The sequence below is a fragment of the Bacillus sp. JJ1764 genome (assembly GCF_036962145.1).
Taxonomy (GTDB): Bacteria; Bacillota; Bacilli; order Bacillales; family Cytobacillaceae; genus Neobacillus.
Genome location: NZ_JBALNY010000049.1, coordinates 394 through 58,064 on the forward strand (window position 1 = coordinate 394; position 57,671 = coordinate 58,064).

Sequence of the window (57,671 nt, forward strand, 5' to 3'; positions counted from 1 at the left end):
CACCAATTGATGTACCAATACCCATTGCAATCGCACAGGATGCTTGAACCCAAAACGGTACGTCTGCATTATGCGGAAGATACTTATTGGCAATCAAAGCCATTGTAATAATCCCCATCGATTTCTGTGCATCATTTGTACCATGTGAATAAGATTGCAAGGCGGCGGTTGCAATTTGAATATATCGGAAATTTCGATTTGTTTTTGTTAAATTGAAGTTTTTAAATACAACCTTAAAAATACTATAAACAATATAACNNAACCTACAACAAAAGCTAAAATTGGTGAAAGAATAAGTGCTTCAATAATTTTAATAAAACCACCATAGTTTAGCGCATGAAAACCTTCTGCGGCAATGGCAGCACCGGCAATTGACCCGATAATGGCATGTGATGAGCTACTTGGAATTCCAAAATACCAAGTAAGTAAATTCCAAAATATTGCTGATAATAAAGCAGCCAAAATCACGACTGAGCCATTATGAAGGGTGAATGGATCGACTATATCCTTTGATACTGTTTTGGCAACTCCGGTAAACGTCATTGCCCCAACAAAGTTCATGATCGCTGCCATCAAAATAGCTTGACGCGGTTTCAATGCTTTCGTTGATACTGAAGTGGCAATGGCATTGGCCGTATCATGAAATCCGTTAATAAAGTCAAATGCAAGGGCACCGATGACAATTAATATGGTAAGTATAAAAATGAGACTCATTAGTTTGCTCCTTAGGCATTTTTCATGATAATGGTTTCAAGAGTATTTGCAACTGTTTGACAGAAGTCTGCAATATCCTCTAGGTTCTCATAAATTTCTTTGTATTGAATAATCCGAATCGGGTCTTTTTCTACATTAAATAAATTTTTAATGGATTGACGTAATATATTATCACATTTTGATTCATAGTCTTTTATTTTGATGGCGTGTTCCCGGATTTGCTGCAGTTTTTTATTGGACATTAATTCTACTGCTAAGTCAATTTCGACAACACTTGCTTGGATAGCTTCCACAAATTGCAGCATGAAATGGTCTGCTTGCGTGATCGAATACATCTCAAATAATGCGGAAGTTGCTTCAAGACCATCTAAAACATCGTCCATGCTCATAGCAAGATGCAAAATATCTTCACGTTCAATCGGGGTAATAAATGCATCATTTAAGTCTTTAATGACTTCGTGAACAAAGGAATCTCCTGTAGTTTCATATTCCTTCATTTTTTCTGAGAAAATTTTTAAGTCACTGACATTGTTCAATTTATATTCAGTGAAGAAGGTAGCACCTTCCTTTAAATTAGAAGAAATATTGCTAAGTAACATAGAAAATTTGTCATTTTTTTTGAAAGCCATTTAAAATTCCTCCATTTTTTGGTACAGGTCTAATGCACTAACGAAGATTATTTTAACTGAAAAATACCTAAAAAAGAAAAAATCAACGTTAAATTTACAAAAACTTAACATTAGAATTTTCAAAAAATATTTCTATCGTAGTTGTTTTTTTACTGTTTCCTTTCCATTTTTTATTTATGTAAAAAAATTGAATTACCCAGTAATTATTCTTTTATGAGTATAAAGTTCGTTTTGGGGTATTTTAAAGGTACGGGCAGGTAAATGACTCTGCCTTGGCAGCTCAGACGCTTAAAAAAGAATTAAGTGAAGAAATGAATNNGTTCTATAGTGAGCTTTATATGGTCTTTAATTGTTGGAGGTATAATTGGCTGGTTAGCCGGCATGATCGTAGGCAGAGATGTGCCTGGTGGCATCATTGGTAATATCATCGCTGGTTTCGTTGGTGCATGGCTAGGGACACTGGTATTGGGAGATTGGGGTCCAAATGTGGCGGATTTCGCTATAGTACCAGCAATAATAGGCGCAGCTGTTTTAGTGCTTCTCTTAAGCTTTATCATGAGAGCTTTCCGAAAAGCCAGCTAAAATAAATGTGGATGGAAAAAGCCTCCCTAATCGGGAGGCTTTTCATATAGAATAAAGGTCAAGTTGATCAAAAATCTCTGGTTGATCCTTAAAAGGAGCATAACAGACAACCTTTTCCTTTGTGAATGGATGGTTAAATTCTAATTTTACTGCATGAAGTGCTTGTCTTTTGATGATTGGCTTACCTCCATATAGAATATCACCTATTAACGGATGTCCAATATGTGATAAGTGCACCCTAATTTGATGAGTTCTTCCTGTCTCAAGCCAGCATTTCACATATGAAAAATGTTTGTTGCGATCTTCCTTGATGACTTGAAAATGGGTAATAGCTGCTTGTCCAGCCGGTGATACCCTTCTTCTTGTGGCATGGTGCCTGTCACGCCCAATCGGTTGATCAATACGGCCTGTCTTTTGTGAAAATAAACCATGAACCTTGGCAAGATAGGTACGTTTTATTTCTCTCTTCTCTAACATTTTACTTAAAATCGCCCCAGCAAGTGCATGCTTGGCAAAAACAATGGCACCGGTCGTATCTCGGTCAAGGCGGTGTATTTGATGAATGCCGCTAAACTCCCCATTGGACTGTAAATAGTAGTATGCGGCATTTAAGAGTGAATCTGTTTCCAGATTTGGGTCATTAGGGTGAGTATTTTGAAATGGTGGCTTATTTAAGACTAAAACATGATCATCTTCGAAGAGAATGTCAATTTCAGCAAAAGCCGGAATAAGATTCATTTCCTCTGCTCCAAACATCTGAATTTGCAGTTTTTCCCCTTGACGAAGTGGAGCATTCCAATCGATTTCACTGCCATTCCTGCTTACCTTCTTCTCCATCCTAAAACGGTGTATTAATTTTTTTGGCGCTTCCCAAATGTTTCGAAATACCACGTCCATGGAAGCCCCGTCCCATTCCTTTGGAACTTCTATTTGTAACCAATTTCCTTTTCGAGCTGATTTAACCATATATGCTCCTTTACCTATCCACTAATTACCACAGTAAATACGCGATATTTATGTTATTCTGTACATATATAATACGATAGAAACAGGCAATGTCAAAAGGTGGGTTATTAGTGAAAATAGTGTTTGCCTCGACTCCAAGTCAGGAAGAAGAAATTTGTGAGCTCGTCAGGTATATATACTCTAATGTTTTTCCCAGATATTTTACCGATGAAGAAATTCATCAATTTGAGAAATTAAAGGTGTTGCATACCTCTACTAAGCACTTCGAGGAAATTGGAACATTAAAGGATGCTTTTCAAGTCATGACTTGTATTCAAACCATGATTTCTATTTTAGAATATCCTTGTTTTGATGAACAATATGCTGATATTTTCAATAGGAATGCAACAAACCTGAATGAGTTTGGCATGTTTTTTCCATTTGATTATGAGCAATTTATGACTACGAAAGACTTAAGGAATTCAATGTTGAGTATTTATTCCAAGGCTGATAATGAACTCATTATTTAATAAAAAACTCGCCAATGAACTGGCGAGTTTTCTTTTATTAACGATAAGTTTCCTTCATTAAATAGTAGGATTGCTTCAAGCGTTCGTAATATGACGGTTCATTCCATTCTTCCCAGCGATACAAATAGGCATCATTTTGAACAATTTGGCTGTTCCTTTGAGTTGGAAGGGTGGATTCTACTCCAGCTTGGGAAGTTGTAACAACTGCTACCCTAATACCATCCGTTGATACGCCTTCGGTCAATCCTGTTTTCCAGATATCCCCCATTACTTCTTTTAAACTTGGATCTCTAAAATTAAGCAACTGCCACGGAATCCGACCCTCCATGACTGTATGATCGTTGCTGATGCTTACATCTGTTAATGAATTGAAATCCTTATGATCAGGATTGGCATTTCCAAATTTCAATATCCCAGTTTCATACTCTTCAAATGGAATTTTCGTGTTCGTAGATGGAATGGTTAATTCCTTATTTAAGGCAAGTCGAATAGGATGAAACACTCCATTATTCTTTTGATTCACATTTGGTTCTTTCTTTATCATATTTAGGAGCTGGGCATATTGGTAATAGAAGGTATCGTAATAACTGTCCACCATGATCCGAGATTCCCTTGGACCGTTGAGCTTCACCAAGAAGTCCACTCCAAAATTTGTGTTCACCTTTGCGTTTTCAGACATTGAAATCGACGTTTGACCTTGATTGGCGATAGTATCCAGCAATAAAAAGGTCCCCTGTTTTTGGAAATCAATAGGGCGATTAAATTTTAAAAGGAAATAGAAGTACCCGCTATCAGACGTCATCCTGACTTCCTTTAAAGGATCCTTAGTTGATTTTGTTGTGTAACCTTTTTTTACTCCTGCAAGATCCCAATCAGTAATATTCCCGTCCACTATGATTTTTGTTTCTTTATTGGCCGGTTCAAAGCTAAGCAAACCAAAATGCTGTTCATTTGTCTGTTGATTGTTCCAATATGGACGGCGATCGGGATTATCAAAATCCATCGTATTCCATGTACGTTTAAACCACTCATCCTGCCACGTGAACACCAGACCCCCAGCATAACCCTCTGAAACAATAGAGCGGAATAATTTCTGATCGATATGTCCTTGCTCCGTTTCTGAATGAAAGCCCTGATTCATTCCATACACATTTTTATGGGTCAATCCTCTAGATGAAGGGACACCAAACTCGGCAACGATAACAGGCATATGATGCGAGCTCTTAAGTTCATGCAGATACCCTGCATAATTGTTTTTCTCTCCAAAATGATCCACATAGTCAAGATACTTCTTTTCATAATTCAAAAAATCAGGATAATATGGATATATGTGATAGGAGGCAAAATAACCAGCCTTTAATTCTCCTGTTGGAGTGATATGGTTAGGATTCACTGAGACTAAGTCTTCCGTTTCAAGCGGTTCAGCCGGGTGTTTTAATAGATCTGTTGTTACCCAGTTTGTGAAACTTAGGGTATGCTGCCATTGATAGTTGTCTACTTCATATTTTGCAGCATAATCCAATAGACCTGCTAACCAAATTTCAAAAGGTTGTGCATTATTTGTTTGGAAGTATACCCCATTATATTGTTTTACATTACGATGCTTTTCATTTGTATTGCTAACCATGCTAGGGTCCCACTCAGTACCTATAAGCATCCCAATCACATATTTTGAAATATCATATTTATAAGTTCCTGAAGAATGCCCAGGGCGTTTTGGAAGATTTGCGTTTCCATGGATGATATCAATCATATTTTTAATTTCTAATTTTGCATCATCCGTATTTACCTGTTCAAAGGCGTCCTGGCTATGGATAAGATTCTCCTCGTTTACCCATGTTCCATGGAACAGATACAAAGGCTTTTTGGCAATTTGATTATATTCATACAAGGCCTCATAAAACTCAGGTGGATGGAGTGTATACACTCTTATCGCATTCGCATTCATTGCGCCGATTTCTTTAAACCAGCGAAAATACTCATCTTTTGAAATAGCGGTTTCACCTGGAAAATATCCTGGTTTCCCGATCCCCATATTTACCCCTTTAATTAAAAAGTTCTCCCACTTACCATTCTTTTTAATTTGAATAAAAGAATCTCCAGTTTTACTATTGGTAGTAATTCCTGCTTGTTTCGTTAATTCAATTTTTTCCTGCGGGAATTGCTGACGGAGACCATTTTTCAAGATATCCTTCATCATTGGCACATAGGCTGTCCAGTAAAACGAATCTTTTTCTCCAAAATATCTCTTCCAAAGATCAATCCCCTTTGTCTGGTAGATATTAGGGATCTCAGGTTCATCTGCATAATCACCAGAAAAGTAATAAGACGAGTATTTGGCATTTTGATGATAAATAACAGCAGGAAATTTGTCAGGAATTCCATAGGCCTCAAGCCGCTTTTTTGCAGTTTCTGATATCGGAAGTTTATAAGACGCTAAAACCTCATTTGTATCTCTTGGTTCAACAATGTCGAACCAATATTGATATGTCCCTGTAAATTCATTTTCAAAATGAGCTTTTCCTTTTTTCGTCAAATTAAAGAGAAGGCCACTTTTACGAACATCCTTTTTCTCCACAGCGACGATATAATTATTCTTACTAACAAAAACAAAACCCTCACCTTTAAAAGACCACTTTTTTTGCTGCTTCTTATAATTTTGTTTAACCCATTCAGGCACTTCATTACTATTTAGGTCTGAGAAATAACGACCGGTCCATCCCGTCCATTCCACATTTAAAAGGTTTGAAATTTTATCTTTCACCACTTCCTCTGTTGGACTGGCAAATGTATTAAATTCGGCAATTAACGTTTTCTTATTCTTAGACTGAATAAGTGTCGTTTCTAAACGTTCAGCTTCCTCAGCTGTTAGCCCACCATAAATTTTTTCTGATCGTTTCCCAGTAGGATTTATTCCATTAAAATCTTTTTTATACACTCCATATTGATCTGTTAAATAAAATACATCATAGTTTTTTAAATTCTTAGGTAGGGGAACTATTTTGTACTTATTTCCTGATTCAGGATAAAACCCTTTATAGTCGGATACGCTGGAATAGCGATTGCCATGTAGCAAATATTTAGAGTTGTTTAAAACCCAAACTAACCCTTTATGCTCCCGAAATGTTTCATTTGGAACTGTTTTATCTAAGATCAACACATTTAACGGTTTTGAAGACTGAATAGCCCACAGCCAAAATGGACTTGTAATGAGAATAAGGAAAGAAATCGCATAAATTATCAAGAAAACCCTTTTTTTCATTTAGATACACCTTTTCTCTTCATATCTCCCCAGCTTGTTTCACCTCGTAGAATTTGCCAAACTCCCTCACAGCGCCACAATACAGTCATTGGCCTAAACCAAATGGTTTCTGTTAAAGAATACAGAAATAACTTGATAAGATCTGACACCTTCGGATATTTAGTTAAGCTCCATTCTTCAAGCAGAACTGCTGCCATTGAAAAAATGGAGCCATAAAGACATGAAAGTAAAAATAATAAAATAGCAAATTCAATATAGATTCCACCAAAGAGGAGGCATAGTATCATAAAAATATAACCAGTCAATTCTATGATCGGTCCTAAAAATTCTACAATCCAAAAGTAGGGAAACGCCAGCATTCCAATAGAACCATATTTTGGATTAAAGGTGATTTTTCGATGTGCCCACAGACTTTCAAACAATCCTCGATGCCAGCGGCGTCTTTGTCTACGTAAAAATTTTACATCCTCAGGTACTTCAGTCCAACATACAGGATCAGGTACATAAACAATTTTTTTATTTAATTTTTTCTCTTTTAACAATCGATGCATTCTGACTACAAGTTCCATATCTTCCCCTACAGTATCCACTTTATAACCACCTGCTTCCATCACCCAATGCTTTGAGAAAACACCAAAAGCACCTGAAATAATCAGAAGAAGATTATGCCTGCTTAGGCCAATCCGTCCCATTAAAAAGGCACGTAAATATTCAATTATTTGCATAATAACAATGGGATTATGCGACAATCCAATTTTATAAATATGTCCATTTTGAATTTGACAGCCATTAGCTATCCTTACACTGCCACCGGATGCTATCACTTCTTCATTTGAATCGATAATGGGTTTCATCACTTTTAAAAAGGCATCCTGTTCCAATACAGAATCCCCATCAAGCGAACAAAAATAGGGATAGTGAGAAAAATTCAATCCTACATTAAGAGCATCTGCTTTCCCACCATTTTCTTTATCGATTAAAAAAAGATTGGTCAGAATAGTGGATTGATATATTTTTTTGATTGGCTTTGCCTCAATTTGTTTTCTGACCACCCTTTTGATTTCCTTCATATCATAATGCTCAATCATTTTTTCCAATGTTCCATCAGTCGAACCATCATTAATGACAACCACTTCGAACGTTGGATAATTAATGCTCAATAAGGAACGAACACTTTGAATAATCCCAACCTCTTCATTGTATGCTGGAACAAGAATGGAAACTGGTTTCGTATAAATATCTTCTAAGTAGTCTTCATAGATTTGGTCTCGATCAAGATGGTATTTTTTACGCAACTGAAACACAGAAATTAACAATATCACAGAATAAAAGACAATAACAATTATCATATAAATAGCGATAAACCATGCAAATGCCTTAACAATCTCTCCCCATTGAATCCAATGCATTGCTATTCTCCTTTATTCAGCCATTCAAAGGCCATATCTTTTGCGAATGGATCCTGTGATGTAAGTAGTACTTGTTCCAATAGTTCTTTACCATGTATAAATCTACTAATGGCCTGTCCAGCCTGAGATCGGACCCACCAAGATGGATCTTGCAATAGTTCCAATAATCTCGGAATACCTTTCTCCTCCTGTATCTGTCCGATTAATTTAGCGGATACCATTCTTTCTTGCCATTTAGGTGAGTATAGAAGTTCTAAGAACGGATCAACATATTGGACATACCCTATATTTGCAATTGCCTTGAGTGCTCTCAATTTTATCTCACCATCATATTTAGAAAAAATATCCTCCAAAAAAACTATATACCTTTTCTCTTTTTTTATTGAAATAACCTCCAAAATAGCCCGTTTTAATTGATCACTGCTTCTATTAAAATGAAGAACAAACTGGTCAAATTGTTGAGAGTTTGCCCGAATTAGAATATTTCGATATTCGTATTCAGATAAGGTCGGAAACTTTGTTGTTAACAATTCAAGTAGTCCTGGATCATTAAATGAAGCTAAAATCCTTAATGCTTGTATAGTTTCATCATGTGTTTGCCTTTTCTTATTAATAAAGATAGAGATATCTTTTAAAAAGGAAACCATATATAAATCCTCTATTTGATGCAGCATATTCATTCGAATACTCCATCGCCTACTTTTAAGCTGCTTTCTGAAATAATCAGATAAATAATATTCAGCAATGTTTGCTAACTGTTCTTTTTCTTCTTTTCCCTCCGTAACTTTTGAATATTTACTAAGCAATTCTTGAATGGCTATTATTTGAAAATGAGTATTTGGAGTTAATACCCGAAAGTTTCCTCCATTTGTCAAAACGTTAAAAAGAACAGGATTATATTTTTCCTTCAATTCATTAATCTTAGCTCTTTTCCTATTAACAATCATTTTTCTTATAATTAAGTATAATAGTAAAATAATTAAAGTACTTAGACTTAAAATGGTAAGAATGGACAGATAGAGCAATTCATTTTTTAGCATTTATTCTTCAATCCTTTGCACTAATTGCTCGATGGTAGCTTTAATCCCTTTTATACTAAACGGCTTTGTTCTATATTCACTGGCACCAAGTCTTTTTGCTTTTTCTATATTTGCTTCACTTTTTCTCTCCGACAACATCAGAATTGTTATATCTTGATCCCCTTTGATATTTTTTATGTTTTTTAAAACTTCAATTCCGTCCATCATCGGCATTGTACCATCTACTATCACAAAGTGCTTCCCTTCTTTATTTAATTGCTTGGAATCAAAAAACTGATATCCATTTTCAAATTCAGTAATTTGAATTTCCCAATGCTTAAATATAATTGTTTGGATAATCCTAATTATAGTCGCCCGAATAAAACTATCATCATCAATAATAGAAATATTTAATATCATATAGTTTTACTCCATTCTTTTTTTAAATATTTGTTAATCATTAATTATAATAAATGTTAAATCATAAAGCACTTATTTACAATTATTCTAATAAAATTTTCATTCTAAAAATAAAAGGACTATTCGATATCGAATAGTCCACAAAATGTTAATGATTTATTAATTTTAAAAACCAGTCTAGAAGAACACCGCCAAAATATACTCCAAATACACCGACAACTGCTGAAAAAACCGGTGGTGCCGGTAATGGCAGCTTTAGAAATTTGAATAACATCCCTACAATTAATCCTGCTATTAATGCCAAAAAGACTTCTTTCATAGTCGATTCCTCACTGTAAGTTAATTAGTAATTGCTTTGTGATATCTCGCCTTTGCAAATGGCAATACCAGAGCTTGCCCCAATGCGTGTTGCTCCTGCTTCAATCATGGCTAAAGCATCTTCTCTGCTTCGTACACCGCCGGAGGCTTTTACACCAATCTCAGGTCCAACTGTTTCTCTCATCAAACGGATATCTTCAACAGTGGCACCGCCAGTTGAAAATCCAGTTGAGGTTTTAACAAAATCTGCTCCCGCTTTAACGGATAGGCGGCAAGCACGGATCTTTTCCTCATCTGTTAACAGACAAGTTTCAATAATGACTTTAACTAGTGCTTTTCCCTTTGATTCTTCGACTACAGCACGGATATCTTGTTCAACGAGGTCATCTTGCTTATCTTTAAGGGCACCAATATTAATGACCATATCAATTTCACCAGCGCCATTTTCAATGGCATTCTTCGTTTCGAACGCTTTTGTCTCAGTGGTTGATGCTCCAAGAGGAAAACCTATTACCGTACATACCTTTACTTCTGGTTTATCTGCAAGTGCTTCGGCTGCTGTTTTCACCCATGTAGGATTCACACAAACTGATGCAAAGGTATACTCCTTGGCCTCTTCTGCCAATTTTACAATTTGTTCTTTAGTAGCATCCGCTTTTAACAATGTATGATCAATCATTTTTGCGATATCTTGATTCATAATATTTTCCCCCTATATTTAATGAACTTTACGATAGTTTATCCAAAGTAACTATAACAAAGTCATTGAACATTTGTAAATAACATTATGAACAAAAGTAAAAAAATGTGATCAAAAAAAGACTAAATAACGATAAAGAGCCATTTAGTCTTGCTTATCTAGTAAAAATTGTGCTGTAAATTGATCCGTCACGAGGACATTAGCGTAACCACCTTTAAGTGCACCATAAATACCAGCAATTTTGTGCGGTCCGCCTGCCACAAGGATCGACTGTTCTTTATTTTTTAATTCGGCTAAGTTAATCCCAAGTGTTCGTTCATCCAAACTCGTGTTACAAATATTCCCATTATGATCAAAAAACCTAGAACAAATGTCACCCACTGCATTTCCTTCTAATGATTCAATATCACTTTCTGAAAAATAGCCTAATTGAAATAGTAAAGAATCTGTATTGACTGTTCCAATCGTAAATAAAGCAATATTTGCTTGTTTTCCTAATTCCAAAACTTTGCGAATATGTCGATCAGCCTCCATCGCTTGCTTCACAACTACATGATCAACTATGGCAGGCAATGGAAGATGATGTGGAGTCGTATTAAAGGCCTTTCCAAACAGGTACAAAATCTCAGAGATATACGTATTTGTTTCCGAGTGGCTAACCCCGCCTTTTAATTGAACAACTTTTACGTTTTTAAGTAATTTCTGCTTTAATTCAACAGCTACGTGATAAATAGTCGTTCCCCACGTTACCCCGATAATGTCCTCATCTTTAACAATTTCATGAAGGTACAACGCCGCTTTTTCACCAAGATAATTTTTTATGAAATGGTTCTCATATTGCGGAATTGAGGCAACAATTGCCTTTTTTAAATGAAATTTTTGTTCCAGCTTTGTCTCCAGATCACTACTATCCTCGGTTGGGTCCATAATATTAATTTGGACTATACCGTCACTTTTTGCCTGCTGCAAAAGCCGGGATACAGTTGGCCTAGAAACTCCAAGAATCTTAGCAATTTCATTTTGATTATAATCAAGCAAATAATACAATTTAGCGGCTTCTATAACCTTACCTAGTTTTTCACGATCCAATGTCCTCACCCAAAACAATTTTATAATAAGAATTTACATTTGTAAAATATCCATTGAACAATTTTGCATATTACATGATTGGATTTTTTACGGGGAAATATAACCATAAATGTTTTCATTTTAGCCATGAAACACCAATAAAAAAGGATTTCATTCTTTGTATACTAAAACTATAAAGGTGCTAAAGGAGGAGAGCATTTGCAGAAATTTGGGATATTACTTTTCCAGTACCGGAAATGGGTAGTTGGTATTTGGTTGTTCTTCATCGTTATATTGGGATATTTTGCGTTACATTTGCCCTCAGTGTTAAGTGGCAATGGTTTCGAATATAGAGGTCAGTATAATCTAACAAGGCAAGTGCTTGAAAGAAATTTTAATCAACCCAAATCAACCATCATCCTTTTATTTGAAAAAGAAAAGTCAGCCAGTTCAAGTGACTTTCATACATTTATCAATCAAACCTTTAACCGCATTGATGGATTTGATCAGGCAAAACAAATCATTACACCATCACCACAAAATGGAATGATGAAGGGCAACTTTGCATACGGTTTGATAACCTTTGATAAAAAGTCGGAAAGCCTCTCAGAAGAAATTACTGAGCTAAAAAAGATGCTTCACAATCGAGATGGGTTTACTGTTACGCTGACAGGGGAACCCCTTATCGTAAAGGATCTTAATTCAGCCAGTCAGGAAGATTTGGCTAAAGCAGAGATGATTGGTCTTCCGATCGCTTTAATTGTTCTGATACTGGCATTTGGCGGGCTTGTTGCCGCTGCCCTGCCCCTTGTGATCGGGGTCGTCTCCATTCTTACCACAATGGGAATTGTCTACTTTTTTAGCTACAAACTTGATTTAACCATATTCATTTTAAATATCGTTCCAATGATTGGGCTTGCCTTAAGCATTGATTTTGCTTTGTTATTTATTAATCGCTATAAAGAGGAGATAAAAACGAATTCCATCCTGATTGCCATTAAAATTACGGTTGCGACCGCCGGGCGTTCGATAATCTTTTCGGCTCTTTGCGTGTTTATTGGTTTATCCGGCCTATGGTTTATTCAAATTGATATATTTCAAAATGTTGCTTTAGGTGGGATGACTGTTGTATTCCTATCTGCTCTTTGTGCATTAACCTTTTTGCCGGCGTTGCTTGCACTATTAGGTAAAAACATTAATAAATTTAGTTTCGTTCAGCTCTCAGATCAGAAAAACAATTTATGGCACAGGTTTGCCGAACTGGTCATGAGGCGCCCTGTCATCATGTCTGCTTCGGCATTGATCATCCTTTTGATAGGTCTTAGCCCTGTGAAACAAATGACATTAGCCATTCCAGGTACAGATTCTTTGCCCCCCAACTACCCTTCCCGCATCGCTTTGGAAACCTTCAAAGATCAATTTGAAGCAAAGGATAGAAGGGATGAAAAAAAGGTAACGATTGTTTTACAATCAGTTGGCGAAATGGCAAAGAAAACCAACCTTGAACAGGCAATTCATGTCATCCAACAATTAGAAAGGGACAAGCTGGTTTCCTACGTGGATTCCCCGTTTTCTGTAACTGGTATGGAAGGAGCGGACCAATTCGTTCAGCTGACCACATATGGTGATCAAGACAAGGTTGCCCCGTTGTTAGAACATTATATAAGAGAAAACAAAATGCGGCTTGATGTATTCCTAAAAGCTGACGGCCATTCATCAAAAGCACGACAATGGGTCAGTGACTGGTCCAAGAAGGATTTAGGAATGAAAGCAAGCTTTGGCGGATCCATCAAGTTTGAACAAGAAATTTTTTCTGAGATCATAAAAAAGACACCATATGGCTTACTATTAATTGTTGTATCCACTCTCATTATTTTGATGGCTGCCTTCCGTTCTGTTCTCATCCCACTTAAAGCCATTTTAATGAATATTCTTAGCTTGGGTTGTACCTTTGGCATTGTCGTGTGGATTTTTCAATTGGGGCACTTTGGGATTAGACCTGTCAATATTGGACTGATTCTTCCAGTCTTTGTATTTACACTTGTTTTCGGACTTTCCATGGATTATGAAGTTTTTCTCATTTCACGGATTCAGGAACACTACTTAGAAACAGGTAATAATAGCTTGGCCACCATTGAAGGATTGACAAAGACCAGTAAAATTATTACATCTGCCGCGGCCATTATGATTGTCGTAACTGGTGCATTTGCTTTTACTGGTGTCATGCCAATAAAGCAACTTGGAGTCGGTATTGCTGTGGCAATATTTATTGATGCCACAATTGTCAGAATGGTACTTGTTCCCGCCCTGATGAAATTGTTGGGCGACTGGAATTGGTGGTTCTTTGGCTTGAAAAATACACAGGAAATCAAACATCGAAAAAAGCCAGCATAATATATGAGCTGGCTTTTTTACTGTTTAAATTTTTTTTATTCGAACAGTACTTTACTAATGGCACGGGTTCCTTCTGAGGCTCTTTTTTCAGGAATGTAGAACCTCTCTACGTACCACTTTTTGCTTCTGCACTATTTTCTCATGCATGTAGAACCCTCAACCTGTTTCCGATTGGAACTTCCCAAAATATCAATTATCTACATTAAACATTCTTCGCATAAAACTGGCTGGGAATCTTGCTTAAAACTACATAAAGGCTAAGTGGTTCACCGCCACTGTTTAGAAAGGACATCTCTTCTTCACTATTAACATGAATTAAGTCTGCTTCAGCGACTTCTGTCTCTGTTCCGTTAATAATCAATGTTCCATTTCCAGTCAAAACATATAAGTACACTTCTGTTCCGGGATGCTTATGAGTTGGGAGTTTTTGGCCAGGTAAAAAGTTCAACACAAATGCGGTGGTTTCCCCTTTTTTGTAAATAATTCGTTTGGTAAATTTCTCTTCACTATACTCCATATATGCTTTTACAGAATTCTTTTCCATTACACTACCTCCTATAAAAAATCTTACTTTCATATTAATCGAAAATTTTTTTCAACTAAGTGCACCTTATCACATGTAGTATGCCCCAACTAAAAGAAAAGCCCGCCATTGATGGCGGACCTTACATTAGAATTGTTTTTGCTCCAATAAAGGATGAACCTTTATGTAAAGCTTGTTTGTTTACTTCAATTAGATGATGTTTATCTTCAGAAAGGACTTTTTTTAAGGATTCAATAATCGAATGGGTCGTGACAATTTTGGTTTGTTCTATGAATGCCCCTAATAAGATCATATTGGCCACACGAGAGTTTCCAAGATCGTTGGCTAAATCTGTAGCCGGAATTTCGATTACATTAATATCGGTTCGTTCCGTTACTCTCATCACTAATGATGAATTTATGATAAGGAGACCACCGGCATGAACGCGTGGCTCAAATTTATCAAATGATGGATTATTAAGCACAATAGCAGTAGTCGGGTTTGTTACTAATGGAGATGATACCGGTTCATCACTGACCACAACAGCACAGTTGGCCGTTCCTCCCCGTTGTTCTGGTCCATATGATGGAAGCCAAGAGACACCTTTTCCTTCCAGCATGCCGGCATAGGCAATTAGCTGCCCCATTGACATAACACCCTGTCCACCAAATCCGGCAATGATGATTTCTTCTAGCATCATTCCTTCCCCCCATCTTTATTTTTATAAACACCAAGAGGATAAACCGGAACCATGTTATCTTTTACCCATTCCAATGACTCAGTAGGATTAAGCCCCCAGTTAGTTGGACAGGTGGATAATATCTCAACCATCGAGAAGCCTCCCCCTTTTTTCTGAGTTTCAAATGCCTTTCGGATTGCTCTCTTTGCCTTTTGTATATGAGGAACATCGTGGGTTGAAACCCGTTCAATATAGGCTGCCCCATCTAGCGTTGAAATCATTTCGCAAACTTTAATAGGAGAACCCTGGATTTGAACATCCCTCCCGAATGGAGTCGTGGCAGTTTTTTGACCGATTAAGGTCGTGGGTGCCATTTGGCCGCCGGTCATTCCATAGATTGCATTGTTAACAAAAATAACGGTAATATTTTCTCCTCTAGCTGCAGCATGGATTACCTCACTGATCCCAATAGAGGCAAGATCCCCGTCACCTTGATAAGTAAATACAAATCGGTCCGGTAAGACTCGTTTTACCCCTGTTGCTACTGCCGGTGCACGCCCATGCGCTGCTTGTGTCATATCACAGTTAAAATACTCATACGATAACACTGAGCAGCCTACCGAAGCCACACCGACTGTATCCTCGAGAATGCCCATTTCCTCTAACACTTCACCAACAAGACGATGGATCACTCCATGAGTGCATCCAGGGCAATAATGTGTTGGCTTATCGGTAAGTCCGCTTGTTTTTTCAAATACCGTTTTCATTGTCATACGGTAACACCCCCGGCAACCACCATGATTTTCTGATAAATCTCCTCTTGAGTTGGGACCACTCCGCCAGTTCGTCCAAAGAAATCGACTGGGGCATGACCGTTGACAGCCAAGCGGACATCCTCAATCATTTGTCCTGCACTCATTTCAACTGAAATATAGCTGATAACCTGATCTCTCGTTTCGATGAACGGCTTTTCAGGGAATGGCCATAATGAAATCGGTCTGATTAGGCCTGCTTTTATGCCTTCTTTCCTAGCCCTGTTTATAGCATTCATGGAAATCCTTGCTACTGTTCCAAAAGCAACTATAATATAGTCGGCATCTTCAACTAGGTATGTTTCATAACGGACTTCATTTTTCTTCATCACAGCAAACTTCTGCTGTAAATTCCAATTTCGCTTCTCAAGACCCTCGGCATCTAACTCTAAGGAAGTAATAATTTTCGGTCCCCCATCACCTCGAGTCCCGCTTGTTGCCCACTCTTTACTGTATACTGGCTTTTCAGAACGAACAGTAAATTCGACAGGCTCCATCATCTGTCCCAGCATACCATCCCCCATTAAAATTACAGGGGTTCGATATTGATCAGCTATATCAAAGGCATCTTGGGTAAGTTCCACAATTTCTTGTAAACTGGCAGGTGCTAGGACTGGTATGTGATAATCCCCATGTCCACCGCCTTTGGTTACTTGGAAATAGTCTGATTGTGCCGGCTGGATATTTCCTAAGCCGGGGCCGCCTCGAACAATATTACAGATAACCGCTGGAAGCTCTGAACCTACTAAATAAGAAATCCCTTCCTGCTTTAAGCTGAAACCAGGGCTTGAAGAAGATGTCATCACTCTTGCGCCTGCAGAAGATGCTCCATAAACCATATTTATTGCTGCAATTTCACTTTCTGCCTGCAAAAAGAGCCCGCCAACCTCTGGAAGTCTTCTTGCCATGTATGCGACTAATTCACTTTGCGGTGTAATCGGGTATCCAAAAAAATACTTGCAGCCGGCATGAACTGCCGCTTCTGCGATTACTTCATTGCCTTTCATTAACACTTTCCCCATTAGAAAAACTCCTTCCCATCACACGGTTTGCAATACTTTTACCGGTCTATATACAGCGATCACGGAATCAGGACAAACCTGGGCACACTTTGCACAGCTTATACAGTTCTCTTGATGAAGTACTGTTGCTGGCCTGTATCCTTTTCCATTTAGAGAATCCGCCAGAAAAATAACATTTGTAGGGCATACTTGCACACAAAGACCGCAAGATTTACAGATCTCTTCATTAAAAACAACTCTTTTTTCCATGGTAACTTCCCTCCATCCCTATATTTCCCACGGCAATTTTAGAAAACGTGTGATCCAAACCACCTTGTTTTTTTCGGCAAACCCAGCAGCTTCCTCTTTAAATTGATTTGAAATAGTTGTATATAAAAAAGGAATTTGTAAGTGATCGGCCAAGCTGTTGCTTAACTCTAAGCCTTTTGATATATCTTCCAAAGATGTTTCGCTGCCGACATTGGAATTGTTTATAATTCCAGTAATCTTTAAACGGGAGGCTTTCTCAATTTGCTCGACCGTGTATTTTGCCCCCTCCAATGTACTCACATAAGGACGGTTTCCATTAAGAACAAACCATAATTCTGGATTTAAATCCTTCCATTCATGAAAGTACTGTCCTAATGCCATTGCTCCGTCTTTATCTCCACCTGCATCGACAATTAATTGATAGCGTGGGTCGTGCATGACTCGGTACATCTCTCCCGAAACAATCGGCAGGTCTGCTGTTGCTAAACGGCCCCTTGGTGCGATCATTTCTATACCCTGATTTTGTAATAAATCAGAAACATCCCTCGAACGATAATAAGGATTGATGATATCTAAATCATTTAACGCCACCATTTCATGTTTTTGTCTTTCAAATAATGCTAAATTAATAGCAATTTCTGTTTTTCCACTTCCAAAATGGCCTGTTAATATAGTAATCTTGCTATTTCTTTTCAACCGCTTCAGCTCCTCCTTCCACGGTAATAATGTAAACGCTTTCAAATTTTTTCTTTAATAAAAAATCTATAAATATTATAATAGACAATTCTCCATTTCGCTTTGATGAATCTCACATGTCACTTTATTGTCACTTTTGTAAATCTTGAAGAAAAAAGAAGTTCCAAGGAACTTCTTCAAGGAACTTCTTTACGCCATAAAGGATAGAATTACTTTTTGCGGTAATTCTGTTTCACCATTGCTTTTACTTTTTAGTTGCCCGCAAGCAGGCATCTCAAATGAAAAATCCTCAACACCATTTGGAATGACGCCTTTTTTCTTTAATTGTGAAAAAACTCTTTGCATAGCATCCTCAGTAGAAATTATTTCCTGTGAATGTTCTAATTGAAAACACTCTACACATGTTTCAAAAATATTTTCATCAATCTGTTCTTCAGCAAATACTAATTTCGCACCTGCAATTGCTTCAACTTCTTGATTTTCTAGTTCAATAATGGTTGTAATGTTCATTGTTTTCCCCCCATGTTTTACTTACTTTTATTATAAAACCATTTTACCCNNACCCTTTAGATATGATGAAAACGTTTTTTTCATTTTTTATTCAAATGTTTTTGACAAATTTCTGTCAGTTTTTTCATATTTCCAAATAAACAACAAATACTATGGAGACCTTTTACATTTAGGGGGTCATTTGATGTTAAACAAACCGTTTTGGACTTTCCTTTTCACTGTTTTGTTAGTATTGCCTTCCTCCCTTACAACCTATGCGGAGGAACGACCAAGCATTGATTTACGTCTCCTAGAAACAACAGATATTCATGCTGATCTGGTTAATTATGATTATTACCAAACCAAGGTTGATCATCGCATTGGTTTGGTGAAAACAGCCACACTTATCAAACAGGCAAGAATGGGAGCCAAAAATTCCTTATTATTTGATTGCGGAGATCACCTAAAAGGAAATCCACTTGGGGAATATTTAGCTAGAATTAAAGGGATTCATTCCGGTAAAATCCACCCGGTTTACCGCGCTTTCAATTATTTGGGTTATGATACCATAACAATTGGAAATCATGAGTTTAACTATGGATTAAAATTTTTAAATGCAGCTTTAAAAGGCGCAAATATGCCGGTGGTAAACGCTAATGTTTATTCCGTCAAAACGAATAATCCCTATTTTAGACCCTATGTCATATTAAAAAGAAAATTAACGGATCTAAATGGAAAGCAGCATGAATTAAAAATTGGTGTTATTGGATTCTTACCTATCCAAATCATGAAATGGGATAGAGCCAATCTTGAGGGCAAAGTCTATGCCAAACCAATTTTAGAGGCAGCCCAGCATTTTATCCCGCAAATGAAGGCAGAGGGGGCAGATTTAATTGTCGCACTTGCCCATACTGGGATCAGCGGTGATCCTTACCGTCCGGACACTGAAAATGCCGTCTATTATTTAACTAAAATTCCTGGTATTGATGCAATTCTTTCCGGTCATTCTCACAGTGTATTCCCTGGTCCAGTATATGAAAAGCTGCCTCATACTAATCTTAAAACCGGGAATATAAACGGAAAACCGGTCGTCATGGCAGGAGCATTCGGCAACCACTTGGGTATTGTTGATCTGAAGCTCAGTTATTTTGAAGGGAAATGGAAGGTAGTAAAAGGAATATCCAAAGCCATTCCTATTGCAGATACAAGCGGAAAACCACTTGTTAAAAGTGATAAAGGACTATTTAAGACGATCAAAGCGGATCATCAAGAAACCGTTGATTTTATTAAACGAATTGGACTTTGACATAAAATGTTAATGTTTTTTTCATAAATTATCTATTGTTTTTGCGAAACAATGAATTAAAATAATAGCTGTTGTCCGACCTTTTATATGACTCTGGTTGAATATTTCAAGCTGTGAAATAGTTGGCTATGAAAAAAGTTCGGACAACATGACCTCCTTATTATGGTCATGTTTAACTTTACTTCTCTTGACTATTTTAATAAAATATTTGTATAAAGAAATTTGCGGTGTTTTAGGTGGAGTCTGTCAAAACGGGCTCCTTTTTGGTTTAAAAGGACACTGTCAGTACATATATTGAGAAGAGGTTGATCCATGTCCACACAAGCACTCATAGCATTAGGCGTATTTCTTGTTACATACGCTTTTATCGTAACAGAAAAGCTTCATCGGACCATCATCGCCATGATAGGCGGCATCTTAATGATTCTGTTGGGGATTGTCGACCAAAAAGTGGCTCTGCATCATATTGATTTCAATACGCTCGGCCTTTTAACAGGCATGATGATCATTGTTACTATTACGTCTGAGACAGGATTATTTAAATACATAGCCATTTGGTCAGCCAAAAAAGTGAAGGGCGATCCATTAAAAATCTTACTTGTCCTAGGAATCATCACAGCTTTAGGTTCTGCCTTTTTAGATAATGTCACGACTGTTCTATTAATGGTACCGGTAACTTTCAGTATTACAAGACAATTACGAGTCAACCCTATCCCTTTTTTAATTACTGAGGTAATTGCCTCTAATATTGGGGGAACATCTACCCTAATTGGAGACCCTCCAAATATTATGATTGGCAGTGCGGTAAAAGAGTTAACCTTTATGGAGTTTATTTATAATCTTACTGCTATTTCCTTCTTTGTTCTTTTTGTCAATATTGCCATTTTAGCCTTTATCTATCGGAAACAATTGAAAGCTTCTCCAGAACTAAAAGCTAATTTGATGGATTTAAATGAAAAAGAAGAAATTACCGATAAAACCTTGTTGAAGAAGTCATTGTTTGCCCTTGCCATTACGATTCTCGGTTTCTTCCTTCACCAAATGCTTCATATTGAATCGGCTACTGTAGCTCTGACTGGTGCCTTTTTACTACTGCTGTTAACGGGAGAAGAGTATCTGGATAAATCATTTTCTAAAGTAGAATGGACAACCATCTTCTTCTTTATTGGACTATTTGTCCTTGTTTCTGGACTAATTGAAACAGGCATTATTTCGATGTTGGCCGATTATACTGTTCATGTAACAGGAGGTAATGTAACCACAGCTTCCCTGTTAATTTTATGGGTCAGCGCGATTGCATCTGCCTTTATTGATAATATTCCGTTTGTTGCCACCATGATTCCGATGATCAAGGATATGGGAGATTTGGGTATTCAAAACCTAGAGCCCCTTTGGTGGAGTTTATCGCTTGGAGCGTGCTTGGGAGGTAATGGCACATTAATTGGCGCCAGTGCCAATGTTATTGTTGCCGGGCTTGCTGCAAAGGAAGGATACCACATTACATTCGGAAAATTTTTACTCATTGCCTTTCCGTTAATGATCTTGTCCATTATTATTTGTACAGCCTATATCTACTTAAGATACTTAATTTAGGGGTGGAGAAATGAAAATTTCTTATAAATACAATGATCAAATTCTTCAAATGAATGAAGCTTTAAATGGTGATGATGTAGAATTTTTCATTACATTATTGGATGTACAATTTAAACAAAGACTTCAGAAAGTCCAAGCCTATTTCGAAGAAAATAAGGTTTTAACGGATCTTTTTGTTTATCCTCATCAGAACAACCGATACCAAATCATTGTAAAAAAAGACTTCTATAATGAATTTTTAATTCAACTATTCAAGCAACAACTGTTGGACGAGATCAAATGGATAACGGCTGCCAATTAAATGGCAGCCGTTATTTTATCCATATTTTCTAAAACACGCTTATTCAATTCCGGATTGTAGAGGGTTGCACAGTTTCTTCCCTTTTCTTTTGATTTATACATAGCTAAATCTGCACATTTGATTAAGTTATTTAAATCTTCCCCATGAAAAGGATAAACGCTCACTCCGATACTTGGGGTTATATGGTATTTTTGATCATAAATCATGAAAGAATCGTTCATTACCCTCAGGATAAGATTGCCCACCTCTTCTGCATCATTCATACTATGCAAATGAGGGGCCAATAGGACGAATTCATCACCGCCAAATCTTGCTAAGATATTATCATGATCCAATATGCTCATGAGTCTCTCCGTTACAGATTTCAGCAATAAGTCGCCTGCCTCGTGGCCCAAACTATCATTAACCACCTTAAAGTGATCTAAGTCTAAAAGAATAACTCCCAGTAACTCATTTAATTGGTCATGTTCAGCCTTATATGTTTCAAGATATGATTTAATAAACCAACGATTAGGTAGCCCCGTTAAGGCATCATGATAAGCCATTTGAACAATTTTCTTCTCAGCATTTTTCAAATCAGTAATATCCAAACCAAATCCTAAAAGATATTCTTTATCGAATTCCGGCACATGAATAATGGTTTTACCGGTAAACATGTAGGATTCATTTCCCTGAAAGCCTGCCTTCACTTCCCCCGTTTTCAAGGTGCGAGTCCGCCAAACCTCCAAGTCTATATCTCGATTCATTTTAGCAATAGGCTCAGGAAAAAAGTCGTAAACCGTCTTTCCCACCAGCTCCTCCAATGTCATTCCATTTAAATCACAGGCCTGTTTATTGGCAAATATGGTTCTGCCATCAGGCTCCTCTAAAAAAACATTTATTGGCAGGGCATCAAGGACCTTTAAATATAGAGAAGAATTTAGCTGAAGCATTTTTAATAAATCTTTTTCTTTCTTTTCCATCTCAGCAATTTTTAACTTTAGACTCTCAATACTCTCCTCATTATGAGTTTGTTGGTTCATACTTCAACCCACCCTCTATTACCAATATTCTACATCTTAATATTATTTTACCTATTTTTATTATTGAGAACTAATACCCAATTCCAACAATTTATTGAATATTACCTATATCTAATATCTAAGTTTTCACCTAATGTTCAAGAAATTCACCATTTAGTTCCATATTAAGCTTTAAAATTTTTTTATAATGTAAGAGTAATCGCCCATAACTAAAGAATGGTTGTGATAGAATGAAGAAATTACTTTATATTACGGCAAATCCAAAAGGTTTAATGAAATCAAAAGGATTGCAAATAGGTGAAGCGTTTCTTGAATCATTCAGACAAGAACGCCCGGATGTAATAATTAATAGAATCGATTTATTCAATTATGAGATTGCGCATATGGATGCTGACTTAGTCAGCGCCCGCGGCAAACTTGCCGGCTATGGATACACTATGGATCAGTTAACAGAGCCAGAAAGAGAAAAAATTCAACAGATGCATGCCGTTGCAAATGAATTTATGGAAAACCAATATTATGTTTTTGTATCACCGGTTTGGAACCTTAATTTACCCGCTATATTAAAAGCTTATTTGGATAACCTGTTTGTTGCAGGTAAAACCTTTGATTATACACCAGATGGTCCTAAAGGGCTTTTGACAGGGAAAAGGGCCATTCACATTCAAACAAGAGGTGGACTTTATACAAACACACCATTAGGAGAACTGGAATCCGGTGACCGCTATTTAAAAATCGCTCTGAGTTTTCTTGGGATTGAAGTAATGGATTCAGTTATTTTTGAAGGCTTTGATTATTATCCAACTAAGATTGAAGAAATGTTGGCTTCTGCTAAAGAGAAGGCCCGAATAGCTGCAAAATTATATTCACAATCAATGATGTCCGTTTAATCTGTCCTTTTTTAAAGCTTCCATTTTGGAAGCTTTTTTTGGTACAATGATTTCTGAGAAAATAATGTAATAATTGAAAACTTTTTATCTATTTTCGTCGAAATGACATCATCCATTGTATAATGAGATTAATTGATTTATTTTCTAGGAGTTTATTTAATGATTAAGGAATATGTTACAAACATTGCTATATTGATAGCTGCCTTTTCTTTAATGGGTCAGTTTTTTAAAGATCGATCGCTGTCAGTTACCTCTTCTATACCTACTAAATTACTAGCTGGTTTTTTTCTAGGAATTCTCGGTAATATTTTAATGATATTTAGTATAAAGATTAGTTCCACCATTATTGTAGATTTGAGACATTTGGCTATTGTGATTGCAGCGGCATTTGGAGGTTTTTTCCCGGCTATGGTTGCCTCCATTATTATTGCTCTAGGGAGATTTGTTCTTTTTGGTTTTAGTGCTTCAGCAGTCTTACCGGCAATTGGTGCTATTCTGATTGGATTTGGCTGTGGACTAGTATCAAGGCTAAATATATCAGAAACCCTGAAAGCCTTTATTATGAATGTTTATGGCTTAACTGTTTTATCCATTATTTTAGCCATTAGAATTGAGAATCATAGCACTTTAGATAAAGTATTATTTTCCCATATCATCACTTCGTTAATTGGCGGTTTTGTCGCTTATCACTTTTCAGTTTACATTACCAAGTCCAATCAGGCGCAGCGTCAATTAGAACAAAATATTATGAAATTAAAAGAGACAGAAGAACGATTTCGGTTACTTGCTGAAAATTCCAGTGACCTCATTACAATGAATAGTGAAGTTGGCGAGTATATTTATATTTCGCCTGCCGTTAAGGAAATTCTTCATTTTGAATATCAAGAGCTTTTAGGAAAGAAGATGGAGCTCTTCATCCATCCTGATGATTTGGAGCTTTATAAAAATACATTTAAAAAGGCCCTTGAAGAGGGCGATGCAGGGGCAACTTACCGCTATAAAGTAAAATTAGGAGAGTATATTTGGATTGAATCCTCATTTAAAAGCGTTTCCGATCAAGAAGATGGAAATAAACGTGTAATTATTGTTTCAAGGAACATAACAAACCGAAAACTGACAGAACAGAAGCTTCAAGAAGCAAACGCATTATTAAATCAGCTTTCCTATCTTGATGGGCTGACAGGAATCTCGAATCGGAGATATTTTGATGAAACTCTTTTAAGTGAATGGTCTAATTCACTATTGAACACTTCACCCATCACCTTAATGATGTTAGATATCGATTATTTTAAAAAGTATAATGATACATATGGACATTTGGAGGGTGACTATTGTTTACAATCCATTGCCCAAGCTATTAAAGAAGTAATAGCACCACATTCAACTTATATCTTCTGCCGGTATGGTGGGGAGGAATTCGCCATCATATTACCAGGCTCCGAACAACAGAAAGGAATTCACATAGCTGAACAGATCCAAGAAAAAATCCAGCAACTTCAGATCCCACATAAAAGTTCAAAAATTGCAGACTTTGTCACCTTAAGTATTGGTATTGCCACCATGATTCCCGACCCAACTACTTCTTCAGAGAATTTAATTCAAAAGGCAGATTCCGCCCTCTATAAGTCAAAAATACATGGAAGAAATACAATCACTTCCTTATATGAATAAGGCCAGATATTAAAAAGTGGTGTAAAACCACTTTTTTCTATACTTTTTGTTGTATTTTAGGAATTATTCGTAAATTTTGTTGTAACTTGGAGGAATTACCTGTAAAATTTTCCTAACAGCCCTTTATGGATGGTGAATGAAATGGAAATTACCCAACATCTTTTTTTGAATCTTTCCATTTTAATTATATTTTTTTTCTTATGCTTAGTTGTTCTTGAGAATCAAAGATACGTGATCTCAAAGGCATCCATCATTCTATATTTTATTCTTATGTTATGGGTTTGCATCCAGTTTTCCCTTCATCCGGTTTCCTATGTAAGATTTGATTTACGTGTAATTCCGATCGTAATCGGAGGACTTTATTTTGGAATCGGTCCTATTCTTGTTTTAGCCACGATTATTCTTAGAAGCTTTTATGGAATTGATATGGGCTTTTATCAAACCATCATGTTATATGTTCCTCTATCTTTTATCCTTTGGCGAATGTACCCTTGGTTTTGGAAACAACAGCCATTAAAACATGTTCTTATTTCCAGCTTTATGGGAGGTATTGTAGGTACCATATCCTCATTTGGCATGGGATTTCTAGGATTAAAAATTAATTGGATGGATTCTTTGTTTGCTTATATTGTGGTACCTTCATCAGGAATTGGTATTATTACTTATGCGATTGAATTTGTCAAAAAGAATGTAGAAATGAGACAACAACTAATCAAAGCAGAAAAGCTGAAAGCTGTTGAACAAATGGGAGCAGCCATTTCTCATGAGATTCGGAACCCCTTGACAGCAGCAAGTGGTTTTGTACAACTTTTAGAGGATGATTATCTTTCAAGGCAAAAAAGAAAGGAATATCTCTCTATTGTGAAGGAGGAACTATCCTCTGCAGAAAAGGTCATTCAGGATTATCTAACCTTCGCTAAACCTTCCATTGAAAAATTTGAGGAGCTTAATGTCAAAAATGAACTTAAACAAATTATAAATATTGTCCTTCCATTGGCCAATCAAAATTCTGTTGAAATCACCACTGATTTTTCTGTCATTGGCTTTATTAAAGGTGACCGGCAAAAGTTTCGCCAATGCTTTGTCAATGTATTTAAAAATGCGATCGAAGCGATGCCAAGTGGCGGATATTTATCTATTTCTTCAGATACAAGCCAAAATCATATTACGATTATTATAAAAGACACAGGATCAGGTATGACAAAAGAACAAATCGAGAGGTTGGGGGAGCCATTTTATTCTACAAAAGGGAAAAACGGTACTGGACTGGGGATGATGGTCGTGTATAGTATCGTTCGTGCTTTAGATGGAGAAATTCTCGTAGAAAGTGAGATTGGAGTAGGAACTACATTTTCTTTTACTTTTCCCACTATTAATTTAATGATGAAAAAAGAGCTATACCAGTAAAAAATCGGCGGCTAATAAAGCCCGCCGATTTTGTTTTATTTTCCAATAAACATTTGAGACCAATGGTTCCCAGCTGATTCATATCCCACTCCTATATGGGTAAAATTGCTGCTTAGGATATTTTTTCGATGGCCTTCACTATTCATCCATGCTGTTACCACTTCTTGTGGTGTCCGTTGTCCCTGGGCAATATTTTCTCCGGCCGCTTTATACGTAACCCCAAAATCCCTCATCATATCAAATGGTGACCCGTAAGTTGGACTGGTATGTGAGAAATAATGGTTTTGTTGCATGTCTACAGCTTTCTTCTGTGCCACACTGCTTAACTGAGTATCTGCCTTTAGTGCTGGTAGACCATTTTTACTGCGCTGCTCATTTGTCAAATTAATAACCTGTTGGGCAAATTGACTTATTCCAGCTGTTGTTGCAGTATTCTTTTGAGCCGGTTGTTGTGGTGCCGGCGTAGTTTGTGTTGNNGCTGGTGCTGGTGCAACTTGCTGTGGTACTCGCTGAGCTGGTGCTGGTGCAACTTGCTGCGGCGCTCGCTGAGCTGGTGCTGGCTGGGCCTGTTGCGGCATATTTACATTAGGTAAATATGGCTGAATTTGCTGAAAAATACCGGATGGCACCCAACTGTTCTGATTTGAACCAATCGGAACAAAAGAATATTTTGCATCTTTAACCACCACTGCCTGTGTATGCGGATATTGATCACTATTTAAGGTCGTTTGATAAGCAGAAATCATATCATGACGATTAGTGCCAGTCCTAAATAGATTATCATCATCATCATCATCATCACGGCCTCTATTCCGATAATCCTCTGTCAGTGGCCCATTATGATCAATATTAAATCGATCGTTACGGACGTCAACAAAATTGTCATTCCTATTATTGGAATTCATACCAAACCTATTGCCTGTATCGTTAATATTATTTTTATCATTGTTATTACATGCCGCAAGCCCAATTGAAAGCATAGATGTTAGCAAAATAACTGCTGATTTTTTTATCATTCGTAATACCTCCCTTTTCAATAATGTCTTGCTTCATTATTTTTCATCATTTCAAAGAAAGTATAAATGGAAATAAACGTGATAAAAACCAAAAAAACAGATGCATGTGCACCTGTTTTATCGTTTCATTTGTATCATAAATTTGTACCGATCAGCACGGTATAAAGATTTAACATACTCCACTGGAGTACTATCTTTTAAATAGGTATTTCTTTGTATAAATAGCACAGGTGCCCCTTTTTTTATTTTTAATAACTTTGCTTCATTTTGATTGGCAATTGTTGATTCAATGACTTGTGTAGCATGGTTAATTGTCAATTTTAAATTTTCTTCAATAAAAGAGTAAAGGGACTTATTGACAATTTCCTCGGTTAGTCCTTTAATAAGATTGGCCGAGATATAATTCGTTTCTAATGCCATTGGTACCCCGTCAGCTAAACGGATCCGTTTAATTTCATACACAGGTCCAAATTCAGGTATCGACAACTGGGCAGCAACTTGACTCGGTGCCGGAATGATTTCAAAATGAATTAATTGGCTCCCCGGCTCTAATCCCCTTGCTTTCATATCTTCTGTAAAGCTTGTTAATCCTTGAAGAGGCTGTTCAATTTTCCGCTCGGCCACAAAAGTTCCTTTTCCCTGTAAACGAAAAAGATATCCTTCATTTACCAATTGAGTAAAGGCCTGTCTTACAGTCATCCTGCTTATTTTATACAGTTCCGCATATTCCCGCTCAGGGGGTAATGAGTCTCCCGGTTTTAACTCGCCCTTTTCAATTAATTCTTTAATATGCTCTTCAAGCTGATAGTAAAGTGGGATGGGGGAATTTTTATCAATCATACTCTCGTTTGACACCTTTCTCCATTAACTCTCGGCAATTATACAATCTTTGGGAGACTGTCCGCTGACTACGTTCCGATCAATTATGAATTTTCAGCCCTGCAATTGCCGCTTTATCTGCAATTATTGTAACACATGGGTGATTTTTGAGAATAGATGCCGGGAAACTTTCTGTGATTTCCCCATTTAATAAGGAATGCAGGGCCTGATTTTTGGATTCCCCTGAAACTAATAAAAGTATTTCTTTACTTCTCATAATGGTGGAGATCCCCATGGTTATTGCTTGTGTTGGCACTTCTTCCATGCGTTCAAAAAATCTTGCATTTGCTTGAATCGTTGATGATGCTAAATTAACTACATGAGTTACAGATTGGAAGGAGGTCCCTGGTTCATTAAAACCGATATGCCCATTATTTCCAATACCAAGAATTTGCACATCCACTCCACCATGTTTATCAATTAGGTCTTCATAGCGAAGGCACTCTTCATTATAGTCTTTTATATCACCTCGAGGGATAAATGTATTCCTCTTCTTATCAATATCGATATGATTAAATAAATTTTCATTCATATAATACCGATAACTGTTTTTATTGTCATCGTTTAGTCCGATATATTCATCCAAATTAAAAGTCATAACCTTTTTATAAGAGGTTCCATTTTTCTGATGATCCTCAACTAATTTTTTATACATACCGACAGGAGTTCCTCCTGTGGCCAAACCAAGTTTAATGTTTGGTTGGTTACATACTTTTTCAATAATATATTCAGCAGCTTTTTGGCTCATTTCCATGTAATCTTTCACTTCAATAATCTTCATGTTGTACTTCCTCCTAATCAAATGCAATCTTCCCTCGACAAATGGTCATTGCTACTTCCATCTGCTTATCAAGGATAACGATGTCAGCATCTTTCCCTACTGTTAAACTGCCTTTTCGATCATACATCTTTAATTGTTTTGCTGGGTTGACAGAAGCCATTTTGATAACTTCATGTAAGGAACAGCCTGAATAGGTCATCATATTTCTCACACCGTGACCCAGTGTTAAAATGCTGCCTGCTAGAGTTCCATCTGCTAAAGTTGCTTTTCCATCTTTTACTGTCACTTCCTGGCCGCCCAGATCATATTGACCATTTTTCATACATTTTGCTCTCATCGAATCTGTTATTAAAATTAATCCTTCACTCTGCTTTTGTAGATATGCTAGTTTTACCATTTCTGGGTGTACGTGAATGCCATCAACGATCAGTTCTGCGACTAGTTCCTTACGTAAGAATGCTGCCCCAACTACCCCAGGTTCACGGTGATGCAGTCCTCTCATCTGGTTAAAAAGGTGGGTTACATGGTTAGCACCTGCCTCAATAGCCCTCCCCACATCCTCGTAGGTTGCATTAGTATGTCCGATAGAAGCGATAATCCCCTTTTCTTTTAAATAACGAATTAACTCTAAACCACCTGGTTGTTCAGGAGCAATTGTTACAAGTCTTATCGTATCATTCGAAAGAGTTTCCCATTTCTTAAATAAAGTTAGATCAGGTTCTGTAATATGTTGAACTGGCTGCGCTCCTGCCATTTTTGGGTTTACAAATGGTCCTTCCAAGTGAATCCCTACAACCTCTGCAACACCATTGGTTGGCTGCCTCGCAATGTAATTACTAGCATTGACAATAGCAGCTTCAATTTTTGCAGCTTCTTGTGTCATGGTTGTTGCTAAAAAGCTTGTTGTGCCTTCTCTGGGTAGTGAGGTTGCCATCGTATCAATTGCTTCTGTCGTAGCATCCATCGTGTCAGCACCGTTGACACCATGAATATGAACGTCTATAAAGCCTGGAACTGCATGAAAATATTCCGGCACTTCGATGACCTTCAAACCATCCTCATTAGTTAGATTAGCTATAGATCCCATTTCCATTATTTTCTGATTTTCAACTTTGATATATCCTTTTTCGATTGTTTGATCTTCTGTATAAATCTTCATACCTTTAAGTAAAATAGAATTATATTTAGGAATCATTTTCTTAACTTCCTTTCTGTTATATATCTAATATTAGCATTGATAAATTCTAGTTGTCTATACCAATTAAATTAATTAATTATTTTTAGTAAATATCCTTTATTTTATTGGCAGATCGCCTAATTATTTATAGTTTCATTTTACTTTTTAAAAATATTGGTATAGACATCTATATGACTAGGTGTTATAGTGAAACAGGAAAAACGCTTTCATCATTTTATTTTTAAAGGAGAGAAAATGTTATGTTAGGCTTTTTACAACGAATTGGTAAAGCATTGATGCTGCCTATCGCAGTTTTGCCAGCTGCTGGATTGTTGCTTCGATTTGGACAACCCGATTTATTAAATATTCCTTTTATCGCAAATGCCGGAAACGCCATTTTTGCGAACCTGGCATTAATTTTTGCGATTGGTGTAGCGATTGGATTTGCTAAAGATAGCAATGGTGCCGCGGCATTGTCAGGTGCAATTGGTTATTTGGTCTTAACAGAAGGCACCAAAGCAATTGATAAAGATATTAATATGGGCGTTCTGGGTGGTATTTTAGCAGGGATCATCGCCGGATTGTTATATAACCGTTTCCGTGATATAAAACTTCCTGAGTGGCTTGGGTTCTTTAGTGGCAGAAGATTTGTTCCAATTATCACGGCTGTTGCTATGGTGGTCTTAGCTGGTATCTGCGGATTTGTTTGGCCGCCAATCCAACATGGCATCAATGGTCTGGGTAATTGGTTGATCAGCTTAGGTGCCATCGGTTCAGGTATTTTTGGGTTATTAAACCGATTATTGATCCCACTTGGACTTCACCATGTATTAAACAGTTTGTTTTGGTTCCAATTTGGCGAATATGGTGGAAAAACTGGGGATATCGCTCGTTTCTTTGCGGGGGATCCACATGCAGGAGGTTACATGACCGGATTCTTCCCAATCATGATGTTTGGTCTTCCTGCAGCAGCATTCGCGATTATTGCCGCAGCTAAGCCAGAAAAGAGAAAAGCAGTTTCCGGGATGTTTATTGGTGTGGCATTAACTTCCTTTTTAACAGGTATTACCGAACCAATCGAATTTTCATTTATGTTTATTGCTCCACTTTTATACGGAATTCACGCTATTTTAACTGGTCTTTCTATGGTGATCACCTCCATGCTTGGCATTAGAGATGGATTTACCTTTTCAGCAGGTTTCATGGATTATGCTTTAAACTTTAATATTGCTGAAAAGCCAGTACTATTGTTAATAGTAGGGCTGGTTTTCGGTGCTGTATATTTCGTGTTATTCTACTTCTTGATTAAAGCCTTTAATTTAAAGACACCCGGCCGTGAAGACGACGATGAAATGGTAGAAACGGGTACAGCTCCTGTTGTTACGGGTGGGAACAAATATGAAGTGATGGCCGCTCACTTTATTCATGATATCGGCGGCAGAGATAATATTAATACGATCGATAACTGTACGACTCGTCTTCGTTTAACAATCAAGGATATGGACAAGATAAATGATTCTGCTCTTAAAGCACATGGTGCAAAAGGAATTATGAAATTAAATAAATCAAATCTTCAGGTTGTTGTTGGCACAGAGGTCGAATTTGTTGCGGATGCGATGAAACGTATCGATGTTAATGCTGTTTCACTTGTAACTGATGTTGCGAATGACAATTTTACAATCAATACGAATAATCTTCAGCCTTTGACTGAAAAAGATTTTGTAATGCCAGTAGAGGGCGAAATTATTCCTATTTCTGAGGTACCTGACCAAGTCTTTTCACAAAAAATGATGGGTGACGGATTTGGAATTTTACCATCTAAAGGTTTAGTTGTATCCCCAGTAAACGGTGAAATTGTAAGTGTCTTCCCAACCAAGCACGCCATCGGTATCAAATCAGAGCAAGGGTATGAAATTCTGATTCATGTTGGTTTAGATACTGTGAATTTAAATGGCGAAGGTTTTGAATTATCAGTTAAGGAAGGACAAAAGGTAACAAAAGGACAAGAACTGCTGAAATTTGATATTGAAAAAATCAAAGTTGCCGTTCCTTCTATTGTTACTCCAGTAGTTTTCACGAACTTAACTAAATTGAACATTAAAAAGCGTGGAAAGGCAGCACAAGGGGAAAAGGGAATACTTTCAATTGAATAAATTGAAACGGCAGGTATCAGATACCTGCCGTTTTTTTCTTACACTAATTCAACATAATCCGGAAGTTTTATATTAACGAGGATTTCAAGTTCTCTTAGCCTTGCTGTGTTGTAGGAAGATCCTTTGAGTAATTCATTATCCACATAAGCTGGGTGGCACATGATTTCAACAGTAGTTCCATCTTCGATTTTCCTCATTAATTGTATGAGTGATTCTTCGGTTATTTCATTTCCGTAAAAATCAAAGTTGGCCGCATCTGTAAACGGCTTTACTCCTTTTATCGGCTCCAGGCCATTGGTGCGTACTGGCAAATCATATTTGTTCGCGAGTTTTTGTACCACAGGTAAAAGCTCATCCCGTGTATGAACATGGTGATGGCTGTCCAGGTGGGTTGGTTTTAGGCCTTTGTTTAAAAACAACTCTATTTGTGCCTCCCATTCTCTCTCAAGTTCAGCCAATGACAGATCTGCCTCACCAAGCGTAGATAACTTTTTAAAATTACCGGCAGCATCAACTAATGTTGGTACGTCGTTTAAAAGAGGTTTTCCACATGTTAGTACTAAATGAATGCCTACTTGTAGGCTAGGATGGCGTTTTGCAAGTTCGATAGCGTGATCTACCCCAGGCATATTCATCATCATGGTTGTAGAATTGACAATTCCTAATAGATGGCTATCTATGATCCCGTAGTTTACTCCGCGACTATAGCCGAAATCATCTGCATTCATAATTAATTTAATCATATCCTCTACCTCCATTAGTACGTTAAAGGCAGCTAGCAACTAGCTAGCTACCTTTTTAACACCTATTATTCGCTTTTAAAGAACTGTGGTAAATACTCCTTATGGGCTTCTAGCATCTCATCCAGAATTTGTCTGGCAATTCTATCGGATCCTACCAATGGATTAATGGTCAACGCCAATAAAGCCGTGTTGTAGTCTCCGGTAACTGCAGCATCAATAGTAACTCTTTCAAATGACTTAATCGTTTGAATTAAACCTCTGATGGGTATTGGCAGTTCACCAACAGCAATTGGTTTTGGACCATCCTTAGTGATCACACAGCTGATTTCTACCGCAGAATCATGCGGAATTCCTGCAATCGCGCCGTTATTCCTTGTATTGACCGGCTGAATATCTCGTTTATCCGTATAAATAGAATGAATCAAGCGGCATGCAGCATCACTATAATAAGCACCGCCGCGTTGCTCTAGCTGTGGTGGTTTAATATCCAAATTGGGATCACGATATAACTCAAAAAGATCTCCCTCAAGCTTTTTAACTACTTCAGCACGAGTACCGCCGCCTTCAGCAGCCTTTAATTCCTCATCCACCATATCCTTTGTTTTATAGTAATAGTTATGATAAGGACATGGGAATAAATTCAGTGCTTTTAGGAAGCCGGGCTCCCAGCCCATAGCATGGATATTTTTCATTGTAACCGTATTCTCGGGGTCTGACAATAAATCAATCAGCTTTTCTTTTACACTGATGCCATCGACAAACACATCTAAGCCATAGACCATATGATTTAAACCCGCAAAATTGATTCTTACCCGTTCAGGTTCTACATGTAATAAATCTGCTGCCCCCACCTCCATTCCAATAGGAACGTTGCATAAGCCAACTACTTTTTTAATGTTACTGTAACGCAATACAGCTTCGGTGACCATTCCTGCTGGATTTGTAAAATTGATCAACCAGGCATCTGGGCAAAGTTCTTCCATTTCACGACAAATTTCCAGTACAATTGGAATGGTTCGAAGTGCTTTAAAAAGCCCTCCAGGTCCATTGGTTTCTTGGCCTAGAACGCCATATTTCAATGGAATGCGCTCATCCTTCGCCCTAGCATCCAATAGGCCGACACGAAATTGGGTTGTCACAAAGTCAGCATTCTTTAAGGCTTCTCTGCGATTCAATGTTAAGTGAATTTCAATGGGAACACCTGCTTTTTTCACCATTCTTTTGGCTAAATTACCAACAATCTCGAGCTTTTCTCTTCCTTGTTCAACATCTACAAGCCAGATTTCACTTACTGGTAATTCTGAATAGCGTTTAATAAATCCTTCAATTAGTTCAGGTGTATAACTAGAACCGCCACCAATGGTGGCGATTTTGATGCCTTTTACTTGAGTCATTTCTAGAACCCCTTTTATAATATCTTTTTATATAAATCTATAAACTCTTTGGCCAAATCCATTACCGTCAAGGCAGTCATCAGATGATCCTGTGCATGAATCAGGATTATCGGGATATCATATTTTGTGCCTCTAGCTTCCCCTTGAATTAAGTCAGTCTGAAAGTGATGCGCTTTAACAGATTCCTGTTCCGCCTCACGAATTTTTGCTTCAGCCTCTACAAAATTTCCGGCCTTTGCCTCGTAAAGTGCCTCCATTGCCAAGCTTCTAGTATTTCCGCTGTGCAAGATTAATTGAAATGAAATTTCATATATTTTTTCTTTGTCCATGATGTACCACCTTAAAATTTTTATGACACCTTTTCAGCTTGGTCGTTTATCTTTTTCGATTCAATTCTGCCTTGCATATAAACAAATGGCATATAAATAAAAATCGAGATGATTAAATTGATAATTGAAAGGACTGCTCCGGAAATATGGCCTCCCGTTGCCAAGAAACCATTTAAACCTACTGGTGTAACCCAAGGAATATTAGCAACAACCGGATGAACCAACCCTGTTTCGATAGCCAGATAAGCAATAGTTGTTAAAATAACCGGAGTAGCGATAAAAGGAATCAACCAAATTGGATTTAGTACGATCGGCATACCGAAAATAACCGGTTCATTAATTTGGAACATTCCAGGAGGAAGTCCTAACGCTACCATTTGTTTTTGACGTTTTCTTGCAAGAATAAATAATGAAATGATTAGTCCTAATGTTGCTCCGGATCCGCCCAAGTTTACAAAGGCATCATAGAAGTTCCCTGCTAAAACATGATATTGGTGATAATCCGTTACACCTTTTGCGTATAAGTCAATATTATCTGTGCCTAATTTTTGTAATAACGGCGATTTGATACCATCAATAATGTTGTCACCATGTAAACCAATAGACCAGAAGAAATGAATCAATAAGGTAATTAAAATTGCAAATGGTAATGAGTCTGCTGCTTTCGTTAATGGCGCAACCAATACTTTTCCTAGCCAATCATTAAAATAAACATCGTGTGTTAAATGACGGAAGATGACTCCAAATAAACCAAATAGAAAGATTGTTAGCATACCTGGTAACAGTTTCGCAAAAGACCGGGCAACTTGTGGCGGTACGCCTTCTGGTAGTTTAATAACCATATATTTTACTTTTGAAAGTCTCACAAAAATCTCTGTTGCAGCTAATGCCACGATAATTCCAGTGAAAAGAGCTGTTGCTCCAAAGTAACTTTGACCAATCAAGCCCCAAATGGGATCTTTGACCCCGTCAACTTTCGCAACTTGTGGGATTAATAAGAAGAAGCTTGCTGCAGCAACAAACATTGCTTCAAATCCTTCATCCCCGTAGGACTTCGCAAGTCTGTTCGCAATACCAAATACTGCAAAAACAGTAAGAAATGCCATTGTTCCCCACCAGATGTCCCCGCCTAGTGTGGTCCAGTTTTTCCCGAACATAGCTTCCATCATGCGACCATAAGGTTTAAAAATTCCTCCGATATTGTTGAATAGCACGGCAAAGGAACCCACCATTGTAATGGCTAGCATTCCAACCAACGTATCCCTAATCGCTAATAAATGTCTATTGTTCCCTAGTTTCCCTGCATACGGCAAAATGTATTTATCAATAAAGTTCATCATCTCTTTATTCCCCTTTAATTAATCGGATAGCATGCTTTAACACTTCTTCCCCGTTGCAAAGTCCATAATGTACCGGATTAATAGAATCTACGGGAATTCCATTAGCTTCACCAGCTTTTTTCAGTTGAGTCAAAAGATAACGTACTTGCGGGCCAAGTAAAAGAACATCAGCCTGTTCCAAGTTACTTTGCACATCGGCTGCCCCTACTGCCCAAATTTTACATTCAATTCCTTCTGCATTTGCATATGCCTCCATCTTTGAAACTAATAAACTTGTAGACATTCCTGCTGAACAACATAGTAAGATTTTCATTTTCTACCTCCAATAAATTATTGAATACGTTTTCACCTTAAGGTAAGTTAATTGTAATAACAATTCGATAAATATGCAATACATATTTTAATTTGTTATTACAAATTGTTTTGATGTATGGCTCCTTTTTACAATTTGTGTTATAAATGATATTAGATAGTACAAGGGGGATTTACGATGGATTTTTCAAATGATGAAAGTGCCCTGCATTTAAAAGTAAAAGATGCGATTATTAGCCTAATCAAAGCTGGTGAATATAAACCGAATACCCAACTCCCTACGGAAGCTGAGTTTTGCAAGATTTATGGGGTTAGCAGAACGACTGTCAGAACCGCGCTGCAGCAATTAGTATCGGAAGGTTATGTATATCGACAGCAGGGGCGAGGGACTTTTGTTTCAAATAACAAAGTCAAACAAAAGCTAACTTCAACTGTTCAAACTTTCACTGAGCAAATCGCCATGCAGGGGAAAAACCCTTTAATTAAAGTGCTGAACCTTCAAGTTATTCCAGCTGATTCGTTTCTGGCAGAGATATTTGATCTAAATGAAGGGGATCCTATTAACAAGCTTGAGAGAGCACGATATGTAAATGATGAACCGCTCCAATATGAAATTGCTTTTTTACCTTGGAAAATTACTCCTGGTTTAAATCAAGAGGATTGTGAGAAATCGTTATATCATTTACTGGAAAGACAATTTCGCTTGAAAGTAAAACGCACCGTGGAATATTTAGAAATTGCGGCAGTAGAACAGGATATTGCGGAGATCTTACATATTCAAGAAGGATCTCCTTGCTTCTCATTAGAAACATATGCCCATGCCAGCGACGAGACGGTAATCGAGTACTCCAAAACCATCTTCCGCGGCGATATGGCCAATTTTGTGATAGAAAGAAATTATTAAAAGACGACAGGTGCCTGGCACCTGCCGTTTGTCATACATATATTTCCGTTTCTTCATTTTGAAAAAAGCTCTTCATCGCATGGAAAACATCTGCTTTTTGTTTGAGGATATAATAACGGAAGCGTTCGTCTTTGATATTTTTATAAGCTGACATCAGGGTGGAATGGCGATTATATTGATTGACCTCACCGTAGCCAAACATATTGGAGATTTTCATTAGTTCTTCAACAAGTTTAACACAGCGGGCATTGTCCGAGGTCAAATTATCACCGTCTGAAAAGTGAAATGGATAAATATTGTATTTACGCGGGTTATATTTTGAATCAATAACTTCTAGTGCTTTGCGGTAGGCAGATGAACAAATCGTACCGCCGCTCTCCCCTTTTGAGAAGAAATCTTCTTCGGAGACTATTTTGGCCTCTGTATGATGGGCAATAAATTCAATCTCTACTGTTTCATATTTTGTTCGTAAAAACCTTGTCATCCAGAAGAAGAAGCTACGGGCCATATATTTTTCCCAGATCCCCATCGATCCGCTCGTATCCATCATCGCCAGCACCACTGCTTTCGAATCAGGCTTTACGACTTCATTCCAGGTTTTAAATTTTAAATCTTCTTTGTAAATAGGATGAAAAGCAGGCTTGCCACTCATCGCATTTCGTTTGAAGGCTGTCATCATCGTCCGCTTTTTATCGATGTTACCCATTAGACCAATTTTGCGAATATCATTGAATTCAATGTTTTCGACTAAATGCTCTTGATCTTCCTTCTTTTTCAGATTGGGCAGTTCTAATTGTTTAAATAATGCCTCTTCCAGTTCCATTAAAGATACTTCAGCCTCAAAATAATCTTCGCCAGCCTGATCCCCGGCTCCTTGCCCTTTTCCTGGACCTTTCTGAGCACTAGAACCGTCACGTGCGACTACATCCCCTATCTGACTGTCACCTTCACCTTGGCCCACGTGTTTATTTTTATCATAGTTATATCGAATTTTATATTCGTCCAGAGAACGTATCGGAATTTTTACCACATCTCGACCGTTAGACATGATAATACTTTCTTCTGTGATGAGGTCGGGAAGGTTGTTACGAATAGCCTCTTGGACTTTTTCTTGATGGCGTTGTTGGTCATCGTGGCCTTTACGGTGGAGGGACCAATCTTCTTTTGAGATCACAAACTGATGGTTATCGACAGACATTGTAAACCCCTCCTAAAAATATAAATATTAACTTGCACACATTTGGAATATTTACATAAAATAACGCGAATGAAAAAATGAAAAAATGAATAAATGTGGATTACTTTATCCTATGCGAAAAGGATAAATAATTTACAAATTATTTTGACAATTGGTGAATTTGCCTAGTAAAAAGGGACGAGCATTTATACAAACTCTAAAAAAAACAATTGGGATCATAGAAAAAAAATAGGCTGGCAAAATAAAATCCGCCAGCCCTTTCCTACCAACCTATCTGTTTAACAAACTACCTACATAGCGTAATAATTCATTTGCTGAGGTCGAATTATACCCGTGTTCATCAATTAACCTGGCGACAACCTCATTAATCTTTTTAAGTTGCTGCTCATCAGGAGTTTTAGAGGAGGTCGTAATTTTAACGACATCCTTAAGATCGGCAAACAGTTTCTTCTGAATGGCCTCACGTAAACGATCATGGGAATTATAATCGAATCGTTTGCCTTTTCTGGCAAATGCCGAGATTCTGATTAAGATTTCTTCCCTAAACGCCTTTTTCGCATTTTCAGAAATACCAATCTGTTCTTCAATGGAACGCATCAATTTTTCATCTGGATTAATTTCTTCCCCTGTTAATGGGTCACGAAGCTTCGCTTTATTGCAATAAGCTTCTACATTATCCAGATAATTGTCCATAAGGGTTTTGGCTGATTCTTCATAAGAGTAAACAAACGCTTTTTGAACTTCCTTCTTAGCAATATTATCATACTCTTTTCGGGCCAATGAAATATAGTTCATATAGCGTTCTCGTAGTTCAGCTGTTATCGATGGGTGCTGATCAAGACCATCTTTTAATGAACGTAACACATCTAAAGCATTAATCGATGGTACCTCTTTACGAATGATTGTGGAAGAAATTCTATTGATGACATAGCGTGGGTCAATACCGCTCATTCCTTCATCTGGATACTCCTTCTTCAATTCATCCACATCGGCTGTATTAAAGCCCTCAACACTTTCGCCATCATAAAGGCGCATTTTCTTCACCAGGTCAATATCGCCTTTTTTCGGTTCCTTTAATCTGGTCAGGATCGTAAACATAGCCGCTACTCTTAACGTATGTGGTGCAATGTGAACATCAGAAACGTCACTTTCCCTAATCATTTTTTCATAAATACGCTCTTCCTGTGACACTTTTAAGTTATAAGGAATCGGCATAACAATGATCCTTGAATGTAGTGCCTCGTTCTTCTTATTGGAAATAAACGAGCGATATTCTGTTTCGTTGGTGTGCGCAACTATCAGTTCATCTGCTGAAATTAGCGCAAACCTTCCTGCTTTAAAGTTTCCTTCCTGTGTTAGAGATAAGAGATGCCACAGGAATTTCTCATCACATTTTAACATTTCTTGGAACTCCATCATTCCTCGGTTGGCTTTATTCAGTTCACCGTCAAAGCGATAAGCACGCGGATCTGATTCGGAGCCAAATTCGGCAATGGTTGAAAAATCAATGCTTCCCGTTAAATCAGCAATATCTTGTGATTTAGGGTCAGATGGACTAAAGGTTCCAATTCCGGTTCGTTTATCCTCGGAGAAAAAGATTCGTTCTACTAATACATCTTCAATTCTTCCGCCATAATCCTGTTCAAGTCGCATCATATTCAAAGGTGACAAATTTCCTTCAATGCGAATTCCATATTCGTCATAGAACTCTTGTCGCAAATGATGAGGGATTAAATGAAGTGCATCTTCATGCATTGGGCAGCCTTTAATAGCAAACACAGAGCCACGATCCGTATGAGAGTATTTTTCCAACCCTCTTTTTAACATCGTTACAAGTGTCGATTTCCCACCGCTGACAGGTCCCATCAATAATAAGATACGCTTCCGGACATCCAATCGTTTAGCAGCTGGATGGAAGTATTCTTCAACAAGTCGTTCCAAGGCCTCTTCTAAACCATACAATTCATTACAAAAGAAATTGTACTTTTTCGTCCCGTTAACTTCTTCAATTCCTGCATCTCTGATCATGTTATATACTCGAGAATGTGCAGACTGTGCTACCCATGGCTTTTCTTTTAACAACTGTAAGTAATCCGCGAAAGATCCTTCCCAACGAAGTTTTTCCTCTTCTTCACGATACCTCTCGATTTTTTTTAAGATATCCATAAGCCCCTCCCCCTGTAGTTAATCAGAGACGATTAATATACTCTATGCAGATAATGAATTGAACATGCGTGACCAAGATGTATTTGTTTTAAGATTCGAAACTTACACTTTTCATTTTTTACAGTTAGGTTATAATAAGATATATGCGAACAAAATGAAATATGTATGACGAAGGGAGAAATACATAACGATGGGAACTTTTTTAATTATTCTAGTTATGATCGCCTTTTTATCGGCTATTTTCACTGCAGGATACAATGACAAGCCAAATACAAAATAAAAAAAATGAAAGGGCTGCCGATTTTGGCAGCCCTTTATCGTAAGTCCATTTTATTCTTTTGCACAAAGTCCTTCATATACATTCTACTTTGTTTTTCCAACATCGCCGCCATTTGTTCCGTCCAGCTATCTGTTCTTTTCCCACCTGTCCTATCTCTATAATAGTTAGAGATAAGTTCGTCATATTCCTTCAGTTGCTCAAGATATACCTCTTGGTCCTGCTCATATTCATCTTCATGATAAATATGTTCAAACGGAAGCCTAGGCTTTTGTCCCGTTATTTTCGTTGGATAGCCAACTGCGATACCAAACAGAGGAATGACCCGCTCCGGAGTCTTTAGCAGTTGTTTTACTTCCTCAAGGTTATTACGAATACCACCTATGTAACAAATTCCTAATCCCATTGATTCTGCTGCAATAGCGGCATTTTGTGCAGCCAATGCTGCATCAATAAGGGCAACCATAAATTTTTCCGTGCTTTGAATAGAAGGTAAAACCTCTTTTTGATGTTGCTCTCCGATAAGTTGATGTCGGTATAAATCTGCGCAAAAAACAAAAAAGTGACCATTGATCGCTACATATTCTTGATTTCCAGCAATTTCAGCCAATTTTCTTTTCCTTTCTTGATCCTTAACACCAATGATGGAATAGGCTTGAACAAAGCTTGAAGTGGGAGCTGCTTGAGCACAAGATACTATTGTCTTGATTTGCTCATCAGTTAACGGCTGATCCTCAAAATGACGAAGTGAGCGATGGTTTAATATAGTAGAGATAACTTCATTCATAGTAATCCTCCCTTTCCTTTAGAAAAAAGGCCTAATAACTAGGCCCTTTCCGCTCTAAATTTGGATAGTTTTGCTGACGAAGTACTTCATAGACCAAGATGGCGGCAGTATTAGCAAGATTCAGAGACCGAACTTGATCATTCATCGGAATCCTTAAGGAACTATCTTTATTTTCAGCAAGCAAATCCTTCGGTAATCCTGTTGTTTCCTTTCCAAAAATAAAGTAATAGTCCTGTTCTGAATCACTATAATCAAATGAACTATGCGACTTTGCACCGAATTTTGTCATATAGAAGAACTGTCCACCTGCGTTTTGCTCAAAAAAATCATCAAGTGAATCATAATAGTGAATATTTACAAATTCCCAATAGTCCAAACCAGCCCGTTTTAGCATTTTATCATCTGTTGAAAAACCTAAAGGATGAATTAAGTGTAAAGTGGTATTGGTTGCAGCACAAGTACGTGCGATATTACCTGTATTTGATGGAATTTCAGGTTGATAGAGAACTACGTGTATAGACATGTCTTTCACCTCTAATAAAAACTCTATATGCAATTATACCACTACCATTTTTCCAAACAAGAATTATCCATTATCATCCATAATGGAATAAAATTTGTACTTTATATTAGGGGTATAAGCTGAAGAGTCTTCATAGGCCCAATACCTCTGTCTGCTGTTATAGGTATGAGCATTGACCAGTGGCATACCATTTGCATCTTTGCCAGTCACGATGGTATTGTGGTTGAACCTCCCGTCCCCTTCAAAATCATAGCAGATAATATCCCCTAATAATAATTGATCAGGACTGTTCACTTCTCTAGCACGCAAACCGCTTTGTGATTTTGGTAAATAGAGACGGAGTGAATGGGCGATCGCCCAGCTATAGCTCCAATTATTCGTCTGCGTCCACCAGCCGTTCCCCCTGTTTGGGTAGCCACTCATAGGTGCTCCTCCCGCCCGGAGACACTGTGAAATAAAGTTGGTACAATCATTTTCAAATTTTTTATAAGCAGGATTATAGCTGTTCCACCATCTTTCAGCATACTGGACGGCCCTTAAGCGATTATATGCATAGCTCAGTCGTTCCATATCTCCAGTTGATGGGATTTCTGCTCCAATATCAGTTTGGTCAATTGGAGTCTTAATTTCCTCATCCATGATCAAGGCCCCTTTATAAAATTGCGCCTGTCTATCTTCTGCTTCTTCCTCTAAATATAAATGCCCTTTTTGCTTGATTAGATACTGATAATGAGCTGTATATTTAATTTTCTGAATATCTTTGTCCTGAATTTCTTCAATTATTTTCCCTGCCGTTTTAACTTTTACAATTTCTGCAGACCGCTTAGCCATAGCATCTATCTTCCTTACGGCTTTAAAAAAAGGATCCTTGGAGCCTCGGTTAGCTGAAACAAATTGTTGAGCTCTTGATTCAAATAATTCTTGTAATGATTCGAGCATAAGTTATCCCTCCTCCTTCACATACATATGAGAGAAAAAAGGATTTCAATTCAAAAAAAAAAGCGAAATTCGCTTCTTAAGGTTGAAAAAAATGTAGGGCTTTTAGAATTTCATTTTTTACATCTTGTTCTTTTTCATGTTCCCTTGCCTTTATTAAAACATTAAACGCTTGTTCTCCGCCAATTTTTCCAAGAGCCCATGCTGCTGTCCCTCTTACCACTGGACTTGCCTCTTTTTCCAAGATATCAGCCAATTCTGGGACCGCTGATCGATCCTTAAAATGGGCCAGGGCAATTATAGCATTGCGCTGAATGGGCCTCTTCCCCCGCCACGAACCGGCAAGGTATCCAAACCTCGTTTTAAATTCGCGGTTACTCAATTTCAGCAGTGGTATAAGCTTGGGTTTTACCGTTTCAGGATCAGGCTCTAATTCCTCATGGAAATGAAAGTTCTTCCCTTTATTATGCGGACAAGCCGTTTGGCAGGAATCGCAGCCGTAGATCCGATTTCCGATTTTGTCCCGAAATTCATCAGGAATAAGCCCTTTTGTTTGCGTTAAAAAAGAAATACAATGCTGGGCATTAATCTGTCCCCCTTGTACCAACGCACCTGTTGGGCAAGCTTCTAAGCATTTGGTACAAGAACCACATTGATCCTCGATCGGTTGATCTGGCTCGAATGGAATGTTGGTTATCATTTCACCAATATACACATAAGAACCAAACTCAGGTGTAATTACTGCGCAATTTTTGCCGCTCCAGCCAATTCCCGCCCTAACGGCCACTGCACGATCAGACAACTCCCCTGTATCAACCATCGATTTAATCAGGGCATCCGGCATTTTGGATAATATAAAATTCTCCAACTTTTTCAATCGATCCTTTATCACTACATGATAATCCATTCCCCATGAGGCCCTAGCATAAATCCCTCTTCGATCTCCTTTTTTACTTTCCACCCGATTTGCCATTTTGGATGGATAGGCAAGTGCAATAGAGATTATGGAATTAGCCCCCTCAAGCAACAAAGTGGGTGTCACTCTTTTTTCAATATCCGGCTCTTCAAATCCCGATTGATAACCGAGCTCTTGCTGCCTGATTAGGCGATTTTTCAGTTCTATAAAAGGATCGGCTGTCGTAAAACCAATTTTATCAATACCAATTTCTTTGCTATACTCTATAATCTCAGCTTTCACTTTATTTACATCCAATTTTCCTGACCTCCCTTCCTTCAGAATGGATCTATGTAAGTTTTACTATTTTAAACATCATATCTTCCTATGATAAACTATTTTTAAAGGATTTTGGAGGTGGAAACATTGGAAATTCATCTTTCCCAAGAAATACTTGATCGGATTCCCTATTTTAAGGTGGGCGTTATTCAATATCACCATATAACGGTTGGGGAATCACCACAAATGTTAAAAGGACGGCTTCAGCTTTTTCAAGAATCGATATACTTTGATTCAGATAGCAAACCGCTAACAGAACTGCCTGGAATTTCGGAGTGGCGGGATATTTTTAAAAAAACGGGAAAAGACCCAAATCGTTACCGGCATTCGGCTGAAGCGTTATACAGACGGATACAAAAACAAAATTACCTTCCTTCCGTACAAAGTGCAATTGATCTAAATAACTTTTTTTCGTTGCAGTATCAGGTACCAATTGGAATTTATGATTCTGACCATATAGAGGGGGATATTGTCATACGGCTTGGTCAAGATGGAGATGAATATTTGGGGTTAAACGGTCGTAACAATTCCGTTGACCATCTGATTATAACTGTTGACCGAGAAGGGCCATTTGGCAGTCCATTTGTGGATTCGAAGCGTACTGCGGTTACAGTTGATACAAAGAATGCGTTACAAATTGTTTACCTACAACCATCTACTGATAGGGAAAAGGCAAATAAACTCACTGAATCATTGATGAATATGTTTATGCAGCTTCATGGTGGGGAAGCCACTTATCAAATACTTGGATAAAATAAAAAACGCAATGCATCGTTCTTAGTGAAACGGTACACTGCGTTAGCTAATATGTATGGAGCGGGTGATGAGAATCGAACTCACGACAACAGCTTGGAAGGCTGTGGTTTTACCATTAAACTACACCCGCATTTGTAATGCGATTTGATGAACAAATCGACCTTTATAATATTACATATCTTCTTAACATAAGTCAAGAGGAAAATGTAATTTTATGTCGAAATACCTGTTGTTCGTTTTTTTACTAGCATTTGGCGTGCTCTTAGGCAAAGTAAAGGGCTTAGTTGCACTGATGCCCGATAGGAAAGGTTATACTTTCCTATCGGCCAGGAAAGTCAGATAAATGGACTCTTTTATGAAATATATATGTTTAACCAATGAATAATATCCTTGTAAACTTCAGTTTTGTTCGTTTCATTTAATATTTCGTGACGGGCACTCTCATAAAACTTATATGTGACATCTTCCAAGCCAGCTTGTTTGTAAGACTCATACTTCTTTAGTACCCCCTTCGTGTTACCTCCTACAGGATCCTTACTGCCAGCAAGTAACAGGATTGGGAGCTTGGCAGGAATTTTTACTATGTTCTCATGTCTATTAATAATCTCCAATCCGCCAAGAAGGTCATGAAAAAAACCTGCTGAGAAAATTCCTCCACAAAATGGGTCTTCTATATATTGATCCACTTCTTTTTCATCCCGGCTTAACCAGTCAAACTCGGTACGAGTGGGTTTAAACGCTTTGTTGTAACTGCCAAAGGTTAAATTATTTAGCAATGGGCTAGGAGTTCTCCCCCCTTTTCTCTTGATTTCAAGGCTTGCTACCAGCTTACCAACTTTACCCATTATACCTGGATCACCACCCGTTCCAGATAAAATCACTCCTGATAGTTGATCGCCAAATAATTGTATATAACGTCTAGATAAAAATGATCCCATACTATGGCCAAATAAGAAAATAGGGGTGGCAGGATGCTCTTTTTTTATAATAGATGTCAGTTCTCTCATATCTAGAACAACCTTTTCAAATCCTTGCTCATCAGCAAAGAAGCCAATACTATTCATTTTATCCCCAGTCTTTCCATGTCCCCGATGATCATTGCCATATACAATAAAATTTTGCGAGACAAGTTCCCTGGCGAATTTATCATACCTATTAATATGCTCCGCCATCCCGTGAGCAATTTGGATAATTGCCCTTGGAACCCCCTGATCCATCTCCCACTTTGAAGCAAAAATATCAACACCGTCTTTTGTCTGAAAAGTAAACTCAGATTGCTTCACCATTGTAACCACTCCTATTGAAAACGTTATATATCATCACCAATAATAGCAAATCTATTAAAATGGTCATGTATGATCCATTTTTCATTTTACTGCTGCTAGTATATATGTATTTATAACTAAATTTAATTATACCTCTATACCACTTCCCGTTAAACCTTTTGAATAAGACGCCATTAATAAAAGATACAAATCTTATTTTAATATAACTAGCAAATATACTCTAAAATTTCCAACATTTACTACCTGTTTTTTTTAGCATCGGAGATATTATGAACATTATTGCTATAGTATAATTATGAAGAAAAATCAATATTAATAAATGAGGTGTACATCTATGAAGTTTCGCAGCATTCGGTCTCGTACATTTTTTCTAATACTTCCCTTGCTATTAATCACACTAATAAGCATTGGAGGTATTTCGTATTTTAATGCAAAGAACAGTATTAATGAACAATTAAATCAAAAAATGAATCAACAATTAATGGGGATTACCAATAAAGTTGAATCTAATCTAACGGGGCATACCCGTGTAGCTCAGTCGATTGCTAAAACAATGGAATCTGAAAAAATAGGGTTCTATCATTTAGATCAGTTGAACTCCTTGATAGGAAAGAACCTAGAGAATAACAAAGATACGTTTGGTTCGGGCGTTTTCTTTGCCCCTTATACCTATGACCCTAAGATAAATTTCTTTTCTACGTATGTATATCATGGTGAAAACAACCAATTAGCAGCTTCAACGGATTATAATGATCCGAGCTATAACTATCCATCCCAGGACTGGTACAAGATCGGATTATCTCATGATAAGCCGTTTTATTTTACCGACCCCTATTACGATGAAAATGTAAAAGTCTTAATGGCTACAACTACTGTCCCTTTTTACAACAGTAACAATGAGTTATTAGGGATGGCAACGGCTGATATGAATCTGAAAACGTTGCAAAATTTTATTACTGAAACAAAAGTAGGTAAAAATGGCTGGGCGATGCTCCTTGATAGTAAAGGTAATTATATGGCCAGTAAAAATGGTAAGGTCTCATCATCTATTAAAGAGGACAAGAATACGTCTCTACAAAAACTGGCCCCACAAATGTTATCACAGCAGCAAGGTCGTGGTGTTTACGAGGACAGCAACGGTACAAACCGCATTTATTTTAATAAAATTCCAATGACCAATTGGATTATTGCCCTTGTCATACCTGAAAAGGAATTAACGGCTCCTCTTCATTCCTTGTTGAATACGATCATCATCATAAGCATTATTTCAATTGCATTAATTATTGTGATTATTTTTTACTATAGCCGTTATATCACGCGACATGTGGCTCTTGTAAATTCATTATCCAATCGCATGGCACAAGGAGATTTTTCTGAAAATATTCATATTGATACACATGATGAATTTAAGGATATGGGCGATAACTTAAATACCATGCTTTCTGATGTTCGAAAAATGTTAGATCAAGTTAGTCATGGGACAAGCCAAGTGGCGGCAACTTCAGAAGAATTAAATGCCAGTGCTTACCAGACTAGTGTGGCAACTGAACAAATATCAAATGCTATTCAAGAAATTGCCAGCGGTTCTGAAACACAAATGGATAGCTTACAAAATAGTTCTAAAGCGTTTGAGGAAATAGCCATCGGTATGACGAGAATTACTGACTCTACTTTATCGGCAGCAGAAAGTACCTCACACGTCTCAGAACAAGCAAAGAGCGGAAATCATTCGATTCAATCATCTGTTAATAAAATTCATAATATGCGCGAATCCGTTAAAAATAGCACGACTGCTCTTGCTCGATTAGTTGAGCATTCAGAGAAAATTGGTACAATCACAGAAGTAATTGCCGGGATTACAGAACAAACGAACCTATTAGCTTTAAATGCATCTATTGAAGCAGCCCGTGCCGGTGAACATGGTAAAGGATTTGCAGTGGTAGCTAATGAGGTTAGAAAATTAGCAGAGCAATCAAAAGAATCTGCAGAACAAATTACTGTTCTCATCAATCAAGTACAAGCAGATACCTCTAAGGTCGTTGATAGTATGAATAAGGGATCCGTAGATGTTGAGGATGGGGCTAAAGCAATTCAAGAAGCCGGAAATATTTTTGCTACCATTGTCACAGAAATTGAAGCAGTAAATCACCAAATTCAAGAAGTATCAGCGGCAAGCAAACAGTTATCTATTAGTACAGATGAAATCTCGTCTTCTTCACAGGAGCTACTGCAAATTGCTCAAAATTCATTACAAAATTCATCTAGAGTTGCTAACTCCTCTAAGGAGTCACAGATTTCAATGGAGGAAATCACGATTTCAGCAGAGTCATTAAGCAAGCTAGCACTTGAACTTCAGAAAATGACTTCAAATTTTAAGTTTTAGGATGACTAAAAGTAAAAGAGATAGCTCAAGCTATCTCTTTTTCTTTTGTCTCATTCGGATAAGCTGCTCCTAATCATTAAGAAGCTCTAAAAAGGAACAAATGGTTAGGATCCCTTTATCAAAGTTCTCCAAGTTAAAATGTTCATTAGGAGCATGTAGATTTTCGTCTGGCAAACCAAATCCCATTAATACAACAGGCACATCTAGGGATTGGTTAAAATCCGAAACAATTGGAATCGAACCACCCTCTCTTTTGTACACTGGTGCCTTTCCATATACATTTTGATACGCCTGGGCAGCTTTTTTAATCATTGGGCTGTCAATTGGAGTTAAAAATGGATTACCAATATCTCCGAGCGACACTTTAACCGTACATCCTTTTGGTGCATGTTTTTCCAGATGCTTTTTAATCAATCCTTGGATTTTTTCAGGATTTTGATTATTAACCAGACGGCAGGTGATTTTGGCATGAGCCTCATTCGGGATGACTGTTTTAGTCCCTTCCCCTTGAAATCCGCCCCATAATCCATTTATTTCTAAAGTCGGCCTAGAACTGATTCTTTCAGGATAAGGATAATTGTTTTCTCCTCCTGTTAAATCTGTTAACCCTAACGATTTTTTTAACTTTTCTTCATCAAGGCCAAGTGCCTTAATTTGTTCCTTTTCAAACTCAGTTAGTTCTACTACATCGTCATAAAAATGTTCAACATTAATTTTACCATTTTCATCATGAAGAGTAGAGAGCAGCTGAACCAATAGATGGTTGGCATTCTGAACTCCTCCACCAAACATGCCGGAGTGTAGATCAGAATTCGCTGTCATAAGTGAAAATTCCAATGCACACAGACCTCTTAAAGAATAGGTAATTGCGGGAACTCCCCTGTCCCACATATCAGAATCGGAAATAACAACTACGTCACAGGATAATTTATCCTTATTGTCCAACAAAAATGGGGCAAGATTCGGACTTCCGATTTCTTCTTCTCCTTCAATACAAAATTTCACATTTACCGGTAATTTATTTTCTAAATTTAATAATGTTTCCACTGCTTTGATATGTAGGAAGGTCTGCCCTTTATCGTCGGTTGCTCCTCTGGCAAAAATCTTTTCATCACGGATCGTAGGCTCGAACGGAGGCGTTTCCCATAAATGAACGGGATCAACAGGCTGTACGTCATAATGCCCGTATACTAAGACTGTTGGGGCATTTTCCTGATGAATCCAGTCCCCATAAATAATCGGATGACCCTTTGTCTGGATGGTTTCAACATGTTCCATTCCAATACTCTCTAATTTATTAGCAATCCATGAAGCTGCTTTTTGAATGTCCTCTTTATGCTCTGATAAAGAACTAATGCTTGGAATACGAAGTAATTCTTTTAATTCCTCGACATTTTGATTATGGTTATTTGATACGACCGCGGATAAATCCTTCATATTATCACCTTTTCATGTTAATTTTCTAAATCATATACTCATTATAAATAATAGAGAAAAAATAATAAAATCTCTTTTATCTTAATTTTGATTTAATGGTTTCACTCAAATATCCTCTATCTCTATGATACAAAATAACAGTAATCACTAAAAAGCCACCGGCTATAAAAATAGATGGATTACCAAAATAGGTAGTTGAAAAAGTTCCAAGCAACGCACCAAGAATAAATGAAAGAATAATCAAAGAAAATTCTTTGAATTGCTTTTTAGCTTCACAATTATTTTCCTTTATCGCCAAGTAGGCAGCTTGTGTTGCTGTACGAAGGTTACCAGTTGTCATTGTTGAATTGTAAGCCCACTTGTCCAGTTTATTGAACGTCGAGATTTGTAAAGATGACACAAATGCAATACATACTGTTACCACTATGTTGGGCACAGTTTTTGGCAACAAACCTACAGTCATTAATACCAAACATTCCAAAATGAGTATGGACCTTCGATAGCTATGCAATACTTCCCTTACTTGAGGTATTTTACCCATTTCTGAAACCAAAACACCCAATATGAATGCTAATATAGGGGGGATAATAAACAAAGCTCCTCTTACATCCTTATTAGCTGCTTTTACTGCAAGCAGTACCATGTTACCTGTTTGAGCATTAGCAAACACACCATCACGGCTGACAAAAGTATAGGCATCTAAAAAGCCACCAACAACAGCTAACAAAACACCTAAATAAATTGAGTTGGACGATAACGATGGGATTTTATATTTCACTTTTTTCACCTTATTTCATTTTAAAAATCATGCATTTTTCTCATATGTAAAACAGAGTGCTCTCCGCTTGCTGTTTAGGTATAGGGTATGCTTACCCTATTAATTTACACAATAATTTATAAGAGCTTATTGGAAATAAAAGACGCTTCTTACAAAATGTAAGAAGCGTTTTTATCGCTTAAATTACAAAATAATTGATACCGGTAGTCGTGGTCGAACCGACACTCCAGAGGAACACGATTTTGAGTCCGGTCGATAACTAAAATGCTTATAAAATCAATAATCCCAACAGTATAAGTAATTACTGAAAAATTTAATTAACGCGGATACTGATAATTATGCCTTTACTCTTTAAAATAGTCAATTCGATAATTAATTTTTTTATTAAATTTTACTTGTCCTAATACATGGTATTTTTTTATTAAGCTAGCTTCAACTTTTCTTGCATCATTGCTGCCATAAGACCACTCCATCTAATTCATTTTTTTCTCTATAAATCTAGTAATTAAGATTTTTATAAAAAAACAAGCACCCTCGAGAAGTACTCTCGTGGGTGCTTATAGATAAATGAATTATTTCACAGTCACTTTTTTAGCAGCACTTACGTTGCCTGCTTTGTCTTTTGCCGTTACATAAAGAGCAGTGCCTGCTTTTTGCTTATTGATCGTGACAGAGAATTTGCCGTACTTGTCAGCAGTAGCTGTACCAATTACTTTAGTTTCAGCTTTCACTTCTACTTTAGCATATGCTTCTGTTTTACCAGTTACTTTAGTTGTTTTGGAAGTAACACTATCAACAGATGGAGCAGCAGGAGCTGTTTTGTCTACTACTGTTGTTGTAGTAATAGAGCTAACATTACCTTTGTTGTCAGCTGCTGTAACAGTTAATACTGTACCTGCTGGCTGAGCGGCTTTTAAAGTCACGGAGTAATTACCGTACTTGTCAGCAACTGCAGTGCCCAGAACAGTAGAACCTTTCTTAACAGTAACCTTAGAACCTGGTTCTGCTTTACCCGTTACTTTCTTATCAAAATCTGTTACTTGGTTCACTACTGGTTTTACAGGAGCTGTTTTGTCTACAACAGTAACCTTCACTTCTTCACTTACATTTCCAGCCTTATCCGCAACGATGATTGTTAAGACTGTATCTGCTTTTTGTGCAGATTTTAATGTAACAGAGAAGTTACCATACTTGTCAGTTGTAGCATGGCCTAATTCAACTGTTCCAGCTTTAACAGTGACAGTAGAACCTGGCTCTGCTTTACCAATTACTTGTTTATCAAAGTCTCTTACTTCGTTTACAGATGCTTTTGCAGGAGCAATGACATCCATTACCGTAACAATGTTTAAAGGGCTTACATTCGTAGCAGTGTCAATAGTAAAGATGTACAATACTGTGCCAGCTGCTAATTTCTCTAATAGAGTAACTGTGAAGTTGCCATCTTCGTCAGCAATAACATTTACTTTGAAGCCTTTATTATCAGTGATAACAACATGAGATCCTGCTTCGGCTTTACCTGTGATCGTTGTGCTTATGTTTGTGATAGGATCCACAGAAGGAGCTCCTGGGTCTGTCACATCTTTTACAACCACTTTAGCAGCTTCACTGACATTATGCGCTGAATCTGTAACAGTTACAAAAACTTCTGTATATGCCGGAAGAACGGATATGTCCATCGAGAAGTTTCCTTCTGTATCGGCTTCTGTTGAACCTACCACTACATCATTTACTCTAGCTTCTACTTTAGCACCAGCTTCAGCTTCACCTGTGATCGTTGTAGATTTGTCTGTTACTTCGTCCACTACTGGAGCTTCTGGAGCTGTTCCGTCTGCTACTTCTACTTTTGTATCAAAGCTTACGTTTTGTGAAATAATATTTTTAACAGGGTCTGTTACTACTGATTTAATAGCAGTTACAGTTAAAGTTTTTCCTGCTTTTGGTTTCGGAATGGAAACAGTAAAGCTTCCGTCATCGCCAGCTGTTGCTGTGCTGATGATTTTTTGACCATCTTTCACTTGTACTAATGCTTGAGCAACTGTCGTTCCTGTAACGTTTGTATCTTTGTCGTAAACTGGATTTACAACTGGAGCTTCAGGTGTAACTTCTAACTGTCTCATTCTTCCTTCATATTTACCATCAATAGGTGCATTTAAGGAACTAACATAATCGACTAATGTTTGTAAGTCATCACCACTCCAAGTTTTGCGATTAGTACCATTTTTGAATTCAGCAAAGAAATCTCCGCCATCTGCCATGAAGTTATTTACAGTAACAGAATAAACGGCATTCGGGTCAATTTTTGAACCATCTGGAAGATAAATATCAACAACTTTTTCACCAATTGGCAGTGCGTCTGACCAAGTATAAGTTAATCCCGAAATTTGCATAATGCGATATCGGTCTGAACGAAACTCTTGGTTAATGACTGTTCTTACTTGTTCACCAGTAAGGTTTAGACTTACTACATCATTACCAAATGGTTGAATAGCGAATAAGTCTCCATATGTTACATTTCCAGCCTGCTTAATTTCGTCACGTACGCCGCCGGCATTTATAAAGGCAAATTGTGTACCTGTTTTTGCACGCATTGCATCAGCAATCACGTCACCCATTGGCGCTTCTCCAGATGTATTCTGAAGTTTCGCAATAGGACCGTTTGTTGTACCAACTACTCTATTAACGGTTGGAGCAACATCTGCCAAGTATTTATCAAGTTCAGCTTTAACGCCAGCATCAAGGTGGGCTGGGTCTTGGAAGGTAGATTGAACTTGAGCTGTTTTTGTTACAATGTCCTCTGTCACAGGGTCAATGGTTAAGTCCACATCAGAGAATGCAGTACCATAAGAATATGACTGAACAAGAAGTTTTTGTTTACCAGTATTATCAGTTACGGTTGAGTTTAGGTATTTATGGTCATGTGCACCGTATACAACGTCAACTTCTGGGTCAATTGCTTTTGCAATATCAACTACTTGACCAGTAGGGTTCGATCCATCACTACTAGAAGTTCCAGGGTCATGAGCTAACACAACAATGGACTTGATACCTTTAGATTTTAATTCTTGTGCATACGTATTAATTGCTTCTACTTCGTCCGTAAATTCAACACCAGCTACACCACTAGGAGTTACAATAGTTGGTGTTTCTGTTGTTACTACTCCGATGAAACCAATTTTCACTCCGTCAACTTCTTTGATCGCGTAAGGAGGTAAAACTAATTCACCCTTGTGTTCGCCTTCTGTGTACTTCACGTTAGCAGCAATATAGTTGAATTTTGCCCCTTCGAATGCACCGTATTTATCAACGGTCTTAGGATGTGCGCCGCCATTAATTAAACGAAGCATTTCTGTAACGCCTTCATCAAATTCGTGGTTACCGATTGTACCAACATCCATTCCTAATTCATTCATGAAACGAATAGTTGGCTCGTCTTGTAATAACGCGGATGCAGGACGGCTTGCGCCTACAAGGTCACCAGCTTGTACCATTAGGGTGTTAGCTGGATTGGTTGCTTCTCTCTCTTTCAAGTAACCTGCTAAATATTGAATTCCCCCAACAGGTTTTCCTGAAACAGTAGTAGAATAGTCTAACTGACCGTGGAAATCATTAATACCTAGTAATTGAACATGTACATTTTGATCTAGAGAATACTGCTCCCAAGTTACGCCGTTAACAGTCTGCGGTCCAACATCCTTCACAGCTGGTTGAGATGGCAGACCTTTTGTTACGGCATCTGGAGAAGATCTAAATACAAGCTTCGCTTCGCCGCCAACAGGAGCAATCTTCCAGTTGTTATCAGCCGTAGGGTTTACGACTTTTTTGTCTTGAATGTAATTCATTAAAACTTGACGGTTCTCGTCAGGAGAATCTACTACAAGTGTAGCATGACCACCTTTTGTTCCTGGGAAGTTACCGCCGCCGCTTGCACGATAGTTGTTTGTTGCAACGATGAATCGTTGATCATCTGCGATTGGGTTACCCTTCATATCGGTAAAATGGATGATACGATGAGCATCTTGATTAACTACATCACCAGAAGTATAGTTATATCTTGCTGGCTGCGTTACATCGATTTGATATTTAACGCCATCGATTACATCAAAGTTAAATGGTGGGAAACCATAATCGATTAACTCTTGTGGGTCTGCCACAGCAGGGTCAATTCGATTAAATTGAGAGGCTGACATTTCTAACCATTCTTTTACTTGTGCACCAGTTAGTTCAACCGCTTTTAACGTGTTGTTATAAAGATACAAGTCATTGGCACTCTTAATAGAAAGATCACCTTTATTGATATTGGTGTAATCCGCTATACCTTGGCGTCCAGCCTTAAATGGTGCACCAGCTGAAATAACTGGGATATCTTTTAAGTCTGGGCGATTTTTCGCAATAAAGTCTTTCACATAAGCGGTTTGAGCATCATTCACGATCTGGATTGTTGGGTCATCCATTACGCGTGAAAAATAGCTGTTCATGGCCGTAGTTGTTTCACCAATTTTGCCGCGAACATAAGCTAAAGTTCCATCATGATATTCCTTAACAGCGTTTACAATTTCTTGATCTGGACCATCAATGGAAGGAACCATTACTGGCTTTTTGTTGGCATCAAATACTGGGTTGCCGTCTGCATCTACTGCTTGCTTCTTAAGTGATCTTAAAGCAGCTTTAGAATCAGCCACCGTCCATTGACCATTCACTTTTTGAAGCGTTAAGTCCATAACTCCTAGGTTATTTCCCCAATAGCCCGCTTCCATTGCTGGAACATTGTTGATTTTACCATTTGTGTTATCAATATCTGTTTTGCCGTTAAATGTAGCATCGCCAGGGAAGTTTAAGTGTGCATGTCCAAATAATAATGCATCAATTCCTGGTACTTTACTTAAAGCAAAGACAGCGTTCTCTGCGTTTTCAGCGTCTTGGCTATTTGTTACAGCAACGTCACATCCAGAGTGAGCAATCGCAACAATAACATCTGCGCCTGCTGCCTTCATCTGAGGGATAAACGTATTTGCTGTTTTAACAATATCTTTTACGGTTACTTTATTTGATAAGTTGTCTTTGTCCCACTGCATGATTTGCGGTGGTGCAAAACCAATAACCCCTACATGAATTGTTTGAGTCTGGCCATTTTGATCGACTACTTGCTTTTCAATAATTTTATAAGGTGTAAAATAGTTTTCAGTATCATTTGAAGAGTCACCGTCAGCGCCATTATCTTTGTAGATATTCGCGTTAACTACATTGTAAGGAACTTCTTGCAGAGCGTTGTTCAAATAGTCCAAACCATAGTTAAATTCATGGTTTCCTACAATACCTGCATCATAATTAAGAAGGCTCATCGCCTTAAACATTGGATGCTGTTCATCTGCAGCCAATTTCTTAATTTTAGCAACATAGTCTGCCATTGGGTTCCCTTGTAATAAGTCACCCGCATCAAATAACATAGAGTTTTGTTGATAAGTAGGGCTGCTTGCATCCGTACTATTAATCTTTTCTTCTCTTGCTTGTTTGATTAGGACAGCTGTTCTGTCTAGACCATAATCAGTAGTTGCTTTGTCCTGATAGTAGTCATAGTCCATGACATTGTCATGTAAATCAGTTGTTTCCAGGAAACGCATCTTAACTGTACTTTCTGCAGTTCCTGTTACTTCAGCCTTAGCTGTTCCTGGGAACATATTCAACGGAATCGTTGTAAGCGCTAACACTGCGGCCAAAGAAGTATTAAGCATGCGTTTTGTCATGCTTCTTTTAATTTTTCTTTTCACCGTTTTCCCGCCTTTCGACAAATAAATTGGCATTGCAGAACTATTCTACTAATATTTCGACAAGATTCATAGAGTTTTTCAAAACTTTTTTAGTTAAAATTGAAAGATTAGGGTTTGAAAAGGCATTCTAACTAATATTTGGCAGATATCTGCTATAATTCGGCAAAATATTCAAATTTCCATATAATAGATGTGAAAATTCTGTATTCTATTATAAGACAGGATAAAAAAGGAGGTATGAAGAAGTGAGAGCTGAAAAATTTGTCAAAAAGAAGAAAAAATGGCCACGTGTGGTTGGGATCATTTTATTAGTACTCTTAGTTGGATTTGTATTTATTCATATTCTGTATATAAATTCTTATCCAATGCAGTAGAGACCAGGCATCAGCCGTTTGGCCGAACCAAATCGGATAAACGGACTTAGAAAATTTCCTTGAACAACAAGCAGCCTTTCACCGTTCTTCTTT

Annotated in this window: 53 protein-coding genes and 1 tRNA gene (1 of these 54 running past the window's edge); 14 read left to right on the top strand and 40 right to left on the bottom strand. The window is 37.5% G+C overall.

What is annotated here, in order from left to right:
• From V7083_RS07760 to V7083_RS07770, 3 genes are all read right to left on the bottom strand, one after another.
• The coding region (locus tag V7083_RS07760; protein WP_335476883.1) for an inorganic phosphate transporter at window positions 1–160 on the bottom strand (160 nt) is incomplete at its 3' end.
• Window positions 161–207: 47 nt separating this feature from the next.
• Complete coding sequence (locus tag V7083_RS07765) at window positions 208–714, bottom strand: inorganic phosphate transporter (RefSeq protein ID WP_335476810.1); 507 nt, start codon at window positions 712–714, stop codon at window positions 208–210.
• A gap of 11 nt (window positions 715–725) precedes the next feature.
• Window positions 726–1,343, bottom strand: a complete 618-nt coding sequence (locus tag V7083_RS07770) for a DUF47 domain-containing protein (protein ID WP_335476811.1) — start codon at window positions 1,341–1,343, stop codon at window positions 726–728.
• Between the two features lie 327 nt (window positions 1,344–1,670).
• Here V7083_RS07770 and V7083_RS07775 point away from each other — a divergent pair, with 327 nt between their 5' ends.
• Window positions 1,671–1,925, top strand: coding sequence for a GlsB/YeaQ/YmgE family stress response membrane protein (locus tag V7083_RS07775; protein WP_335476812.1), 255 nt, complete (start codon window positions 1,671–1,673; stop codon window positions 1,923–1,925).
• A gap of 42 nt (window positions 1,926–1,967) precedes the next feature.
• Here V7083_RS07775 and V7083_RS07780 read toward each other — a convergent pair whose 3' ends face one another.
• Window positions 1,968–2,891: an RluA family pseudouridine synthase gene (locus tag V7083_RS07780; protein WP_335476813.1), complete on the bottom strand. Its 924-nt coding sequence runs from the start codon at window positions 2,889–2,891 to the stop codon at window positions 1,968–1,970.
• Window positions 2,892–3,001: 110 nt separating this feature from the next.
• Between V7083_RS07780 and V7083_RS07785 the strand changes: the two genes are divergently transcribed.
• Window positions 3,002–3,400, top strand: a complete 399-nt coding sequence (locus V7083_RS07785) for a YhcU family protein (protein WP_335476814.1) — start codon at window positions 3,002–3,004, stop codon at window positions 3,398–3,400.
• 37 nt (window positions 3,401–3,437) lie between these two features.
• Here the strand turns inward: V7083_RS07785 and V7083_RS07790 are convergent, their stop codons facing one another.
• The 7 genes from V7083_RS07790 to V7083_RS07820 all read right to left on the bottom strand — a co-directional run bounded on the left by V7083_RS07790 (window position 3,438) and on the right by V7083_RS07820 (window position 11,617).
• A complete protein-coding gene (locus tag V7083_RS07790; protein ID WP_335476815.1) occupies window positions 3,438–6,662 on the bottom strand; it encodes a hypothetical protein in 3,225 nt (1,074 codons plus the stop codon).
• Window positions 6,659–8,071 (bottom strand): glycosyltransferase family 2 protein, encoded by a 1,413-nt coding sequence (locus V7083_RS07795; protein WP_335476816.1) that lies wholly within the window; start codon window positions 8,069–8,071, stop codon window positions 6,659–6,661. The genes V7083_RS07790 and V7083_RS07795 overlap by 4 nt, the downstream gene beginning before the upstream one ends.
• A gap of 2 nt (window positions 8,072–8,073) precedes the next feature.
• On the bottom strand, window positions 8,074–9,111 hold the full coding sequence (locus tag V7083_RS07800; RefSeq protein WP_335476817.1) for a HEAT repeat domain-containing protein: 1,038 nt from the start codon (window positions 9,109–9,111) through the stop codon (window positions 8,074–8,076).
• Entirely contained in the window at window positions 9,112–9,510 is a 399-nt protein-coding gene (locus V7083_RS07805; protein ID WP_335476818.1) for a response regulator, read from the bottom strand.
• 148 nt (window positions 9,511–9,658) lie between these two features.
• A complete protein-coding gene (locus tag V7083_RS07810; protein WP_335476819.1) occupies window positions 9,659–9,829 on the bottom strand; it encodes a XapX domain-containing protein in 171 nt (56 codons plus the stop codon).
• Window positions 9,830–9,853: 24 nt separating this feature from the next.
• A complete protein-coding gene (gene deoC, locus V7083_RS07815) occupies window positions 9,854–10,528 on the bottom strand; it encodes a deoxyribose-phosphate aldolase (protein WP_335476820.1) in 675 nt (224 codons plus the stop codon).
• Window positions 10,529–10,672: 144 nt separating this feature from the next.
• Complete coding sequence (locus V7083_RS07820) at window positions 10,673–11,617, bottom strand: sugar-binding transcriptional regulator (RefSeq protein ID WP_335476821.1); 945 nt, start codon at window positions 11,615–11,617, stop codon at window positions 10,673–10,675.
• Between the two features lie 198 nt (window positions 11,618–11,815).
• Between V7083_RS07820 and V7083_RS07825 the strand changes: the two genes are divergently transcribed.
• Window positions 11,816–13,990 carry an MMPL family transporter gene (locus V7083_RS07825; RefSeq protein WP_335476822.1) on the top strand — a complete coding sequence of 725 codons (2,175 nt, stop codon included), beginning with the start codon at window positions 11,816–11,818 and terminating at the stop codon, window positions 13,988–13,990.
• 202 nt (window positions 13,991–14,192) lie between these two features.
• Here the strand turns inward: V7083_RS07825 and V7083_RS07830 are convergent, their stop codons facing one another.
• From V7083_RS07830 to V7083_RS07860, 7 genes are all read right to left on the bottom strand, one after another.
• Window positions 14,193–14,534, bottom strand: a complete 342-nt coding sequence (locus V7083_RS07830) for a cupin domain-containing protein (RefSeq protein ID WP_335476823.1) — start codon at window positions 14,532–14,534, stop codon at window positions 14,193–14,195.
• A gap of 121 nt (window positions 14,535–14,655) precedes the next feature.
• Window positions 14,656–15,210 carry a 2-oxoacid:acceptor oxidoreductase family protein gene (locus V7083_RS07835; protein WP_335476824.1) on the bottom strand — a complete coding sequence of 185 codons (555 nt, stop codon included), beginning with the start codon at window positions 15,208–15,210 and terminating at the stop codon, window positions 14,656–14,658.
• On the bottom strand, window positions 15,210–15,965 hold the full coding sequence (locus tag V7083_RS07840) for a thiamine pyrophosphate-dependent enzyme (RefSeq protein WP_335476825.1): 756 nt from the start codon (window positions 15,963–15,965) through the stop codon (window positions 15,210–15,212). The genes V7083_RS07835 and V7083_RS07840 overlap by 1 nt, the downstream gene beginning before the upstream one ends.
• Window positions 15,962–17,026 (bottom strand): 3-methyl-2-oxobutanoate dehydrogenase subunit VorB, encoded by a 1,065-nt coding sequence (locus tag V7083_RS07845; protein ID WP_335476826.1) that lies wholly within the window; start codon window positions 17,024–17,026, stop codon window positions 15,962–15,964. The genes V7083_RS07840 and V7083_RS07845 overlap by 4 nt, the downstream gene beginning before the upstream one ends.
• Window positions 17,027–17,044: 18 nt before the next feature.
• Complete coding sequence (locus V7083_RS07850) at window positions 17,045–17,275, bottom strand: 4Fe-4S dicluster domain-containing protein (RefSeq protein WP_335476827.1); 231 nt, start codon at window positions 17,273–17,275, stop codon at window positions 17,045–17,047.
• Window positions 17,276–17,293: 18 nt separating this feature from the next.
• A complete protein-coding gene (locus V7083_RS07855) occupies window positions 17,294–17,971 on the bottom strand; it encodes a hypothetical protein (RefSeq protein WP_335476828.1) in 678 nt (225 codons plus the stop codon).
• 189 nt (window positions 17,972–18,160) lie between these two features.
• The gene (locus V7083_RS07860) at window positions 18,161–18,481 is read right to left on the bottom strand and encodes a hypothetical protein (RefSeq protein ID WP_335476829.1); all 321 of its coding nucleotides are present in this window, start codon (window positions 18,479–18,481) and stop codon (window positions 18,161–18,163) included.
• A 184-nt stretch (window positions 18,482–18,665) separates the two neighbouring features.
• On the opposite strand from V7083_RS07860, the gene V7083_RS07865 reads away from it, so the two are divergent.
• From V7083_RS07865 to V7083_RS07875, 3 genes are all read left to right on the top strand, one after another.
• Window positions 18,666–19,766 carry a metallophosphoesterase gene (locus tag V7083_RS07865; protein ID WP_335476830.1) on the top strand — a complete coding sequence of 367 codons (1,101 nt, stop codon included), beginning with the start codon at window positions 18,666–18,668 and terminating at the stop codon, window positions 19,764–19,766.
• 312 nt (window positions 19,767–20,078) lie between these two features.
• Complete coding sequence (locus V7083_RS07870; protein ID WP_335476831.1) at window positions 20,079–21,359, top strand: ArsB/NhaD family transporter; 1,281 nt, start codon at window positions 20,079–20,081, stop codon at window positions 21,357–21,359.
• Window positions 21,360–21,369: 10 nt separating this feature from the next.
• Window positions 21,370–21,660: a hypothetical protein gene (locus V7083_RS07875; RefSeq protein ID WP_335476832.1), complete on the top strand. Its 291-nt coding sequence runs from the start codon at window positions 21,370–21,372 to the stop codon at window positions 21,658–21,660.
• Here V7083_RS07875 and V7083_RS07880 read toward each other — a convergent pair.
• Complete coding sequence (locus tag V7083_RS07880) at window positions 21,657–22,682, bottom strand: GGDEF domain-containing protein (protein WP_335476833.1); 1,026 nt, start codon at window positions 22,680–22,682, stop codon at window positions 21,657–21,659. The two genes, V7083_RS07875 and V7083_RS07880, sit on opposite strands and share 4 nt — an antisense overlap.
• 230 nt (window positions 22,683–22,912) lie before the next feature.
• Here V7083_RS07880 and V7083_RS07885 point away from each other — a divergent pair, with 230 nt between their 5' ends.
• The 3 genes from V7083_RS07885 (at window position 22,913) to V7083_RS07895 (ending at window position 26,650) form a co-directional block, all read left to right on the top strand.
• Window positions 22,913–23,572, top strand: coding sequence for an FMN-dependent NADH-azoreductase (locus V7083_RS07885; protein ID WP_335476834.1), 660 nt, complete (start codon window positions 22,913–22,915; stop codon window positions 23,570–23,572).
• Window positions 23,573–23,731: 159 nt separating this feature from the next.
• Window positions 23,732–25,243: a diguanylate cyclase domain-containing protein gene (locus V7083_RS07890; protein WP_335476835.1), complete on the top strand. Its 1,512-nt coding sequence runs from the start codon at window positions 23,732–23,734 to the stop codon at window positions 25,241–25,243.
• 141 nt (window positions 25,244–25,384) lie between these two features.
• Window positions 25,385–26,650: a HAMP domain-containing sensor histidine kinase gene (locus tag V7083_RS07895; protein ID WP_335476836.1), complete on the top strand. Its 1,266-nt coding sequence runs from the start codon at window positions 25,385–25,387 to the stop codon at window positions 26,648–26,650.
• 35 nt (window positions 26,651–26,685) lie between these two features.
• Here the strand turns inward: V7083_RS07895 and V7083_RS07900 are convergent, their stop codons facing one another.
• The 4 genes from V7083_RS07900 to nagA all read right to left on the bottom strand — a co-directional run bounded on the left by V7083_RS07900 (window position 26,686) and on the right by nagA (window position 30,521).
• On the bottom strand, window positions 26,686–27,666 hold the full coding sequence (locus V7083_RS07900; RefSeq protein ID WP_335476837.1) for a CAP domain-containing protein: 981 nt from the start codon (window positions 27,664–27,666) through the stop codon (window positions 26,686–26,688).
• 117 nt (window positions 27,667–27,783) lie between these two features.
• On the bottom strand, window positions 27,784–28,506 hold the full coding sequence (locus V7083_RS07905; protein WP_335476838.1) for a GntR family transcriptional regulator: 723 nt from the start codon (window positions 28,504–28,506) through the stop codon (window positions 27,784–27,786).
• 79 nt (window positions 28,507–28,585) lie between these two features.
• Window positions 28,586–29,326 carry a glucosamine-6-phosphate deaminase gene (gene nagB, locus V7083_RS07910; protein ID WP_335476839.1) on the bottom strand — a complete coding sequence of 247 codons (741 nt, stop codon included), beginning with the start codon at window positions 29,324–29,326 and terminating at the stop codon, window positions 28,586–28,588.
• A gap of 13 nt (window positions 29,327–29,339) precedes the next feature.
• Window positions 29,340–30,521, bottom strand: a complete 1,182-nt coding sequence (gene nagA, locus V7083_RS07915) for an N-acetylglucosamine-6-phosphate deacetylase (protein WP_335476840.1) — start codon at window positions 30,519–30,521, stop codon at window positions 29,340–29,342.
• A gap of 242 nt (window positions 30,522–30,763) precedes the next feature.
• Between nagA and nagE the strand changes: the two genes are divergently transcribed.
• Entirely contained in the window at window positions 30,764–32,656 is a 1,893-nt protein-coding gene (nagE, locus tag V7083_RS07920) for an N-acetylglucosamine-specific PTS transporter subunit IIBC (RefSeq protein WP_335476841.1), read from the top strand.
• Window positions 32,657–32,694: 38 nt separating this feature from the next.
• Here the strand turns inward: nagE and chbG are convergent, their stop codons facing one another.
• From chbG to V7083_RS07945, 5 genes are all read right to left on the bottom strand, one after another.
• Window positions 32,695–33,399, bottom strand: a complete 705-nt coding sequence (chbG, locus tag V7083_RS07925; protein WP_335476842.1) for a chitin disaccharide deacetylase — start codon at window positions 33,397–33,399, stop codon at window positions 32,695–32,697.
• Window positions 33,400–33,464: 65 nt separating this feature from the next.
• Complete coding sequence (locus V7083_RS07930; RefSeq protein ID WP_335476843.1) at window positions 33,465–34,793, bottom strand: 6-phospho-beta-glucosidase; 1,329 nt, start codon at window positions 34,791–34,793, stop codon at window positions 33,465–33,467.
• A 14-nt stretch (window positions 34,794–34,807) separates the two neighbouring features.
• On the bottom strand, window positions 34,808–35,122 hold the full coding sequence (locus tag V7083_RS07935) for a PTS lactose/cellobiose transporter subunit IIA (RefSeq protein ID WP_335476844.1): 315 nt from the start codon (window positions 35,120–35,122) through the stop codon (window positions 34,808–34,810).
• 20 nt (window positions 35,123–35,142) lie between these two features.
• A complete protein-coding gene (locus V7083_RS07940) occupies window positions 35,143–36,462 on the bottom strand; it encodes a PTS sugar transporter subunit IIC (RefSeq protein WP_335476846.1) in 1,320 nt (439 codons plus the stop codon).
• A gap of 4 nt (window positions 36,463–36,466) precedes the next feature.
• The gene (locus V7083_RS07945; RefSeq protein WP_335476848.1) at window positions 36,467–36,775 is read right to left on the bottom strand and encodes a PTS sugar transporter subunit IIB; all 309 of its coding nucleotides are present in this window, start codon (window positions 36,773–36,775) and stop codon (window positions 36,467–36,469) included.
• 177 nt (window positions 36,776–36,952) lie between these two features.
• Between V7083_RS07945 and V7083_RS07950 the strand changes: the two genes are divergently transcribed.
• On the top strand, window positions 36,953–37,678 hold the full coding sequence (locus V7083_RS07950) for a GntR family transcriptional regulator (RefSeq protein WP_335476850.1): 726 nt from the start codon (window positions 36,953–36,955) through the stop codon (window positions 37,676–37,678).
• Between the two features lie 31 nt (window positions 37,679–37,709).
• On the opposite strand, the gene yhbH is transcribed toward V7083_RS07950, so the two are convergent.
• The 6 genes from yhbH to queG all read right to left on the bottom strand — a co-directional run bounded on the left by yhbH (window position 37,710) and on the right by queG (window position 44,778).
• The gene (yhbH, locus tag V7083_RS07955) at window positions 37,710–38,876 is read right to left on the bottom strand and encodes a sporulation protein YhbH (protein WP_335476852.1); all 1,167 of its coding nucleotides are present in this window, start codon (window positions 38,874–38,876) and stop codon (window positions 37,710–37,712) included.
• Window positions 38,877–39,146: 270 nt separating this feature from the next.
• On the bottom strand, window positions 39,147–41,042 hold the full coding sequence (locus tag V7083_RS07960; RefSeq protein WP_335476854.1) for a PrkA family serine protein kinase: 1,896 nt from the start codon (window positions 41,040–41,042) through the stop codon (window positions 39,147–39,149).
• A 314-nt stretch (window positions 41,043–41,356) separates the two neighbouring features.
• Window positions 41,357–42,106 (bottom strand): oxygen-insensitive NADPH nitroreductase, encoded by a 750-nt coding sequence (nfsA, locus tag V7083_RS07965; protein WP_335476856.1) that lies wholly within the window; start codon window positions 42,104–42,106, stop codon window positions 41,357–41,359.
• A 31-nt stretch (window positions 42,107–42,137) separates the two neighbouring features.
• Window positions 42,138–42,629, bottom strand: coding sequence for a tRNA (uridine(34)/cytosine(34)/5-carboxymethylaminomethyluridine(34)-2'-O)-methyltransferase TrmL (gene trmL, locus V7083_RS07970; RefSeq protein ID WP_335476858.1), 492 nt, complete (start codon window positions 42,627–42,629; stop codon window positions 42,138–42,140).
• A gap of 63 nt (window positions 42,630–42,692) precedes the next feature.
• A complete protein-coding gene (locus V7083_RS07975; protein WP_335476860.1) occupies window positions 42,693–43,568 on the bottom strand; it encodes an amidase domain-containing protein in 876 nt (291 codons plus the stop codon).
• A 76-nt stretch (window positions 43,569–43,644) separates the two neighbouring features.
• Window positions 43,645–44,778, bottom strand: a complete 1,134-nt coding sequence (gene queG / locus V7083_RS07980) for a tRNA epoxyqueuosine(34) reductase QueG (RefSeq protein ID WP_335476862.1) — start codon at window positions 44,776–44,778, stop codon at window positions 43,645–43,647.
• 108 nt (window positions 44,779–44,886) lie between these two features.
• Between queG and V7083_RS07985 the strand changes: the two genes are divergently transcribed.
• A complete protein-coding gene (locus tag V7083_RS07985) occupies window positions 44,887–45,552 on the top strand; it encodes a B3/B4 domain-containing protein (RefSeq protein ID WP_335476864.1) in 666 nt (221 codons plus the stop codon).
• Between the two features lie 59 nt (window positions 45,553–45,611).
• Here V7083_RS07985 and V7083_RS07990 read toward each other — a convergent pair.
• Window positions 45,612–45,685, bottom strand: a tRNA-Gly gene (locus tag V7083_RS07990).
• Window positions 45,686–45,908: 223 nt separating this feature from the next.
• Entirely contained in the window at window positions 45,909–46,841 is a 933-nt protein-coding gene (locus V7083_RS07995; protein ID WP_335476866.1) for an alpha/beta hydrolase, read from the bottom strand.
• A gap of 334 nt (window positions 46,842–47,175) precedes the next feature.
• On the opposite strand from V7083_RS07995, the gene V7083_RS08000 reads away from it, so the two are divergent.
• On the top strand, window positions 47,176–49,224 hold the full coding sequence (locus V7083_RS08000; protein ID WP_335476868.1) for a methyl-accepting chemotaxis protein: 2,049 nt from the start codon (window positions 47,176–47,178) through the stop codon (window positions 49,222–49,224).
• A gap of 69 nt (window positions 49,225–49,293) precedes the next feature.
• On the opposite strand, the gene V7083_RS08005 is transcribed toward V7083_RS08000, so the two are convergent.
• The 3 genes from V7083_RS08005 to V7083_RS08015 form a co-directional block, all read right to left on the bottom strand.
• Window positions 49,294–50,661, bottom strand: a complete 1,368-nt coding sequence (locus V7083_RS08005) for a dipeptidase (RefSeq protein WP_335476870.1) — start codon at window positions 50,659–50,661, stop codon at window positions 49,294–49,296.
• Between the two features lie 76 nt (window positions 50,662–50,737).
• Window positions 50,738–51,439 carry a YoaK family protein gene (locus V7083_RS08010; protein WP_335476872.1) on the bottom strand — a complete coding sequence of 234 codons (702 nt, stop codon included), beginning with the start codon at window positions 51,437–51,439 and terminating at the stop codon, window positions 50,738–50,740.
• A gap of 572 nt (window positions 51,440–52,011) precedes the next feature.
• Complete coding sequence (locus tag V7083_RS08015) at window positions 52,012–57,204, bottom strand: bifunctional 2',3'-cyclic-nucleotide 2'-phosphodiesterase/3'-nucleotidase (protein ID WP_335476874.1); 5,193 nt, start codon at window positions 57,202–57,204, stop codon at window positions 52,012–52,014.
• Between the two features lie 245 nt (window positions 57,205–57,449).
• Here V7083_RS08015 and V7083_RS08020 point away from each other — a divergent pair, with 245 nt between their 5' ends.
• Window positions 57,450–57,578, top strand: coding sequence for a hypothetical protein (locus V7083_RS08020; RefSeq protein ID WP_335476876.1), 129 nt, complete (start codon window positions 57,450–57,452; stop codon window positions 57,576–57,578).
• A 92-nt stretch (window positions 57,579–57,670) separates the two neighbouring features.
• On the opposite strand, the gene V7083_RS08025 is transcribed toward V7083_RS08020, so the two are convergent.
• Window position 57,671, bottom strand: a 1-nt sliver of a protein-coding gene (locus V7083_RS08025) for a hypothetical protein (protein WP_335476879.1). The gene runs 131 nt beyond the window's last position; a 1-nt sliver of its 132-nt coding sequence is all that appears in the window; its start codon lies off the right edge, out of view; its stop codon straddles the right edge of the window (only 1 of its three bases is visible, at window position 57,671).

Excerpts from the sequence above, each read along its gene's own strand:
- V7083_RS07770 (WP_335476811.1), bottom strand. The coding sequence starts at position 1,343 with ATGGCTTTCAAAAAAAATGACAAATTTTCTATGTTACTTAGCAATATT.
- V7083_RS07780 (WP_335476813.1), bottom strand. The coding sequence starts at position 2,891 with ATGGTTAAATCAGCTCGAAAAGGAAATTGGTTACAAATAGAAGTTCCA.
- V7083_RS07790 (WP_335476815.1), bottom strand. The coding sequence starts at position 6,662 with ATGAAAAAAAGGGTTTTCTTGATAATTTATGCGATTTCTTTCCTTATT.
- V7083_RS07795 (WP_335476816.1), bottom strand. The coding sequence starts at position 8,071 with ATGCATTGGATTCAATGGGGAGAGATTGTTAAGGCATTTGCATGGTTT.
- V7083_RS07800 (WP_335476817.1), bottom strand. The coding sequence starts at position 9,111 with ATGCTAAAAAATGAATTGCTCTATCTGTCCATTCTTACCATTTTAAGT.
- V7083_RS07805 (WP_335476818.1), bottom strand. The coding sequence starts at position 9,510 with ATGATATTAAATATTTCTATTATTGATGATGATAGTTTTATTCGGGCG.
- V7083_RS07810 (WP_335476819.1), bottom strand. The coding sequence starts at position 9,829 with ATGAAAGAAGTCTTTTTGGCATTAATAGCAGGATTAATTGTAGGGATG.
- deoC (WP_335476820.1), bottom strand. The coding sequence starts at position 10,528 with ATGAATCAAGATATCGCAAAAATGATTGATCATACATTGTTAAAAGCG.
- V7083_RS07830 (WP_335476823.1), bottom strand. The coding sequence starts at position 14,534 with ATGGAAAAGAATTCTGTAAAAGCATATATGGAGTATAGTGAAGAGAAA.
- V7083_RS07835 (WP_335476824.1), bottom strand. The coding sequence starts at position 15,210 with ATGCTAGAAGAAATCATCATTGCCGGATTTGGTGGACAGGGTGTTATG.
- V7083_RS07840 (WP_335476825.1), bottom strand. The coding sequence starts at position 15,965 with ATGACAATGAAAACGGTATTTGAAAAAACAAGCGGACTTACCGATAAG.
- V7083_RS07845 (WP_335476826.1), bottom strand. The coding sequence starts at position 17,026 with ATGGGGAAAGTGTTAATGAAAGGCAATGAAGTAATCGCAGAAGCGGCA.
- V7083_RS07850 (WP_335476827.1), bottom strand. The coding sequence starts at position 17,275 with ATGGAAAAAAGAGTTGTTTTTAATGAAGAGATCTGTAAATCTTGCGGT.
- V7083_RS07860 (WP_335476829.1), bottom strand. The coding sequence starts at position 18,481 with ATGAACATTACAACCATTATTGAACTAGAAAATCAAGAAGTTGAAGCA.
- V7083_RS07865 (WP_335476830.1), top strand. The coding sequence starts at position 18,666 with ATGTTAAACAAACCGTTTTGGACTTTCCTTTTCACTGTTTTGTTAGTA.
- V7083_RS07870 (WP_335476831.1), top strand. The coding sequence starts at position 20,079 with ATGTCCACACAAGCACTCATAGCATTAGGCGTATTTCTTGTTACATAC.
- V7083_RS07875 (WP_335476832.1), top strand. The coding sequence starts at position 21,370 with ATGAAAATTTCTTATAAATACAATGATCAAATTCTTCAAATGAATGAA.
- V7083_RS07880 (WP_335476833.1), bottom strand. The coding sequence starts at position 22,682 with ATGAACCAACAAACTCATAATGAGGAGAGTATTGAGAGTCTAAAGTTA.
- V7083_RS07885 (WP_335476834.1), top strand. The coding sequence starts at position 22,913 with ATGAAGAAATTACTTTATATTACGGCAAATCCAAAAGGTTTAATGAAA.
- V7083_RS07890 (WP_335476835.1), top strand. The coding sequence starts at position 23,732 with ATGATTAAGGAATATGTTACAAACATTGCTATATTGATAGCTGCCTTT.
- V7083_RS07895 (WP_335476836.1), top strand. The coding sequence starts at position 25,385 with ATGGAAATTACCCAACATCTTTTTTTGAATCTTTCCATTTTAATTATA.
- V7083_RS07905 (WP_335476838.1), bottom strand. The coding sequence starts at position 28,506 with ATGATTGATAAAAATTCCCCCATCCCACTTTACTATCAGCTTGAAGAG.
- nagB (WP_335476839.1), bottom strand. The coding sequence starts at position 29,326 with ATGAAGATTATTGAAGTGAAAGATTACATGGAAATGAGCCAAAAAGCT.
- nagA (WP_335476840.1), bottom strand. The coding sequence starts at position 30,521 with ATGATTCCTAAATATAATTCTATTTTACTTAAAGGTATGAAGATTTAT.
- nagE (WP_335476841.1), top strand. The coding sequence starts at position 30,764 with ATGTTAGGCTTTTTACAACGAATTGGTAAAGCATTGATGCTGCCTATC.
- chbG (WP_335476842.1), bottom strand. The coding sequence starts at position 33,399 with ATGATTAAATTAATTATGAATGCAGATGATTTCGGCTATAGTCGCGGA.
- V7083_RS07930 (WP_335476843.1), bottom strand. The coding sequence starts at position 34,793 with ATGACTCAAGTAAAAGGCATCAAAATCGCCACCATTGGTGGCGGTTCT.
- V7083_RS07935 (WP_335476844.1), bottom strand. The coding sequence starts at position 35,122 with ATGGACAAAGAAAAAATATATGAAATTTCATTTCAATTAATCTTGCAC.
- V7083_RS07940 (WP_335476846.1), bottom strand. The coding sequence starts at position 36,462 with ATGATGAACTTTATTGATAAATACATTTTGCCGTATGCAGGGAAACTA.
- V7083_RS07945 (WP_335476848.1), bottom strand. The coding sequence starts at position 36,775 with ATGAAAATCTTACTATGTTGTTCAGCAGGAATGTCTACAAGTTTATTA.
- V7083_RS07950 (WP_335476850.1), top strand. The coding sequence starts at position 36,953 with ATGGATTTTTCAAATGATGAAAGTGCCCTGCATTTAAAAGTAAAAGAT.
- yhbH (WP_335476852.1), bottom strand. The coding sequence starts at position 38,876 with ATGTCTGTCGATAACCATCAGTTTGTGATCTCAAAAGAAGATTGGTCC.
- V7083_RS07960 (WP_335476854.1), bottom strand. The coding sequence starts at position 41,042 with ATGGATATCTTAAAAAAAATCGAGAGGTATCGTGAAGAAGAGGAAAAA.
- nfsA (WP_335476856.1), bottom strand. The coding sequence starts at position 42,106 with ATGAATGAAGTTATCTCTACTATATTAAACCATCGCTCACTTCGTCAT.
- trmL (WP_335476858.1), bottom strand. The coding sequence starts at position 42,629 with ATGTCTATACACGTAGTTCTCTATCAACCTGAAATTCCATCAAATACA.
- V7083_RS07975 (WP_335476860.1), bottom strand. The coding sequence starts at position 43,568 with ATGCTCGAATCATTACAAGAATTATTTGAATCAAGAGCTCAACAATTT.
- V7083_RS07995 (WP_335476866.1), bottom strand. The coding sequence starts at position 46,841 with ATGGTGAAGCAATCTGAGTTTACTTTTCAGACAAAAGACGGTGTTGAT.
- V7083_RS08000 (WP_335476868.1), top strand. The coding sequence starts at position 47,176 with ATGAAGTTTCGCAGCATTCGGTCTCGTACATTTTTTCTAATACTTCCC.
- V7083_RS08005 (WP_335476870.1), bottom strand. The coding sequence starts at position 50,661 with ATGAAGGATTTATCCGCGGTCGTATCAAATAACCATAATCAAAATGTC.